Below are 57,671 nucleotides of genomic sequence, written 5' to 3' on the forward strand. Positions count from 1 at the left end.
GCGGCGTGTCAGGCAACATCTTCGTCGACTGACACACCGCCTTCGCGGGCAAGCCTCGCTCCTACAAGGGCTATTGATGATCGTTCCCACGCTCCGCGTGGGAACGATCAGGCTAATACACCTTCAACCTGCATCTGCCGCAACAACGCCAAGCCGTTTTCCATGAACTCGCTCGACCCGCCAGCCCCCGCCTCCACCGCCAGTCCTTCCAGCTGCGCACGCCCGTCCAGCTCGGGAAACTCGCCGATCCGCTGCAACAACCGCCACGCCAGAGGACTCAACTCAGAGAACTTGACGCTCCAGTCTTCTGTCCGCCGAACCAGCAGCAACGTCGGCTGATCCGGCGCCGCATCAGGCTGATAATCCGGCCCCAGCAGCTGCACCGGCCAGGCATACGCCAACGGCCAGGCCAGTGGCGAGACCTGCAATGGCCGCTCCAGCAACAACCCCGCGTCGCTCATCGGCAACGGCGCGTCGTCAGACTGTTGCAGCGCCATCTCGACCCACTCGTAATGCGCGAGTTCGACCATGAACGGCGGCCAATCCCCGTCGCTCAACCCTGGCGGCTCAGACGCCAGAAACGCGACAAACTCCTGGGCGATCTCGCCAAATTTAGGCGTCTGTGCGCGGTAGTCCCGCAGGAAGATCCGCACCAGCGCGCGCCACTCTTCATTCCCCAGAATCTTCACCAGCACCGGGAAGGTCCCGCTGAGCAACAACGACAGATTGTTGAACACCAGATCCCGATAAACCTGGACCCGAGCGGCATCCATCCCGGCTGGCGGCGTGCAGTGCTCGGGATCGCGCAGGTATCGGGTCAAGGCATCCTGTTGCTGATGCAGCGAAGATTTATCCACGCTTCACCTCCACACCTTGCAAGCGGCGAATGGTCTGCAACTCGACCACCAGTTCCGAAAACACCGGGATGTTGAAGTCCCGTTCCAGCAGCGTCGGTTGTGCGCCGAAGCGGGCGTAAGCCTCGGCCAGCAACGACCACACCACCGGTTTGACCGAGGCACCGTGGGTGTCGATTTTCAAGGTATCGGACTCATCGAAATGCCCGGCGACGTGCATCGCCACCACGCGCCCGGAATCGATCCCTGCCAGAAACGCCTGCGGATCAACGCCGTGGTTGATCGAGTTCACATACACATTGTTGACGTCCAGCAACAGGTCGCAGTCGGCCTCGCGCAACACGGCGTTGGTGAAGGTCAATTCGTCCATGTCCTGCCGGGGCGCGGCGTAATAGGAGACGTTTTCCACCGCCAGCCGCCGACCAAGAATGTCCTGGGACTGACGGATCCGCGTGGCGACGTGCTTCACCGCTTCTTCGGTAAACGGCAGCGGCAGCAGGTCATAAAGATGCCCGTCATCGCTGCAATAACTCAGGTGTTCGCTGTACAGCGGCACCTTGTAGTGATCGAGAAAAACCCGCACTTCCTGCAAAAACCCGACATCCAGCGGCGCCGCCCCGCCCAACGACAGGGACAAACCGTGACAGGACAACGGATAACGCTCGGCCAATGCCCGCAACGCCGCGCCATGGGCACCGCCGATGCCGATCCAGTTTTCCGGAGCGACTTCCAGAAAGTCGAAATTGCCGGCCGGGGCAGCCTGGAGGTCTTTCATCAGGCCGCGACGCAGGCCGAGGCCGACGCTGGCCTTCGTTGGTAAATCAGAGGTCCGCATGATGTCGATCTCATTCTGTGTGGATAAATGAGAGTCGAGTTAATCGAAGCGGTGTATCGGGGCTGTGTTCGGTTTTTGCAGAAATCGACAGCGTCTGTATCAGCCGGCGCACCGTACACACTGCGATACACAACACCCACCCACACAAAAACCGTGTAGGAGCGAGGCTTGCCCGCGAAGACGGTGTACCAGGCAATATCCTTGTCGGCTGACACACCGCCTTCGCGGGCAAGCCTCGCTCCTACATAGGTTGGCCATGTGGCTTTCGTCGCCCCAAACCTCAGTGCCCGGGGGCGGGACTAGACTTAACCCACGCAGGACGTGGTCAGCGTCCTGTTCATTCCCACGACCACCGCCCAGCGGCGCACGCCTCGACCCACATTGCCTCTGGACCGTGATCCTGCCACAGGAGCACACGTGATGGACGAGGCCAGACTTAACGAATTCATGGGCCAACTGGTCAACGACATGGGCGGCGCGGCGATGCTGGCCAATGTCATTCTCGGCGAAGAGCTTGGCTTGTACCGGGCCATGGCCGACAGCCAGCCGATCAGCCCCGACACCCTCGCCGAAAAGACCGGTTGCCACCCTCGCCTGCTGCGCGAATGGCTCAGCGCCCACGCCGCCTCCGGGTACATGGAGCACCAGGACGGCCAGTTCCGCCTGCCCGAAGAGCAAGCCCTGGCCTTGGCCATTGAAGACTCGCCGGTGTACATCGCCGGCGGCATCGGCGTGGTCGCGTCGTTTTTCCATGACAAGGACAAGTTGATCAGCGCTTTTCGCGGCAATGGCGCCCTGCCTTGGGGCGATCACCACCCGTGCATGTTCAGCGGCACCGAACGCTTCTTTCGCCCCGGTTACAAGGCGCATCTGGTGGCCGAATGGTTGCCGGCGCTGGAAGGCGTGGTGGCCAAACTGGAGAGCGGCGCCAAAGTGGCGGACATCGGCTGTGGCCATGGCGCCTCCACGGTGATCATGGCCCAGGCGTTCCCGGATTCGCGCTTTGTGGGCTTCGACTACCACGCGCCCTCCGTCACCGTGGCCACCCAGCGCGCCGAGGCCGGCGGGGTGTCCGGGCGTGCGCGGTTCTTCCAGGGCACGGCGAAAAGCTACCCCGGCACCGACTATGACCTGGTGTGCTATTTCGACTGCCTGCACGACATGGGCGACCCGGTGGGGGCAGCACGGCACGCCTACGATTCGCTGAAACCGGACGGCACGGTGCTGCTGGTGGAGCCTTACGCCAACGATTCCCTCGACGACAATGTCACCCCGGTGGGACGCCTGTTCTATGCCGCTTCGACGTTCATCTGCACGCCCAACTCCCTTTCCCAGGAAGTCGGCCTCGGGCTCGGGGCCCAGGCCGGTGAAGCGCGGCTGCGCAAGGTGTTTACCGAGGCCGGGTTCAAGCATTTCCGCCGGGCGACGGAAACGCCGTTCAACCTGATTCTTGAAGCGCGGAAATAATTGTGGGAGCAAGGCTTGCCCGCGATGGCGTTCTTGATATCGCCATCGCGGGCAAGCCTTGCTCCTACAGGGTGATCGGCAAATGCTACCCTGCAAACACTCAAGGCCCTCCCGGAGTGTTGAACATGCTCGACAGCCCCATCCGCGAACAACTCGACCGTCTTCAGCAGTTAATGGCCGACCAGCCGTTCGCGGTCCTGACGGGCGCGGGCATCAGCACCCCGTCAGGCATTCCCGACTACCGCGACAACCAGGGCGTGCGCCGGGGCCGGCAACCGATGATGTATCAGGAATTCCTCGCCGCCCCCGAATCCCGCCGCCGCTACTGGGCCCGGGCGATGCTCGGTTGGCCGCGGGTGCGCCTGGCCAGCCCGAACCCGGCCCATGAAGCATTGGCCAGCTTGCAGAGTGCGCAGCAGATCGGCGGGCTGATCACGCAGAACGTCGACACTCTGCACGACCAGGCCGGCAGCCATGACGTGATCGAACTCCACGGCAGCCTGCACCGGGTGCTGTGCCTGGATTGCGGCCTGCGCAGTGAACGCGATGCCATTCAACAGCTGATGGAAGCGCAAAACCCCTACCTCGCGGGCGTCGATGCGGTGCAGGCGCCGGATGGCGATACCCTGCTGGATCCGGCGTTTGAAGCGCGGTTTCAGGTGCCGCATTGCCCGCATTGTGGCGAGCAGCGGATGAAACCGGACGTGGTGTTTTTTGGCGAAAACGTCGCGCAGGCGACGGCGGCCAAAGCCATGGCGGCGGTTGAGCAAGCGGCGGGGTTGTTGGCGGTGGGGTCGTCGTTGATGGCGTATTCGGCGTTTCGGTTGTGTCGGGCGGTGGTGGATCAGGGGAAACCGTTGATTGCGATCAATCTGGGCAAGACCCGGGCGGATGACATTCTGGATATGAAGATTGAGGGGTCCTGCGAACAACTATTACCCCTGCTGACACAACGCCTAACCCAATGATCGTTCCCACGCTCCGCGTGGGAATGCCGCCGGGGACGCTCCGCGTTCCGCTTCCGGATGTGACGCAGAGCGTCACGGGATGCATTCCCACGCGGAGCGTGGGAACGATCACGTGGAGGGCGTGTTCCGCGCTCAGGGCATGAGGCGCTGTGCGAGGTTGGCTTCCTTGAAAATATCAAACAACGCCTGCGCCGCCGCCGACAGTTCATGCCCCGGTTTGGTCAGCACACCAATCGCCCGTTCCACTATCGGGTCGCGCAAGGTGATGCAGTGCGCACCCGACTCCTGCATTTGCTGCTTGCACAACGCTGGCACCGCACTCACGCCCAAGCCACTGGCGACCATCCGCCCGACCGTCGCCAGTTGATGGCTTTCAAACTCTACCGGTAATTTCATGCCCCGGGCCTGCAAGTGTTCTTCGAGCATCACCCGCACCGTGGACGGTCGTTGCAAGGTGATAAACGGTTCCTGCAACAAGGTCTGCCAGTCGATCTCATCCCGTTTCGCCAGCGCCGAGTCATGGGGCACCACCGCGACAAAGCGGTCGATGTACAACGGCGTGAACTCCAGAGACGTGCTATGCGCCGGCTCAAACGAAACCCCAAGCTCGACTTGCCGATCCCGGACCATTTCCAGCACCTGCTCGTTGATCACGTCATTCACCGTGACGTTGACTTTCGGGTAACGCGCGCGGAAGGTCTTGAGGATCGGCGGCAGCAGGTTGCCGGCAAACGATGGCATCGCCGCCACGGTCACGCGCCCGCGTTGCAGGGTGAAACGCTGGCGCAGTTCGTCTTCGGCGTTGTCCCAATCGGCGATCAACCGGCGGGCCAGCGGCACCAGGGATTCACCTTCCGGGGTCAGCGCGACGTTGCGCGTGTTGCGGCTGAACAGGCGCCCGCCCAGGCCTTCTTCCAGGGCCTTGATGGTCAGGCTCAGTGCCGATTGCGACAGGTGCAACCGCTCGCAGGCCACGGCAAAGCTCAGGCTCTGGGCCACGGCCAGGAAGGCGCGGATTTGTTTGACGGTCATGCTCGCTTCGCTCCAGTTGTAAGCTGCAGGCTTTAAGCTGCAAGAAGGCTGTAGGAGCATGGCTTGCCCGCGATGGCGTCCTCAAGAATGTCATCGCGAGCAAGCTTTGCTCCTACAAGTGTGATTGGTGAGTTTTATCTATCAATCAACCTTAAAAATCAACTTAACAAATGAATCGCCCGGCGCGACACTCATTCCCACTACGGCTAGCCAGCCGCCCATAAAGAATAAAAGAGGTGCATATGGCAGGTTTCGACAAGCGCGTGAGTTCCTACGAGGAAGCCCTTGCAGGTCTTGAAGACGGCATGACCGTGATCGCCGGCGGCTTCGGCCTGTGCGGCATCCCGGAAAACCTCATCGCCGAGATCAAGCGCAAAGGCACCCGCGAACTCACCGTGGTTTCCAACAACTGCGGCGTCGACGGTTTCGGCCTCGGCGTGCTGCTGGAGGACCGGCAGATTCGCAAGGTTGTCGCTTCGTACGTGGGCGAGAACAAGATGTTCGAAGAGCAGCTGCTCAGCGGCGCCATCGAAGTCGACCTGACCCCGCAAGGCACCCTCGCCGAAAAAATGCGCGCAGGCGGTGCCGGCATCCCCGCTTTCTTTACCGCCACTGGCGTCGGCACCCCGGTCGCCGAAGGCAAGGAAGTGCGCGAATTCCACGGTCGCAAGTACCTGATGGAAGAGTCCATCACTGGTGACTTCGCCATCGTCAAAGGCTGGAAAGCCGACCACTTCGGCAACGTCATCTATCGCCACACCGCCCAGAACTTCAATCCGCTGGCCGCCACCGCCGGCAAGATCACCGTGGTCGAAGTCGAAGAAATCGTTGAACCCGGCGAGCTGGACCCGTCGCAGATCCACACCCCTGGCATCTACGTCGACCGGATCATTTGCGGCACGTTCGAGAAGCGCATCGAACAGCGCACCGTGCGTAAGTGATCCCCTGCCCCCGGACCGAATGAAGGAATAACAACAATGGCACTTTCCCGCGAACAAATGGCTCAACGCGTCGCCCGCGAAATGCAGGACGGCTACTACGTGAACCTGGGCATCGGCATCCCGACCCTGGTCGCCAACTACATCCCCGAAGGCATGGAAGTCATGCTGCAGTCGGAAAACGGCCTGCTGGGCATGGGACCGTTTCCTACGGAAGACACCATCGATGCCGACATGATCAACGCCGGCAAGCAAACCGTGACCGCGCGGATCGGCGCGTCGATTTTTTCCTCGGCCGAATCCTTCGCGATGATCCGTGGCGGTCACGTCGACCTGACCGTGCTCGGCGCCTTTGAAGTGGACGTCGAGGGCAACATCGCCTCGTGGATGATCCCCGGAAAACTGGTCAAGGGCATGGGCGGCGCCATGGACCTCGTGGCAGGCGCAGACAACATCATCGTGATCATGACCCACGCGTCCAAGGACGGTGAGTCCAAGCTTCTGTCCAAATGCAGCCTGCCGCTGACCGGCGCCGGGTGCATCAAGCGTGTGCTGACCGACCTCGCCTACCTCGAAATCAAGGACGGCGCGTTCATTCTCAAAGAACGCGCGCCGGGAGTGAGCGTCGAAGAAATTGTCGCCAAGACCGCCGGCAAGCTGATCGTGCCGGACCATGTGCCGGAAATGCAGTTCGCTGCCCAGTGAGGAATCATTCCATGCAAGACGTCGTTATTGTTGCCGCCACCCGTACCGCCATTGGCAGTTTCCAGGGTGCGTTGGCCGGTGTGTCCGCCGTTGACCTGGGCGCTGCGGTGATCCGTCAGTTGTTGGCGCAAACCGGGCTCGACCCGGCGCAGGTCGATGAAGTGATCATGGGCCAGGTGCTCACCGCCGGCGCCGGGCAGAACCCTGCGCGCCAGTCGGCGATCAAGGCAGGCCTGCCGTTCAGCGTGCCGGCCATGACCCTGAACAAAGTCTGCGGTTCGGGCCTCAAAGCCCTGCACCTGGCGACCCAGGCGATTCGCTGCGGCGATGCCGACGTGATCATTGCCGGCGGCCAGGAAAACATGAGCCTGTCCAACTACGTGATGCCCGGCGCGCGCACCGGTTTGCGCATGGGTCACGCACAAATCGTCGACACCATGATCAGCGATGGCCTGTGGGATGCGTTCAACGATTACCACATGGGCATCACCGCCGAGAACCTGGCCGAGAAGTACAGCCTGACGCGCGAGCAGCAAGATGCGTTCGCCGCCGCCTCGCAGCAGAAAGCCACCGCCGCCATCGAAGCCGGGCGTTTTGTCGATGAGATCACGCCGATCCTGATTCCCCAGCGCAAAGGCGATCCACTGTCCTTCGCCACCGACGAACAACCACGGGCCGGCACCACCGCCGAGTCCTTGGGCAAACTGAAACCGGCCTTCAAGAAGGACGGTTCGGTGACTGCCGGTAACGCTTCGTCGCTGAACGACGGCGCGGCTGCGGTGATCCTGATGAGCGCCGAAAAAGCCAAGGCCCTGGGCCTGCCGGTTTTGGCGAAAATCGCCGCTTACGCCAATGCGGGCGTCGACCCGGCGATCATGGGCATCGGCCCGGTATCCGCCACTCGCCGCTGCCTGAGCAAGGCCGGCTGGTCCATCGACCAACTGGACCTGATCGAAGCCAACGAAGCCTTCGCCGCGCAATCCCTAGCAGTGGCCAAGGACCTGGAATGGGACCTGGACAAAGTCAACGTCAACGGTGGCGCCATTGCCCTGGGCCATCCGATCGGTGCCTCGGGTTGCCGGGTGCTGGTGACCTTGCTGCATGAAATGATCAAGCGCGACGCCAAGAAAGGCCTCGCCACCCTGTGCATCGGTGGTGGTCAAGGCGTGGCACTGGCGATCGAACGGGCTTAACCCCACACGATCGTTCCCACGCGCAGCAAAGGAATGCAGCCCGGGACGCTCCGCGTCCCAAAGCGGACGTAGAGCGTCCGTTGAGGCATTCCCACGCAGAGCGTGGGAACGATCATTGCGTGGTCCGTTAGCCAAACTTCACCAGGTTCAACGTCGGCAACGGCCCGCCCGGGAACTGCGCCAACCGCGCGCCAACACTCAACGCGCCAAGATCAACGGCAAAAAATCCCAACTGCTCGATCAGCGCGCTGACCTGCCCTTTCGCCTCGGCATCATCACCCGAAAGAAACAGCACGCGCTTGCCCCCCTCCGCCGCCGGATCACTCTCCAGCAACCGCGCCGCCAGGTGATTGAACGCCTTCACCACCCGCGCGCCCGGCACCCATTCGGCGAAGACTTCGCTGGAGGTACGGCCCTGCAAATCCACCGCTTTGAACGCGGGGGCCTCAATCGAATTGTTGGCATCAAGGACGATCCGCCCGGCGAAATCCGGCAGCCCCGCCAACGCCGTGGGCAATTTCGACCAGTTGACCGCCACCAGCACAATGTCCTGCGCCGCGGCTTCTTCACGGGTGCCGGCACGGGCGGTCGGCCCGAGTTCGTCCACCAGCGCCGTCAGGGTTTGCGGCCCACGGCTGTTGGCGATGACCAATTCAATCCCTTGACGGGAAAGGGCCCGGGCGAAGGCTGAGCCGATGGCGCCGGCGCCGATGATTCCGATAGTGCTCATGGTTATTCACTCCAAGTGGGTTGTGGTTGGAGTGAATACTGCGCTTGCCATTAGGTCCTGATTAGCCGGTAATGATTTGAATGATCTTCAAGCATTGCTATCAGGTACCCGCCATGGAAACCCTCGCCAATCTCGAATCCTTTGTCCGCAGCGCCGAAACCGGCAGCTTTTCCGCCGCCGCGCGGTTACTGGCGCTGACGCCGGCTGCGGTCAGTCGCAACGTGGCAATGCTGGAGCGCAACCTCGGTGTGCGGCTGTTCCAGCGCTCGACGCGCAAGCTGTCCCTGACCGAGGCAGGGGAAGGATTTCTGGCGAGTATCAGCAGCAATTTGCAGGGCTTGCAGGCGGCGATCAGTGCCGTGAGCAGTGATCGCGGCGAGCCGGCAGGTGCGCTCAAGGTCAGCCTGGCGCCGACGTTTGGCATCGGTCATGTGCTCCCGTTGCTGCCGGCGTTCCTGGCGCGTTATCCGTTGATCCGGCCGGAGTGGCACTTCGAAAATCGCCAGGTGGATTTGATTGCAGAAGGGTATGACGCGGCCATCGGTGGTGGTTTTGAATTGACGCCGGGGATCATCGCCCGGACGTTGGCGGCGGCCGATATCGTCGCCGTCGCGTCACCGGCCTATCTGGCCGGACGCGCCCTGCCCGCCAGCCCGGCGGACTTGCTGGAACACACCGGCATCGTGATGCGCGGCATGCGTACCGGGCGGGTTCGTCAGTGGGTCATGCGCGATGGTGCGGGGCATGAGGCGAGCGCCACGTTGCACGAAAACATCGTGCTCAATGACCCGGCGGCCATGCGCGAGGCGGCCCTGCTCGGCCTGGGCGTGACGCTGCTGGTGCTGCCCGATGTGGTCACGCAGATCCAGCGCGGTGAGCTGGTGCGCCTGCTGCCGGACTGGAAAGCGGATGCGGGGCCGATCTCGCTGTACTACCCGAGCCGCACATTGATGCCGGCCAAGACCCGGGTGTTTATTGATTTTGTGATGGATGCGTTCGGTGGCTGACCGATCATTCCCACGCTCCGCGTGGGAACGATCTGGGTCAAACCACCAACTGCAAAATCAACCACGCATTCGCCGCACTGATTACCGTAAACAACCCCCACGCCAATACCCGCGTCGGCAACCGGTTCACAAACGGCCCCATCAACTTCCGGTCATTGGTCATGCTGATCAACGGGTACAGCGCAAACGGCAATTGCAGGCTCAGCACCACCTGACTCATCACCAACAACTTGCCAATCGCATTGTCGCCCATCAGCCATACGCCGATGAACGCCGGGATCAGCGCCAGCCCACGGGTGATCAAGCGCCGTTGATAGCAAGGAATCCGCAGGTTCAGGTAACCCTCCATGATCACCTGGCCGGCGATGGTGCCGGTAAAGGTCGAACTCTGCCCCGAGGCCAGCAGCGCGACACCAAACAGCACGCTGGCCAAGGCCCCGCCCACCAGCGGATCAAGCAGGTGATAGGCGTCCTGGATGTCCACCACATCGCTGTGCCCGGTGCTGTGGAACGCGGCCGCCGCCAGGATCAGGATCGCCGCGTTGACCAGCAATGCCAGGGCCAGGGAGCCAATGGTGTCGATGCGCGCCAGTTTGACCGCGTCCTGCTTGCTGGCCAGGTCCTTGCCGATCAGCCGGGTTTGTACAATCGAGGTGTGCAGGTACAAGTTATGCGGCATCACCGTGGCCCCGAGAATGCCGATGGCGATGTACAGCGGCGCGGCGTCACCAATGGCCGCCAGCGATGGGGTGAAACCACGGGCGACGTCCGGCCAATAAGGTTTGATCAGCAGCAGTTCGACAAAAAAACACGCGCCGATGGTGCCGACCAGCACCAGCATGATCGCTTCCAGGCGGCGGAAGCCACGGTTCTGCAAGGCCAGCACCAACAGCGTTTCGAAGGCAGTCAGGGCGATGCCGAAGGTCAGCGAGCAGCCCAGCAGCAAATGGAACGCCAGGGCGCAGCCGAGCACTTCGGCCAGATCGGTGGCGATGATCGAGATTTCCGCCAGCACCCATTGGGTGCGCGCGGTGCGGGTGCTGTAACGCTCCCGGGACAATTGCGCCAGGTCACGCCCGGTGGCGATGCCCAGCCGCGAACACAGACACTGCACCACCATCCCGGCCAGGCTCGCCAGCAGCACAACAAACAGCAAGCTGTAGCCAAACCGCGACCCGGCCTCGATGGCGGTGGCCCAGTTGCCGGGGTCCATGTAGCCGATCGACACCAGCAAACCGGGGCCGGCAAAACGCAGCAGGCGCTTGAAGAACGAAGCGCCCGGATCGACCGCAACACTGCCAGCCACTTCCGGCGGACAAAACGGCGCCGTGGCGAGTTTGGGCAAAAAACTGAAGTTCACGCAAACATCCAGAAACAATTGGAAAGGCGCAGCTTAGACGGTTCGCACCTTCACAGGCTATACACGCAGCGCCTACTCGGCGCCGTGGCGGCGGAAGAATAGGGTCACCTGACCCAGTTCAAAGCCGAATTTGGTCATCGCCGAACGGTTAGCCATGGTGTTTTCGTCGAGCAGGTACATCCAGTCATCGAAGTGCACCTGATAGACCTTTTCGTCCACCGGCAGACTGAGTATGTAGCGCCAGTGCAGCGCGTTGCCGGCCACTTCACCGCTGGATTCGCCGACCACATCGCCCGCCGTACCGCGCCAACGGCCGGGACCGTCCGGGTGCAGGGTCCAGACCCGCGTCTGTTTCGAACCGTCGCTGTAGGTGAAGGCCTCGTGCATGATCAGATTGGGCCCGTCCATGCGGCTGTCGATCAGCACATGAAAGCGCTTGACCACCTCCCCCGAACGCTTCTGGAACATCCCCCAACCGTCTACCCGACCGACAAAGAACCCCGGCAAATCGAGCTTGGGGTTTTGCTCGCTGTAGCGATGCACATCGACGCCGCCGCAACCGGCCAGACACACGAACAACACCAGCAACAACTTCTTCAGCATAACGACGTCCTCAAGGCTTGGCGGTACCCAATAATTGCTCGCGCAACTCGGGATTACGGGTGCGCGGGTCGAGCCAGATGTCGAAGAAAGCGCGGGCGAATTGCGGGTCTTTCACTTCGTGCTGCAGGTGCTGGCCGACAAAAAAACGCGCGCCCTGCCCCGGCAAATACACCCCGGTGATGCGGGTTCCGGCCTGGACATCGACGAACGACTGTTGCATCTGAGCCTGCCAGCCGGCCAGTTGCTCGGCGCTGACCGAGGCGCCGGACAAGCGCTTGATCTCATCGACGCTGGCCTTCACCAGATCGTCTCGGGAAATGCTGCGCTGGTAGATCAGCTCCAGGGCAAACGGCTGATCCGTCGCCATGGGCCGCACGGCACTCCAGAGTCGAGCGTTATAGACATCAAAACCGAACACCCGAAACTCCCCGGCGCCCACGATCTGCGCACCGGGCAGCGCATCTTGCCAATTGGCCACCGCGTGGCTGCCGAGCACAGCGAGTAGCCAGAGGCAGTGACGAAAGCGTGATCGTGATCTGTTCATGGCGGCTCGGTAAGCGCTGAAGACCTCCTTAAAACTTATACGCAAAAGTCTTTTCTGTACAATTTTTAAAGGCGATGGTTTTGTATACAAAATCTGGACATCCCTAGAGCAATCCGTCGTCTTCAATGCTAACGTGGCCGCCTCACACAGGTCGGAGGTGCGTGCGTGCTGCTGCTCAAGTTGCTGGTGATTCCCGGGTTTCTGCTGCTGATTTCCCTGGCGGGCAAACGTTGGGGGCCGAGCGTGGCCGGGTGGTTGTCGGGGCTGCCGGTGGTGGTCGGGCCGATTCTGTTTTTCCTCGCCATCGAGCAGGGCCAGGTATTCGCTGCTCAAGCCGCGACCGCTGCCTTGTCCGCGATGTTTGCCATGATCGCCTTCTGCGTGACGTACGCTCAGGTAGCGCAACGGGCCGCGTGGCCGTGGGCGCTGGCGATTTCCATGTTGGTATGGGCAACGGTGGCTGTCGTGCTCTCGCTGATCCCGCCGTCCCTGATCTTCTCGGTGATCGCCGCCGCCACCGCGCTGCTGGCCGCGCCTTACCTGTTTCCGTCGGTGCAGCCGATTGTTTCAGGCCCCAAGCCCAAGTCCGACAAGCTGCTGCTGCGCATGGTGGCCGGCGCGCTGCTGACCCTGGCCGTCACGCTGCTGGCCAGTACGGTGGGCGAGCGCTGGAGCGGCTTGCTGGCGGTGTTCCCGGTATTGGGCAGCGTGATGGCGGTGTTCTCCCAGCAAACCCGTGGCTCGGGGTTTACCGCCGCCCTGTTGCGCGCCACCGCCACCGGGATGTACTCGTTCGCTGCGTTCTGCCTGGTGCTGGCGCTGACGTTGCCAAGCCTGGGCCTGCCGGCGTTTGCCCTGGGTGTGGGGGTGTCCGTGGGTATGCTCGGGGTGACTCGGCGTTTGCTGGCGAAACCGGCAGTGACAAGCCGTTCGCGGGTTGCGAACGAGTAGGCCAGAAACTGCCTACCCGTCAGCGCAGGACGTACACCGGGCTGGATGCGACCCGAGTGCCATGGGATGATCGCCCCCTAGCGCGACCATCCCTGGAGAGTTTCTATGTCATTGTTCCGTAAAAAAGCCGTTGTCCTGTTGCTGACGGCGGCTGCCAGCCTGGGGGCCATGAATGTGTATGCCGCCAAGGCCACTGCCAGCGACACCGCGCCCATCAAAGTCTCGTTGCTCAGCGGCAAATTCAAATTCACCCTGCCCAAGGGCTTCGTCGCCAACCCGCTGCCGCCCGGCGCGACCGGTGCAACCGGCACCATGTACGCCAACGAGACCACCAAGACCGTGGTGATCGCGGCTGAAAACAACCTGGCACCGGGCGTCAACGTCAAGGACAACGACAGCGAGTTCCTCGACAGCACCGCCGCCGATTTCGACGCCGCTGAACACAAGGCCCTGCCGGACTTCACCAAGCTCAGCGAAAAAAGCCTGACGATGAAAGGCACCGGGTTGGGCGTGCGGCAGATCGACAGCACCGCCACCCAGGGTGGCGGCAAGACCCTCAACACCACGCTGATGGCCGGCTCCGGCAACCGGATGACGGTGATTCAGATCATCTCGCGCCCAACCGACAAGGCGGGTCACGACACGTTGGTCAAGCAGATCACCGGCAAGTAAATCCGCGGGATTCAGGGGTTGAGGCGCAGCAACCAGGCGTTCAAGTCCTGGATCTCGGCGGCGCTGATGCTGTGGCCCAGACCTGCGTAGGTATGAAATTCAGGCTTGAGTGACAGCTTCTGCAACAGGCTGTTGGCCGCCGTGCCGTCGACCAACGGCAAGCGTTTGTCCTCGGTGCCATGACCGATGAAAATCGCCAGTGACTGGCGTTTTTCATCCGGTTTCAGCTCAGCCTTGAGCACCGGCAATATCCGCCCGCTCAACGCCGCAATCCCGCCCACCGCCTCGGGATGACGCAACGCCACCTCATAGGACATGATCGCGCCCTGGCTGAACCCCACCAGGAACACCTTGTTGGCGTCGGTGTGGTATTTCTTCGCCGCCTGGGCGATGAAATCCAGCAACACCTTGCCGCTGGTCTTCAGATCATCGGTCTCACCGTTGTAGGCGCCTTCGCCTTTCTTGCGAAACCACTGATAACTATCGGCATCCAGGGCCACCGGCGCCTGCACCGACAGGTAGCTGTACTGCGCCGGCAATTCATCCTTGATCCCGAACAGATCTCGCTCGTTACTGCCATAGCCGTGGAGAAAAATCACCAGCGGTTGATCGCGGGACTCAGGGTTGGCCTGCTCCAGGTAGTTGAGCGGCAGGTCGGTGTGCAGCGGGGTTTGAGCGTGGACCGTGGCGGATGCCAGGCACATGAGCAGAGCGAAAAACTTCAGCATATTTCTTCCTTCACAGGGCGCAGGATTCGGGGGGTACCCTAACATTGCCGAGGTTTTGGGTGTGGCTGATGCCGCCTTCGCGGGCAAGCCTCGCTCCTAAAGGTACGGTGGTGCTTTTGTAGGAGCGAGGCTTGCCCGCGAAGAGGCCATCACAGGCAACAAATAATCCCGATCAATCGTTCGTCAACTTCCCAACCCGAAACGCCTCGCGCCCCGCGACTTTCGCCTGCCACGTCCCCGGCTGGGTGTAGCGCCCACGATCAATCGCAAATAACACGCCGCTGGTCCCGGCGCGCACGGTCGTGACACGGTCACTCAACGGATCGACCACTTCAAACAGCGCATCGCCCTGCTCCACCCATTCGCCCGCCTCGCGCAGAAAGCTGACCACGCCATGGTGCGGGGCGAACAGGTATTCGGTGCCGGCGAACGGCATGCCTTCGCAGCATTCGCTCGGTGCCGCTGGCCAGTCACCGTTGATGAAACCCTGTTCGGCGAGAAAGCCCAGAATCGCCTCGCAATTGGCCTGGGCCTGATCGACCCGGGTGTCGCCCATGCTGCCCAGCTCCACGGTGGTTGCCAGGTTCGCCAGCGGAATTGCCGCCTCGGGGAAGGCCTGCGCCAGACGCAACCACGGCGTCGAGCAGGACTCGTCGAACGAACTGCCCCCGGAGTCTTCACTCAACAATCCCACGCCCGCCTTCAAGCGTGCGGCCAGGGATTGCCACTGTGGCCACTGTTGCGGCAAGGCGTAAATGTGAATCGCCGCGTCGAAGTCGCAATGCAAATCCAGGGTGACGTCGGCATCACAGGCATGGCGCAACAGCACGCGGTGCATGGCTTCCAGTTGCGACGCCGGCGCCGGCAGAGCGTCGAATACCTGGCCCATGGCCTGGCGAATCAGCGTGATGTTGGCCTCGGCATCGTCGCCCAATTGAGCACCGATCAACGCGGCGACCGGCGCGCTCAGTTCGACGAACGAGCGGTTGAAGTTCTTGCCGCTGCCGAGTTCGAAACGGCCCATGTGCGCGCCTTGCAGGTGCTGGTCGAGGCCGATCGGGTTGGCCACCGGCACCAATTCGATAACACCTTGCAACTGGCCTTGGGCTTCGAGCTCGGTCAGGCGTTTTTTCAGTTCCCAGGCGGTGCGCATGCCCGGCAGTTCATCGGCGTGCAGGCTGGCCTGGATGTACACCTTGCGCGCGCCGTCGCCAAAACGAAACACGCTGAGGCTGCGTTCGGTGCCCAAATGGCTCCACGGCAGAGGGTGGTCGATGCGTTGCATATAAGGGTCCTGTCGATGCCGATGCGTAGGGAAATGTGTTCGCAGAGTAGATCATGAGACACAAAAAAAATGGCCACCGCGTTAACGGTAGCCACTTTTTTGAACGGCTGGATTATTCGCCGTAAACGTCAAAGGCGAAGTACTTGTCCTGCACTTGCTTGTACTTGCCGTTGGCGCGGATCTCGGTGATGGCGGTGTTGAATTGGTCCGCCAGCGCTTTGTCACCCTTGCGCACGGCGATGCCGGCGCCGCCGCCGAAGTACTTGGCGTCTTCGTAGGTCGGGCCTACGAATTCGAAGCCTTTGCCGGCGTCGGTTTTCAGGAAACCGTCGCTCAGGTTGACCGAGTCGGCCAGCATTGCGTCGATACGGCCGGAGACCATGTCCAGGTTGGCTTCCTGCTGCGAACCGTAACGCACCAGGTTGATGCCGGCCGGGACCAGCACTTCGGTGGCGTAGCGGTCGTGGGTACTGGCACGCAGCACGCCGACTTTTTTGCCCTTGAGTTCGGTCAGCGGGTCTTTGACGCCGGAGCCTTCCTTCATCACGAAGCGCGCCGGGGTGTGGTAGTACTTGATGGTGAAATCGACGTTTTTCTTGCGGTCGTCGGTGATGGTCATGGACGACAGGATCGCGTCGATTTTCTTCACTTTCAGGGCCGGGATCAGGCCGTCGAACTCTTGCTCGACCCACGTGCACTTCACTTTCATCTGCTCGCACAGCGCGTCGCCGATGTCCACGTCGAAACCGGTGAGTTTGCCGTCAGGGGTTTTCATCGAGAATGGCGGGTAACCGGCTTCGATACCGATGCGGATCGGCTTGGCGTCATCGGCCACGGCGGTCAGGGACAACATCGACAGTGCCAGGGCACCGAACATCACTAGCTTCTTCATTTATAACTCCATGTGTGCGGAGGCTTTTATTGGCAGCTTTCGATTGGCAGTTTCGGCAGGTGAAAGCCGAAGTGGCCGGCAGTCTAGAGTGGCTTTCGGCCAGCCAATTGTGTGGATGCGACAAATACTTATAGAAAAGTGGCCGGGCCAATCGACGGTTTAGAGGTGTGCGCCACGGCAGTGCAAAAACTGTAGGACACGTCCTGCTTTCGGATAAAACCTACAGGGTTCAGGTACTTATCCGACTGAATAGTCGCCATGGAAACAGGCGCGATACCTGACTGGCGACGAAGGCTTTTTTGCGGCACATTGGCGCCACTCGCCTCCCGCCAGAGAAACCCGATGCCCGAGTTGAACCTGATCCAGCACCACCCCGCCGAAGGCCCCGGCGCCATTGCCGAATGGACCCGGTTGCGCGGGATCACACTGAACGTCTTTCGCGCCGACCTCGGACAATTGCCGCCGGTGAGTGCCGGGCCGGTGATCCTGTTGGGTGGGCCTTATGAGTCCAACGCCGGGCCGACATGGCTGGAGGATGAGCGTCAGTGGCTGGCAGCCAGTCTCGAACAAGGCGCGGCGGTGTTCGCCATTTGTTTGGGCGCGCAGTTATTGGCGTTGAGCCTCGGCGGGGAGGTGCGGCGCATGACCCGGCCTGAAACGGGCTGGACGGCGTTGAGCTTTGCCGATGGCCAGACGTTGAGCGTGCTGGAATGGCATGAAGACGCGATCGATCTGCCGCCAGGCGCGCAATTGTTGGCGAGTAGCGAGGCCTGTGAGCAGCAGATGTATCGGGTCGGGGCGACGCGGTTGGGGTTGCAGTTTCATCCGGAGTGGGATGCTGAATCAGTGATGCTGCTGAACGAGCATTTTGGCGATGAGTCGCCATTGCCACGGGGGCAGGATGACAGCGTGGCGCATGGGGCGGTGTTTGAGTGGTTGCAGCAGACGCTGGATGCTTGGTGGGCTGACGCATCGAACGGATGGTGAACCGGTTTTTTGTGGCGAGGGAGCTTGCTCCCGCTCGGCTGCGAAGCACTCGTAAACCTTGTGCACGCGGTGTCTCTGATGAACCGTGCTTGCAGGTTTTGGGGCCGCTTCGCGACCCAGCGGGAGCAAGCTCCCTCGCCACAGGTGATCAGCGGTGTCAGGGGATCAGCATTCGCAACCGATGGGTCCGAGCACGGCTTTAACACTCAACTCAAACCCCTCATCCAGCCACCCCGTCACCCCGCCGATCATCTCCTTGACCGGGTAACCCAGCGCCGCCAGTTTCACCGCGGCCTTGTTGGCGCCGTTGCAATGCGGCCCGGCGCAATAGACCACGAACACACTGGAGGTGGGATACGCCGACAAGGTCTCGGCGGTCATCAGTCGTCCAGGCATGTTGATCGCCCCCGGCACATGCCCACGCTCAAACGCCAACGGGCCGCGGGTATCGACCAGCACGAAATCCACTTCGCCGGCCTGTTGGCTGCCATACACGTCGGAACAATCGGTTTCGAACGTCAGGCGATTGCTGAAGTGCATCAGGGCAATGGCGGAGGGCGCTGCGGGAATTTGACGAACCAGGCTGGTCATGGGGTGTAGTCCTTAGTCTTGGTGGGTGTAGGCAGACTTTATCTGCCCGCCGCTTGCCGCTACAGTGGCGCACAAGACACCTACCGGGAACTTTCCGCCAAATGCAGCCTAACCCTGGATTAGTCGCGATTCTGGCCTACGACGGCCTCTGCACCTTCGAGTTTGGCATCGCCGTGGAGATCTTCGGCCTGGCCCGGCCGGAGTTCGATTTCCCGTGGTACACCCATCGGATTGTCGCCGTGGATGAAGGCCCGATGCGCGCCATGGGCGGCATTCAGGTACTGGCGGATGGCGGCATGGCGCTGCTGGAACAGGCCCGGACCATCCTCATCCCCGGTTGGCGCGATCGCCAGGCGCCGGTGCCCGAAGCCTTGCTCAACGCGTTGCGCCAGGCCCATGCCCGGGGCGCGCGATTGCTGTCGATCTGTTCCGGGGTGTTTGTGCTGGCGGCCACCGGTTTGCTGGATGGTCATCGCGCCACCACCCATTGGCGCTATGCCACGGAGCTGGCCGAGCGTTTCCCGAATATCCAGGTGGACCCGGACGTGCTGTATGTCGATTCGGGTCAGCTGATCACCTCAGCCGGCAGCGCGGCCGGCATTGACGCCTGTCTGCATCTGGTGGCGCGGGACTTTGGCACGCAGGTGGCCAACTCGGTGGCGCGGCGGCTGGTGATGTCGCCGCAACGCACGGGCGGTCAGGCGCAGTTTATTCCTACGCCGGTCAGCCCAACGCCTCGCAGCGATTTGTCACGGGTCATGCAGTGGGCGCGGGAGCGTTTGCACGAACCGCTGGAAGTGCGTGACCTGGCCAGCGAGGCGGCGATGAGTGAACGCACCTTCCTGCGTCGCTTCACCGAGGCCAGTGGTCAGTCACCCAAGACCTGGCTGCAGCATCAACGCCTGGCCCGGGCCCGGGAGTTGCTGGAGAGCACGGTCGACAACACCGAGCAGATTGCCGAGCGCTGTGGTTATCGTTCGGTGGAGAGTTTCCGGGTGGCGTTTCGCAGCGTGGTCGGGGTGCCGCCGTCGGTGTATCGGGAGCGGTTTGGGCGGGAGGCGATTTTTTGAGGTGTCCTTGAGGACGCCTTCGCGGGCAAGCCTCGCTCCTACAGGATCACCGCCACCCCGTACGAATGCGTCAACCCAAACACCGCGAACCTGTAGGAGCGAGGCTTGCCCGCGAAGAGGCCCGCCCAGTCACTATTTATCTAAAGGCTTACGCAACAAATAGGTATCCATAATCCACCCATTCGCCAGCCGTGCCGCCTTGCGTACCCGCTCAATCTCATCCGCCACATCCCTGAGCTTGCCGCTGATCAGGATTTCATCCGGCGTGCCCAGGTAGGCACCCCAGTAAATCTCTGTCTCCTGATCGGCCACCTGCTGGTAGGAATCTTCGGCGTCGAGCATCACCACCAGACTGTCGGCATCACTCACCTGCCCCGCCGCCAGCCGCCGGCCCGTGGTGATTTCTATCGAGCGGCCGATGCGGTTCAGCGGCACCTTATGTTGTGCTGCCAAGGCCTGGACGCTGGTGATGCCGGGGATCACCTCGAACTCAAACTCACAGCGACCCGAAGCCAGGATCGCCTGCAAGATGCGCACGGTGCTGTCGTACAGCGCCGGGTCGCCCCACACCAGGAATCCGCCGCACTGGCCGTCGGACATTTCCTCGTTGATCAGGCGTTCGAAGGTGCGCTGCTTGGCCAGGTTCAGCTCATCGACACTGGCCTTGTAGTCCACATCGCCCCGTTCCCGTTCCGGGCTGTGGGCTTCGACAAAACGGTAAGCGTGATCAGTGATGTAGCGCTCGCAGATGTCCCGCCGCAGGTCGATCAGTTTGTCTTTGCTCTGGCCCTTGTCCATGAGGAAAAACACGTCCGCCCGATTCAGCGCCTTCACCGCCTGCATCGTGATGTAGTCCGGGTTACCGGCACCGATACCGATGACCAACAACGTTTTCATCAAAAGCCTCCGTCAACATCTGTGCTCATCAAGCGTAACCGCCAGCGTCCGGTGAACCGCAGTTCGATGGCCGACAACGGTTCGACGTCGATCAGGTTGAACGCCGTGCTTTGCAGGACATGGGTCAGTACGGCGCGAACCACATAGGGATGGGTAATGGCGATGATGTCGCCCGGCGTCGTCTCCAGCGTCGCCAGCCAGGCGGCCGCGCGCTCACCGAGTTGCACCACGGACTCGCCGCCGTGGGGCGCGGAGTGCGGGTCGTCGAGCCAGGCCTGGAGCGCCTCGGGCTCGGTTTTTTGCAGCTCACTGATTCGCTGACCTTGCCAGCGACCAAAATCGCAATCCCTCAACGCTTCGACAATGTGTGCATCACTGCCGAACAGTTCGGCGGTTTCGCGTGTGCGAGCTTCGGGACCACACAGCAGGCGCGGCGCGACCTTGGAAGATCCACGGCGCGAACACTTCGCCGATTGCCAGACCATTTCCACCGACTCATCCGCAGGAAAACGCGCCAGTTTTTGTGCGACGGTTCGGGCGTGGCAAATCAGGGTCAAACGGGTCGCCTGCACGGGCATCACTCTTTTATTGGAAACGCGAAACGGCAACATGCCGCAAACAATTGCCTGATTGTGCCGCAAGACAGAGCTTTGGGGTAAAGCGATCAGTCAAAGGTGCCCGAACCTGTGGCGAGGGAGCTTGCTCGCGCCCGGTTGCACAGCAACCGCCGTCGGAGGCCGCTGCGCAGCCCAGCGGGAGCAAACTCCTCGCCACAAAAAGCAGCCTTACCGCCCGTTATTCCCAGCCTGTCGCGAACAACTTACCCATGGAAAACGGCGATCTCCGACACCGCCATGGACAATGTCCTACACCCTCAGTCGACATCCACGTAAGCCTTATGCCACGGGCGTTTCGCCCCATTTCAGCGCCTGGCACGCACGCTCAAAAATTCACTAGACATGTAGCGTGCGTTACATAAATACTGTTTTAGCGAAATGTGAAGCAAAACCGACACACCCATCCAGCAGGAGCCCGGATGCCCCCCTTAGAGACCTGATCACCGATCCCGGCCTGGACCTCACGCCGTCGGAACGTAAAGTCATCCGCGCCTTGCTGGACCAGTACCCGCGTAACGGACTGGGCCCGATGTCGCGTTTGGCCGAGCATGCCGGTGTCAGCGATCCGACCATTGTGCGGCTGGTGAAAAAACTCGGCTTCGGCGGTTACGCCGAATTCCAGGACGCCCTGCTCAGTGACATGGACCACCGCCTGCGTTCCCCCAGTGCCCTGTTGCAACCCCGCGCCCACCTGCAAAAAGACGATCCGTGGAGTCATTACCTGGCTGAAACCCATCGCTCGCTGGTGGAAACCCAGGCCCTGACCCAACCCGAAGACATACGGATCCTGGTGGAATGGCTGCTCGACGTGCGCCATCAGGTGCATTGCTTCGGCGGACGCTTCAGCAGTTTCCTCGCCAACTATTTACTCAACCATTTGCGCTTGCTGCGTCCCGGCTGCTTTGCCCTGGAGGACAACGCCCAACTGCCGGACCGCTTGTTCGACGTGCAGCGCCAGGACGTGGTGCTGGTGTTCGATTATCGGCGTTACCAGTGCCAGGCCCGACGCGTGGCCAGTGCGGCGAAAAACCGCTATGCGCGGGTGGTGTTGTTCACCGACATCTATGCTTCGCCGCTGCGGGAAATGGCCGATTTGATCATCAGTGCACCGGTGGAATCGGTGTCGGCATTCGACAGCATGGTCCCGGCACTGGCGCAGATTGAAGCACTGATCGCCTGCCTGACCCTGCGCAGCCCCGATCTGGCCGATCGCCTGGAAGGCATCGACAACCTGCGCTCCGACTTCGACACCCACCTGCTGGAGGAAAAATAAGGATGTTTACGCTCCCCCACCGCTCGCCCCGCGACCTGCCGTTTGTCACCGACCACACCGCGCTGTTGCTGGTCGACATGCAACGTGCCTGGCTCGAACCGCAGTTCGACCCGCACCTCAACGGGCCGGACGCCGAGTATTTTCTGACCCGCACCCACATGCAGGTGGTGCCCAACCAGCGGCGGTTGCTCAGCGCCTTTCGCAGCGCCCGACAGAACGTGCTGCACACCCTGATCGCAAGCCTCACCGCCGATGGCCGCGACCGCTCCCTGGACCACAAACTCTCGGACATGCACCTGCCCAAGGGCAGCCCGCAGGCGCGGATCATCGACGACCTGACGCCGACGGAAAACGAAGTCGTGCTGCCCAAGACCTCCTCCGGGGTCTTCAACTCCACCAATATCGACTATGTGCTGCGCAACCTCGGGACGCGGCATCTGATCATCGCCGGCATCGTCACCGACCAGTGCGTGGACATGGCCGTGCGCGACGCCGCCGACCGTGGCTATCTGGTGACGATGGTGGAAGACGCCTGCGCCACCTACACCCCGGAACGCCATCAGGCCTGCCTCAACGCGATCAAGGGTTACTGCTGGATTACCGATACCCAGACGGTGCTCGCCCGCTTGCAGGAGATGCAGCCATGAGCGCACGCCTGTTGCCGGTGCCGATGACCACGATCGTCACCACCGACCTGATCGGCGTGACCCGTGGCCGTTCCTTTCCCACCGATGAGCTGGAGCATTACCAGGCTGCCGGTTGTGGCTGGGTGCCGGCCAACAGCGCGCTGACCCCGCAAGACGTGATTGCCTCGACCAATCCGTGGGGCGCCTATGGTGACTTGCGCTTGATTCCCGAGCTGAGCAGCCGGGTTACGGTCAACAACGGCCCGGACGCCAACGCCCCGGCGCTGGATTTCATCCACGGTGACATCCGCGAAACCGATGGCCGTCCCTGGAGCGCTTGCCCGCGCACATTGCTGCGCAACGAAGTGGAACGCTATCGGGCCGAATTGGGTATGCAGGTCAACGCGGCGTTCGAACATGAATTCAATCTGGATTGCGGGGCGCCGAACACCTGGCGTTCACCCTTGAAGCCCAGCGCCAGGGTGCCGAGTTTGGCGGCTGGCTGCTCAGTGCCTTGCGTGCCGGGGGCGTCGAGCCGGAGATGTTTCTGCCGGAATACGGCAAGCACCAATACGAAATCACCTGCCGCCCGGCCCTGGGTGTCGCGGCGGCGGATCGTGCGGTCAACGTGCGCGAGATCACCCGGGAAATCGCCCGGCAAATGGGCCTGGGCCTGAGTTTCGCACCGAAGACCGCCGAGCACGCGGTGTGCAACGGCGTGCATCTGCACGTCAGCCTGCAAGACCTGGCCGGGCAACCGCTGTTGTACGACGCCGGCACCACCAATGGCCTGTCGACCCTCGGCCAGCACTGGGCCGCCGGCGTGCTGCATTATTTGCCGGCCCTGTGCGCCTTTACCGCGCCGACGCCGGTGTCCTACGAGCGTTTGCAGCCCCATCACTGGAGCGCCTCCTACGCCTGCCTCGGCCAGCGCAACCGCGAAGCGGCGCTGCGGATTTGCCCGACGGTGAGCCTGGGGGGCAAATCCGTGGCGGCGCAATACAACCTCGAATTCCGCGCCATGGACGCCACTGCCTCACCGCATTTGGCCATGGCCGCACTGCTGATTGCCGGGCGCCTGGGCATTGAACAACGCCTGGCCCTGAACGCCATCACCGATGAAATCCCCGATGCCTTGAACGAAGAACAACGCCAGGCCCGGGGCATCGTCGCCCTGCCCGCCTCGCTGGCCCAGGCCCTGGACTGCCTGCGCAACAGCGCGGCGCTGATCGAAGCTTTGCCCCAGGCCTTGCTCGACACCTATTTCGCCCTGAAAACCGAGGAATTGACGCTGACGGAACAGCTCTCGCCCGCCGACCTTTGTGAGCACTATGCCCGTCTGTACTAAATCCGTTGAAGCGGGGCTCTACACCGAGCCCCCGTACACCCTGAGCCGGGAAGCCAGCGAGCACCCGTTGATTCTGGTGTGCGAACACGCCAGCCGTTTTATCCCGTCGGCGTTGAATGACCTGGGCTTGAGCCATGAGGCCGCCCGCGAACACATTGCCTGGGACATCGGCGCCCTGGCCTTGGCCCAGTGCTTGTCCGACACCCTCGGCGTGATCTTGCTGGCGGCCAATTATTCGCGGCTGTTGATCGACCTCAACCGCCCACGCCATGCCCCGGACAGCATTCCGGGGCAGAGCGAGATCTATCAGGTGCCGGGCAACCAGCAACTGGATGAAGCGGCCCGGGACTATCGTCGGCAGGCGCTGTTCTCGCCGTTTCACACCCGGCTGCAAAGCCTGATCGACGAGCGCCTGGCGCAAGGGCGAGCGGTGCGTGTGGTGGGGATTCACAGTTTCACCCCGGTTTATTACGGTCAGCCCCGAGTGCTGGAGGCCGGCGTACTGTTCGGCGAAGCCCGGCAATACGCCCAACGGATTATTGACGGATTGAGCCGGCATCCGCTTAAAGTGGCCGGCAATCAGCCGTACAAGATCGACCCGCAGGGGGACATGACCGTGCCGGTGCACGGCGATGCCCGCGGGCTGGAATCGGTGCTGATCGAGGTGCGCAACGACCTGCTGCGGACCCCCGAGGCGATTGATCGTTGGGCCGGCTACCTCGGCCCGCTGCTGTAGGAACACGCTCAACGCTGTGTGGTACCGGTATAAAAACTAAAAAAATGCCTGAATGACTGACAAGGAGAAACGCTTCATGGAAATAGAAGAATTCGGCTACAAGCAGGAGTTGAAACGCAGCCTGACGCTGACGGATCTGGTGGTGTACGGGATGATTTTCATGATCCCCATCGCTCCGTTCGGCGTGTATGGCTACGTCAACACCGAAGCGCCGGGCATGGTCCCCCTGGCGTACATCATCGGCATGGTGGCGATGCTGTTCACCGCCCTCAGCTACGGCAGCATGGCCCGGGCGTTTCCGATTGCCGGCTCGGTATATTCCTACGCCCAACGGGGCCTGAATCAACACGTCGGGTTTATCGCCGGTTGGTTGATGCTGCTTGATTACCTGCTGATTCCGCCGCTGCTGTACGTCTACGCGGCGATGGCGCTGAATCACCTGTACCCGGACATCCCGAAAGTCGGTTTCATCCTGGCGTTCCTGGTCAGCGCGACCTTCGTCAACCTGCGCGGCATCACCTTTACCGCGCGGATGAACATCGTCTTTCTGTTGGCGCAACTGGTGGTGCTGGGGATTTTCCTGTTCTACGCCTGGAACGCCCTGCACAGCGGCGGCGGTCACGGTGAACTGACCCTGGCGCCGCTGTACAACCCCGAAACCTTCAACTTCGCCCTGCTGATGCAAGCAGTGTCAATTGCGGTGCTGTCGTTCCTGGGCTTCGACGCGATTTCCACCCTCGCCGAAGAGATCAAGGGCGACCCCGGCCGCAGCGTCGGCAAGGCGGCGCTGATCACATTGGTGGTGATGGGCGTGATCTTCGTCGTGCAGACCTGGATTGCCACCGACCTCGCAGCGGGCATGGGCTTCAAGTCCGCCGATACCGCATTTTATGAAATCGCTGAAATCGCGGCTGGCAGCTGGCTCGCGACCCTCACCGGCGTGGCCACGGCCCTGGCCTGGGGCGTGGCGGTGGCGATTACCTCGCAAGCGGCGGTATCGCGACTGCTGTTCGGCATGGCGCGGGACGGCAAACTGCCGAAAGTGCTGGCCAAGGTCCACCCGAAACACAACACGCCCTACATCAGTATTTACCTGGTGGCGGTGCTGTCGCTGGTGATCTGCTACCTGTTCATCAACTCGGTGGACACCCTGACCTCCCTGGTCAACTTCGGCGCCTTGAGCGGGTTCATGCTGCTGCACCTGACCGTGATCAATTACTACTGGCGCCGGCAGAAATCCGGCCAGGTGATCCGTCACCTGCTGTGCCCGGTGATCGGCTTCATCATCGTCACGGCCATCATGTACAACATGGGCGTCGATGCACAAAAACTCGGGCTAATCTGGATTGCCCTGGGTCTGGTCTATCTGTTCTTTCTAAACAAGCTGGGCGCCAGCACGACGCTGCCCGACCCGAGCAACGTCTGACAAGAAAAAGGGCGGCGTCTGACAACAGATCAGGCGACCGCCGATTTAACGCGTGGACACCGACAGTGATAGTCAGGTTCGACGGCACCACCGCCGAACCCTTTGATACAGGATTACATCCATGCTGGTCTTTCGCCCAGTCGAGTTAACCGACCTGCCCCAGTTGCAACAACTGGCCCGTGACAGCCTGGTGGGCGTCACGTCCCTGCCGGATGACAGCGAGCGCCTGCGCGAGAAAATTCTCGACTCCTGCGCCTCGTTCAACAAAGACGTTGAAGGCAATGGCCCGGAAAACTACTTTTTTGTCCTCGAGGACCTGGTCAACCAGCGTCTGGCAGGCTGCTCGGAAATCCTCGCCACCGCCGGTTTCAACGAGCCGTTCTACAGCTTGCGCAACCGCCACTTCACCAGCGTCTCCCGGGAGCTGAATATCGAGCATGGCGTGCCGGCGCTGTCGTTGTGTCACGACCTCAGCGGCCACACCTTGCTGCGCGGCTTTCACATCGATGCCGATCGGGTGCGCACGCCGTTTTCCGAACTGCTGTCACGGGCGCGGCTGTTGTTTATCGCAGCGCATGCCGGGCGCTTCGCCGACGCGGTGATCACCGAAATCGTCGGCTACAGCGATGAGCAAGGCCAGTCGCCGTTCTGGGATGCCCTGGGCAAACACTTTTTCGATTTGCCTTATGCCGAGGCAGAACGACTGTGTGGCCTGGAGAGCCGGACCTTTCTCGCCGAACTGATGCCGCAATACCCGATCTACGTGCCGATGCTGCCCCAGTCGGCCCAGGCGTGTATCGGCCGCATCCACCCCGACGGCCAGGAAGCGTTCGACATCCTGGAACGCGAAGGCTTCGAAACCAACAGCTACATCGACCTGTTCGACGGCGGCCCGACGCTGTACGCACGTACGCCGGGTATTCGCTCCATCGCCAATAGCCACGTCGCTACCGCGCAGCCAGTCGAGGTCATCGACGCCCGTGGCAGCTATTTGGTCAGCAACGATTCGCTCAAGGATTACCGGGCCATCGTTGCCGAACTGGATTACACCGCCGGACAACCGGTGGGCCTGAGCGCCGAGATGTGCGCGACCCTGAACGTGACCGACGGCAGCCCGATCCGGCTGATCGCCCTGTGAGCATCACCCGGCCCCGTGCCCAACGACAGCGCCCGAGCACGCGCGCAATAGGAGCTGCATCATGATTGTTCGTCCGGTTCAAGTCACCGACCTGCCCGCCCTGGTGGCGCTGGTGCAACAGGCCGGCCCCGGGTTTACCACCCTGCCAGCCAGCGAGGAACGCCTGGGCCACCGTGTGCGCTGGGCGCAACGGACCTTCGCCGAACAGGTCGAGCGCGCCGACGCCGATTACCTGTTCGTGCTCGAAGACGACGATCAGCGCGTGGTCGGGGTCAGTGCCCTGACCGGTGCCGTCGGCATGCGCGAGCCCTGGTACAACTACCGGGTCGGGTTGACCGTCAGTTCATCGCCGGACCTGGGCATCCAGAAACAGATCCCGACCTTGTTCCTGAACAACGAAATGACCGGCCAATCGGAACTCTGTTCACTGTTCCTGCATCCCGATCAACGCCAGGGCAACAACGGGCGGTTGTTGTCCCTGGGGCGGCTTTTGTTCGTGGCCGAGTTCCAGCAGTTGTTCGGCGACAAACTGATTGCCGAACTGCGCGGCACTGCCGATGAACAAGGCCGCTCGCCGTTTTGGGACAGCCTCGGCCGGCACTTTTTCAAAACCGATTTCCGCCACGCCGATCACTTGTCGGGGCTGGGCAACAAATCGTTCATCGCCGAACTGATGCCGCGCCAACCCCTGTACACCTGCCTGCTCACCGAGCAGGCCCAGGCCGTGATCGGCAAGGCGCACCCGAACACCGAGCCGGCGCTGAAAATCCTCAATGCCGAAGGCTTTGCCCACCGGGACTACATCGACATTTTCGATGGCGGGCCGGTGATCGAAGCCCAGGTCGCGAAAATACGTACGGTACGCGACAGTCAGCCGCTGGTGCTGGGCATCGGCACCCCGGACGAACAGGCGCCGGTGTGGCTGATCCACAACCGGCGCATGGAAAACTGCCGCATCACCGCCGCCAAGGCGCGGCTGGTGGGCAACAGCCTGATCGTCGACCGCCTCACCGCCAAACGCCTGCAACTGCAACCGGGGAACTCGGTGCGGGCGGTGCGGTTGCTGGATCAGGCGCAGCAGGCGGTGGCGGCTTGAGCGGATCTTGAGACCTCCCCACACCCTGTGGCGAGGGGGCTCGCCCCCGTTGGGCTGCGTAGCGGCCCCAAAACCTGACACCTCGTACTTCAGTCATATCGCATTTACCGCTTGGCGACTGCTTCGCAGCCGAACGGGGGCAAGCCCCCTCGCCACAAGCAAGCCCCCTCGCCACAGGTTATTCATTTATTTCTTGATTGACTGCATCAGCCCACTGCCATTGGCTGCGGTATCGTTTCACCCGCCTGTAAATTCGTCATCATCCTTACCCCGCCCGCGTGATAGCCTTTTGTTCCTTCGGCGTTGACACTTTTGCTCAAGCCCTTCCATTCCAATGCAGTGGTGGAACTATATGTCCAGGCTTTCCCATCAAGATTTACGCCGTAACTTTCGCCAATTGCTGGCTTCCGACACGTGCTATCACACCGCTTCCGTCTTTGACCCGATGTCGGCGCGGATCGCGGCGGACCTGGGTTTTGAAGTCGGGATTCTCGGTGGCTCCGTCGCCTCGTTGCAGGTACTGGGCGCCCCCGATTTCGCCTTGATCACCCTCAGCGAATTCGCCGAGCAGGCCACCCGTATCGGCCGTGTGGCCCAGCTGCCGGTCATTGCCGACGCCGACCACGGCTACGGCAACGCGCTGAACGTGATGCGCACCATCGTCGAACTGGAACGCGCCGGCATCGCCGCGCTGACCATCGAAGACACCCTGCTGCCGGCGCAATTCGGCCGTAAATCCACGGATTTGATCGGGGTTGCCGAAGGCGTCGGCAAGATTCGCGCGGCACTGGAAGCCCGGGTCGACAAGGAAATGGCGATCATCGCCCGCACCAATGCGGGGATCCTGCCGATCCAGGAAATCATCAGCCGCACCCAGCAATACCAGAACGCCGGGGCCGACGGCATCTGCATGGTCGGCGTGCAGGACTTCGACCAACTGGAAAAAATCGCCGAACACCTGAGCGTGCCGCTGATGCTGGTTACTTACGGCAACCCGGCCCTGCGCGACGACAAACGTCTGGCGGAACTGGGTGTGCGCGTCACCATCGACGGCCACGGCGCGTACTTTGCCGCGATCAAGGCGACCTACGACAGCCTGCGCGAACAACGGCAGATCTTTACCCAGGCCTCGGACTTGAGCGCGACCGAACTGACGCATACCTATACGCAGCCCGAGGACTACATTCGTTGGGCGGAAGAGTTTATGCGCGTTAAGGAATGACCGTGTGAGCAGGCAGGATGCTATCGCGAGCCAGCTCGCGATAGCGCCAGCCGCAACTCCGCTAAACCGTGGCCTTATACCCCTCCTCCCGCTGCAACGCCCGCTTCTGGATCACATTCAGCACAGCGCAGCCTTCACGTGTCAGCAAATGCACCGCCCGGGTAATGCGGCTCAGGTCGCAATCGGTTCGCGGCCAAGCGAATTAAGGTGGCAGCTGTGTGCGGGTTGGCCGACCGGTACCCGAAAGACCCGGCACACCCGAAGATATCCCGCGCACAGCTGCCATAACATGCATGACGCTGTTGCGTTTCAGATAGTCGACCGGCCAAGGTCGTTCGCGGTGTTTTTCCGCGAGCCGAAACTATAGAGGTCGATGCCAAAACGCGGCAATAGGGTACGTTGTAGGAAACGTCTTGGTAAGTTGTGCGCCGCTGAATGATCGTTCCCACGCTCTGCGTGGGAATGCAGCCCGGGACGCTCTGCGTCCCATCCAAAGCCGAACGCGGAGCGTCCGTTGAGGCATTCCCACGCAGAGCGTGGGAACGATCAGTGGCGGCGTGGCTTACCGCTTGGCCAATTCCATAATCATCCGCGACAACAGATAAATCCGCGGCGCCACGCTTTCCACTTCCGCGTATGAATAATCGTTCCCACGCTCTGCGTGGGAATGCAGCCCGGGACGCTCTGCGTCCCATCCAAAGCCGAACGCGGAGCGTCCGTTGAGGCATTCCCACGCGGAGCGTGGGAACGATCAGTGGCGGCGTGGCTTACCGCTTGGCCAATTCCATAATCATCCGCGACAACAGGTAAATCCTAGGCGCCACGCTTTCCACTTCCGCGTATTCCTCCGGCGTATGGATGTTGCCGCCGACTATCCCGAACCCATCCAGCGTCGGCGTGCCGACACCGGCCGACAGACTCGCATCCGCCGCCCCGCCGCTGCCTTCTTCGGATAACTTGCGGCCAATTTCGCCGTAAATGCCTTGGGCCATGGCCATCAGGCGATCCGATTCCGGCGTCTGCGGCATCGGCGGCAGGCCCCGTTGCAGAGTGGTGGTGACTTGGGTGTCCGGGATCAGTTTGTCCTGAGAAACCCGCGCCAAGTCCTTCTCGATCCGGTCGAACTCTTCCGGCACCGCCGCGCGCACGTCGGCCTTGGCGGTGGCCTGGTCCGGGATCACGTTGGTGCGGTCGCCGGCCTTGAGCACGGTGAAGTTGATGGTGGTTTTCTTCGCGTCGTCGCCGAGTTTGCCCAGTTGCAGAATCTGGTGCGCCGCTTCCATCGCGGCGTTACGCCCGAGTTCCGGCGCGACGCCAGCGTGGGCTGCTTTACCCTTCACTTCGACCACGGCGGTGGCGCTGCCTTTGCGCCACACCACCAGGCCATCGGCCGGGCGGCCCGGTTCGAGGTTGAGGGTCACGTCGTGGGCCTTGGCGGTTTTCTTGATCAGGTCGGTGGCGACGTCCGAACCGGTTTCTTCGCTGGCATCGAGCAGGAAGGTGATCTGCGCATAGTCCTTGAAGTCGAGGTTTTTCAGGACTTTCAACGCGTAGATCCCGGCGACGATGCCGCCCTTGTCGTCCATCACGCCCGGCCCGTAGGCGCGGCCGTCCTTGATGTGGAAGGGGCGCTCGGCGGCCGAGCCTTCCTTGAACACGGTGTCCATGTGCGCCATCAGCAGGATTTTCGCCTTGCCGGTGCCTTTGAGGGTCGCGATCACGTGGCTGCTTTTGTCCGGGGTGTTCGGCACCAGTTCGATGCTGAAGCCGAGTTTTTTCAGCTCATCGACGGCAATATCACCCACTTGGGTCAGGCCGGGTTCGTAGCCGGAACCGGTGTCGATATTGACCAGTTTTTCCAGCAGCTTCAGGGCTTCGGCCTTGTATTGCTCGGCGTCGGCGAGCACTTGTTTATGCGGTTCGGCGAGGACGGCGGGGGCAAAAGCGCCGAGGGCGAAGGTCAAGGCGAGGCTGGTGGCCAGCGGGGAGCGAGGGAGTTTGAACGTCATGAATCGATCCTTGTTTCTTGTCGGGGGTAGTCGAACCCTACCGGACAACGGCGCAAGGCTCTATACCGGATGCGACACCTGCGAAACGGTTCACACCGAATCCAGCAACTCATGCCGAGGCTTGCCATCCCCGCAGCAGATCACCCGATTACGTCCGGTAGTCTTCGCCTCATACAGCGCCTGATCCGCATCGTTGAGCCACAACGTGGCATCGGTGTGCGCCGGGTTGAACGCAGCCAGACCGATGCTCAGGCTGACTTTCAGCGCTGGACTTTGCTCATAGCCGAGGGTGGCGAAGCGATCGCGCAAGGCGTCCATCGCGGCGGCCGCGCTGTTCAGGGGCAGGTCCGGGAGGATCACGCAGAACTCGTCACCGCCGTAGCGCCCGGCGACGTCCGCCGCGCGCAGGTTCTGCTTGAGCATTTTGCTCAGCTGGCGCAAGACGATGTCCCCGGCGACGTGGCCGTAGGTGTCGTTGATGGTTTTAAAGTGGTCGATGTCGATCAGCGCAATCGCCCCACCCGGGTTCTGTCGCCGGCAGCGCTGGAATTCGACTTCCAGTTGATCCTTCCAGGCGCCGTGGTTCAGCAGGCCGGTGAGGCTGTCGGTGCGGCTCAGGGCCAGCAATTCACGTTTTTGCCGGCCGAGGGTAATGGCCTGGCGGAAGCAGATCCAGCCCAGCGCCAGCGGGTACAGGCACAACAACGGCAAGCAGGCGTACAGCTGCAACGGACTGGTTTGCGGGATAAACAACGGGGTGAAAAGCACGAGTCCGACGCCGACCCCGAGGATCTGCGCCACGGTCCCGGCCAACAGAAAACGCATGCCGCCGATGGCGACGTTGTTCATCGCCATCATCGAGATGGTGGTAGCGCTGGGCAATGGATTGAACTGCATGGCCACGACCCAGAAGCCGCCGAGAAAGGCGTCCACCAGCAGGTTGCGGTGTTCGGCGTGGTAAGGAAGTGTGGCGCGGCGCGCCCATTGGTAAGCCAGGTGCGGCCAGAGAATGCCGTTGAACAGCATCAGCCCCCAGACCCAGGGCGCCGGGTCGAGCGGGTACATCGCCGCACTCACGCACAACAAACCTAAGGCCAAACCCAGGGTTCGTGACGTGTAGAGCCTCCTGGCCAGTGAAAGTCCCTTTCCTCCCGTTTTTGCCATAGAGGCCTCTACCACTGAACGGAATCTGATCACACCGGGGGTTGCGGGTGTGAACGGAGTCTATCAGGGCAACGGCGAATAGCCATCACCGGCTGGCGGTGAATACCCGGGGCTCTGTAGGAGCGAGGCTTGCCCGCGAAGAACGATAACGCGGTGTATCAGGTGTACCGTGTCATCGTTCTTCGCGAGCAAGCTTTGCTCCTACAGGCGAATGCGGATGACGCGGTGTATCAGATGCACCGCGTTATCGTTCTTCGCGGGCAAGCCTCGCTCCTACAAAAGCGGAAGCATCGACCTACAGATTGGCTATACATGAAGGAAGGGTTTAATAAACAACGACAAAGAGGAGGCCCATGCCAACCTTTCAGGTATTGATCATCGGCAGCGGATTTGGCGGGCAATGCGCGGCGATCAATTTGCTCAAGGCGGGAATCAGCGATTTTCGCTTGCTGGAACGGCGGGACTTTTTCGGCGGCACCTGGTGCCAGAACACCTACCCCGGCGCGGCCGTCGACGTGCCCTCGCCCCTGTATTCGCTGTCCTTCGCGCCTTATCAGTGGACGCAGATGTTCGCCGAACAGGCCGAATTGCATCGCTACACCCAGTACGTGGTGGAGCGTTTCGGCTTGCGCGAAAAAGTCGAGCTAGAGGCCAACGTCGAAGGCATCGAATGGGATGACGCCGGTAAACGCTGGGCGGTCCGCACCGGCAGCAAAGGCACGTTCTACGCGCAGTTCCTGATCAACGCCACCGGGCCGCTGAGCCAACCCGTGGTCCCACACTTCGAAGGCATGGAACGCTTCCAGGGCAAGACCTTTCACACCAACTATTGGGATCATTCCTACGACTACAGGGGTAAACGTGTCGCGGTGGTCGGCAGCGGCGCGAGTGCGGCCCAGGTCATTCCGGCGATTGCCCCGGACGTCGAACACCTGCACGTCTTCCAACGCACCGCCCACTGGGTGCTACCCCGCGCCGATCGCACCTTCGGCCGCTTCCAGCGCTGGCTGCTGGGGCTGAAACCGGCCTACAAACTGCTGCGCTGGACGATCTACTGGTTATTCGAAACCCGAGTGATCGCGTTCAAATACTCCAAACCGGCGATTCATCTGGTTCAGCGACAAGCCCTGCGTTTCCTCAAACGCCAGGTGCCCGACCCCGAGTTGCGGCGCAAATTGACCCCGGATTTCACCATCGGCTGCAAGCGGGTGCTGATCTCCAGCACCTTGTACCCGGCGCTCGCACGGCCCAACGTCACGTTGCACACCCGCGAACAAGGCATCGCCTCCCTCGACGAAACCGGGATCAACACCCTGGACGGCCAGCACATCGACGTCGACCTGATCGTCTGGTCCACCGGCTACGACGCCACCGACGGGGTGATTTCCTACCCGGTCACCGGCAAGAACGGCAAGCGCCTGAAAGACGTCTGGGCGCAATATCCACGGGCGTATCTGGGCACCAGCCTGCCGGACTTCCCCAATCTGTTTATCGTCACCGGCCCCAACACCGGCATCGGTCACACCTCGGCGCTGTTCATCATCGAATCCCAGATGAATTACATCCTCGGCTGCATTCGCGCACTAAAAGAACAGGGCCTGCGCAGCATTGAAGTACGCCCCGAGGCGGAACGTACCTACACTGAAATGATCCACAGGGAAATGGAACGCACGGTGTGGAAGTCCGGTGGCTGCCACAGTTGGTATCAAAGCAAGAGCGGTCATGTGATCGCCATGTTTCCGGGGTTCAGTTTCAGCTATTACCGTTTGACCAAGGCCCTGAAACCCGCCGATCACATACTGTCCTGATCACGTAAAAAGGAAGACGCCTGATGCTTTTGTTGGTTGTCGCAATCGCGGTGTTCGTGGCCTGGAGCTGGTTGAGCTACCCGGCCATCGGCCATTGGCTGTATGACCTGAGCATGGCCCTGGAGGCCAAGCTGTATCGGCTGCACAAGATCGTGGTACCGATCAGCGAAATGACCGTCTCGACCTGGCAAGGCGGGCCGTATGAAGCCTCCAGCGCGGTGTTGATGCTGCACGGCTACAGCGCCGACAAGAACCTCTGGCTGCGCTTTGCCCGGCACTTTGTCGGCGACTACCGGGTGATCATCCCCGACCTCGCCGGCCATGGCGAAACCGGCTTCAAGGCCGGTGGCGGCTACGACATCGGGGTTCAGGCCAAGCGCATGATCCAGCTGCTGGATGTGTGCGGCGTCGAGAAAGTGCATGTGATCGGCAACTCCATGGGCGGCTACATCGCGGCCTGGCTGGCGGCCACTTACCCCGAGCGGATTGCCTCGGTGGCGCTGATCGACCCGGCCGGCGTCACCGCTCCCGAAATCAGTGACCTGGAACGCCACCTGGCCAAGGGGCACAACCCGTTCCTGATCAATTCCAAGGAAGAATTCCAATACTTCTACGCCATGACCATGGCCAACCCGCCGTGGGTCCCGGGTGTGGTGCTGGACGCCGTCGCCCAGCGCTACGAACAAAGCCGCGACGAACTGGCGGAAATCTTCCAGGACTTGCGCGCCAGCCCGCCGATGGAGCCAAAACTCCCCGACATCAAATGCCCGGCGCTGTTGCTCTGGGGGCGCAAGGACCGGTTGATCGACGTCAGCAGCGTCGCGGTGTGGAGCAAAGGCATTGATAACTTGCGAGTGGATATCTGGGAAGGGATTGGCCACATGCCGATGGTCGAGCAACCGATGAGGACGGCGCGGTTGTATCGGGAGTTTCTGGGACCGCAGCGATGAATATTTCTGTGGTGATAAAACCTAATGAAGTGAGCACCGCTTTTGTGGCGAGGGAGCTTGCTCCCGCTGGGCTGCGCAGCAGTCCTCAAACCAGGCACCGCAGTCCTTCAATCAGTATGCGTGTGCCGGGTTGCGACTGCTGCGCAGCCGAGCGGGAGCAAGCTCCCTCGCCACAGGGACCTGTGAAATGAATATTCTGTACGACGAACGCATCGACGGCGCGTTGCCCGATGTCGACAAAGCCGCCCTGCTCAACCGCCTGCACCAGCAAATCCCCGACCTGGACGTGCTCTGGCGCGAGGAAGAACTCAAGCCCTACGAATGCGACGGGCTCTCCGCCTATCGCACCACGCCGATGCTGGTAGCCTTGCCCCGGCGTCTGGAGCACGTGCAAAAACTCCTCGAAATCTGTCACGCCCAACAAGTGCCGGTAGTCGCTCGCGGCGCAGGCACCGGATTGTCTGGCGGCGCCTTGCCCCTGGAAAAAGGCGTGCTGCTGGTGATGGCGCGGCTCAACCAAATTCTGCACATCGACCATGAAGCCCGCACCGCGCGGGTCCAACCCGGCGTGCGCAACCTGGCGATTTCCCAGGCTGCGGCGCCGTTCGGCTTGTATTACGCGCCGGATCCGTCCTCGCAAATCGCCTGCTCCATCGGCGGCAACGTCGCGGAAAATGCCGGCGGCGTGCATTGCCTCAAGTACGGCCTGACCGTGCACAACCTGCTGAAACTCGAAGTGCTGACCATCGAAGGCGAACGCCTGACCCTGGGCTCCGAAGCCCTGGATTCGCCGGGTTTCGATCTGCTGGCGCTGTTCACCGGTTCCGAAGGCTTGCTGGGGATCATCACCGAAGTCACGGTCAAGTTGCTGCCCAAACCCCAGGTCGCCAAGGTCTTGCTGGCCAGTTTCGATTCGGTGGAAAAGGCCGGTCGCGCTGTGGCCGATATCATCGGCGCCGGGATCATCCCCGGAGGCCTGGAAATGATGGACAACCTGGCGATTCGCGCCGCCGAGGACTTTATCCACGCCGGCTACCCGGTGGACGCCGAGGCAATCCTGCTCTGCGAACTGGACGGCGTCGAAGCCGATGTCCACGACGATTGCCAGCGCGTGCGCGAGGTCATGCAACAGGCCGGCGCCAGCGAAGTGCGCCAAGCTAAAGATGAAGCCGAACGCGTGCGCTTCTGGGCCGGGCGCAAAAATGCCTTCCCGGCCATTGGCCGCCTCTCGCCGGATTACTACTGCATGGACGGCACCATCCCCCGCCGCGAATTGCCTGGCGTGCTCGAAGGCATCGCCCGCCTCGGCGCCGAACATGGCTTGCGCGTGGCCAACGTGTTCCATGCTGGCGACGGCAATATGCACCCGTTGATTCTGTTCGACGCCAATCAGCCCGGCGAACTGGCCCGGGCCGAAGCGTTGGGCGGGCAGATTCTGGAGTTGTGCGTGAGGGTCGGCGGCAGCATCACCGGCGAGCACGGCGTGGGTCGGGAGAAAATCAATCAGATGTGCGCGCAGTTCAACAGCGACGAATTGACCCTGTTTCACGCGGTAAAAGCCGCGTTCGACCCGCAGGGCCTGCTCAACCCCGGCAAGAACATCCCAACCCTGCACCGCTGCGCGGAATTCGGTGCGATGCACATTCACGCCGGGCAACTGCCGTTTCCTGAGCTGGAGCGCTTCTGATGGCGGATTTCGATGCCAGCGAGGCGCTGCTGGAACAGGTCAACCAGGCGCGGGCGAACGCCACGCCGCTGCGGATTCAGGGCAGCAACAGCAAGGCGTTTCTCGGCCGCGAGGTGGCCGGGGAAGTGCTCGACACCCGTGTCCATCGCGGCATTGTCAGCTATGACCCGACGGAACTGGTGGTCAGTGTTCGCGCGGGCACTCCATTGACCGAACTGCTGGCGGCGCTCGACGCCAAGGGGCAAATGCTGCCCTGCGAGCCTCCGTCATTCGGTGAAGGCGCCACCGTCGGCGGAATGATCGCTGCGGGGTTGTCCGGGCCCCGGCGGCCATGGTCGGGTTCGGTGCGCGACTTTGTCCTCGGCACCCGCGTCATCACCGGCCTCGGCAAACACCTGCGCTTTGGCGGCGAAGTGATGAAAAACGTCGCCGGCTATGACCTGTCGCGCCTACTGGTGGGCAGTTACGGTTGCCTCGGCGTGCTGACCGAAGTCTCGCTCAAAGTGCTGCCCAAACCCCGGCAATGCCTGAGCATCAGCCTGGAACTCGACAGTGCTCGGGCATTGAGCAAACTCGCCGAATGGGGCCAACAACCTTTGCCGATCAGCGCGGCGAGCCATGATGGTCAGCGCCTGTTTCTGCGGCTGGAGGGTGGCGAAGGCTCGGTGACGGCGGCGCATCAACGGCTGGGCGGTGAGCCGTTGGATTCGGTGTATTGGACTGAACTGAACGAGCAACGACTGGATTTTTTCGATGAAGGCCTGCCGTTGTGGCGGCTGTCTTTGCCCAACAACCTCGGCCCGTTGTCGCTGCCCGGCGAGCAACTGATCGACTGGGCCGGCGCGCAACGCTGGCTAAAATCCGAGGCCGGCAACATCCAGTCACTGGCCCATGAACTGGGCGGTCACGCCACCTGTTTCAGTCACGGCGCCAGCGACACGCCCTTCCAGCCACTGGCCCCGGCGCTGTTGCGCTACCACCGGCAACTCAAGGCGCAACTGGACCCGCAAGGGCTGTTCAATCCTGGCCGGATTTACGCGGAGTTCTAGCATGCAAACCACCCTCAGCGAGCAGTCGCGCAAGCTGCCACGGGCCGCCGAAGCGGAAAAGATCCTGCGCACGTGCGTGCATTGCGGGTTCTGCAACGCCACCTGCCCGACCTATCAATTGCTGGGCGATGAACTGGACGGCCCGCGCGGGCGCATCTACCTGATCAAGCAAGTGCTCGAAGGCGCCCCCGCCACGGCGAAAACCCAATTGCACCTGGACCGTTGCCTGTCGTGCCGCAACTGCGAAACCACCTGCCCGTCCGGCGTGGATTATCACAACCTCTTCGACATTGGCCGGGCCGTGGTCGATCAAGCGGTGCCGCGCCCCGTGGGTCAGCGGTTGCTGCGCGAAGGGTTGCGGGCACTGGCGCCGAATCCGAACCTGTTCAAGTCATTGCTAAAGATCGGCGCGACGTTTCGGCCGTTATTGCCACGGGGTTTTGAAGCCAAGTTGCCCCACGACCTGCCCGCCACCGGCGAGCGCCCTGCCCCGCGGCATGCCCGGCGGGTGTTGATGCTCGAAGGCTGCGTGCAACCCGGTCTGTCGCCCAACACCAATGCCGCGACGGCGCGGGTGCTCGATCGGTTGGGGATCAGCGTGATCCCGGCGCCGGAGGCCGGTTGTTGCGGTGCGCTGGACTATCACCTCGACGCCCAGGCCAAAGGGTTGGACCGCGCCCGACATAACATCGACACCTGGTGGCCGCACATCGAAAACGGCGCCGAAGCGATTGTGCAGACGGCAAGTGGTTGCGGTGCGTTCATCAAGGATTATGGCCATCTGCTGGAACGTGATCCGGCGTATGCCGCCAAGGCTTTGCGGGTCAGTGCGCTGGCGCTGGATCTGGTGCAAGTGCTGGCCGATGAACCTTTGGAACGGGTCTGCGCCGCGACGGATCAGCGAATTGCCTTCCATTGCCCCTGCACCTTGCAGCACGCGCAGAAACTCGGCGGCGCGGTCGAGGCCGTGCTGAGCCGTTTGGGCTTCAACCTCACAACCGTGCCGGACAGTCATTTATGTTGCGGCTCGGCCGGGACTTATTCCCTGACCCAACCGGAACTGGCCCGGCAACTGCGGGACAACAAGCTCAATGCCCTGGAAAGTGGCCATCCGGCACTGATCGTCACCGCCAACGTCGGCTGCCAAAGCCACCTCGCCAGCGCTGGACGCACGCCGGTTCGGCACTGGATCGAATTGGTGGACCAGTCGCTGGGAGAATGAAGTTCGTAGGAATCTTCGTTTGTCGGCGTGGCAGAAGGCTGCGATCTTTTCTCGCATCCTCTCTGTTACCGCGCCAGGAATTTTTTTCATGAACCACCCCAGCTTCGTCAGCCCCGACCTGATCCGCCAGCGCTTCTCCAAAGCGATGTCCGACATGTACCGAGAAGAAGTGCCGCTGTACGGCGCGCTGATGGAACTGGTGGAGCAAACCAACCGCCAGGTGCTCGATAGCGATCCGCAGATCGCCCGGCAGCTCGAAAGCACTGGCGAAATTCAGCGCCTGGACCTGGAACGCCACGGCGCCATCCGCGTCGGCACCGCCGCTGAACTGGCCACCCTCGCCCGGTTGTTCGCCGTGATGGGCATGCAACCGGTGGGCTATTACGATTTGACCCCGGCCGGGGTGCCGGTGCATTCCACGGCGTTCCGCGCGGTGCATGAAGCGGCGCTGCAGGTCAGCCCGTTCCGGGTGTTTACCTCATTGCTGCGCCTGGAGCTGATCGAAAACCTGGAACTGCGCGCCTTTGCCCAATCGGTGCTGGATAAACGCCAGATCTTCACCGCGAAGGCGTTGGCGCTGATCGAACAGGCCGAAACCCACGGCGGGCTCACCGAGAAGCAATCCTGGGATTTCGTCGAACAAACTCTGGAAACCTTCCGCTGGCACCACAGCGCCACCGTCACCGCCGCGCAATACCAGCAACTCAGCGCCCAGCATCGACTGATCGCCGACGTGGTGGCGTTCAAAGGCCCGCACATCAACCACCTGACCCCGCGCACCCTGGACATCGACATCGTCCAGGCGCAGATGCCCGCCCACGGCATCACCCCCAAAGCCGTGATCGAAGGCCCGCCACGCCGGCAGTGCCCGATCCTGCTGCGTCAGACCAGCTTCAAAGCGCTGGACGAACCGATTGCGTTTACCGATCAGGACCAGACACGTGGCAGCCACAGCGCGCGTTTTGGCGAAATCGAACAACGTGGCGCGGCGCTCACGCCTAAAGGCCGGGCGCTTTACGATCGTCTGCTTAATGCCGCGCGTGATGAGCTGAAGGACTTCCCGAATGAAGCCAACGCCGCCCGCTACAACGAATTGATGACTCAACACTTTGGCGAATTCCCTGACACGCTGGAGGGCATGCGCCGACAGGAACTGGCGTACTTTCGCTACTTCGTGACGGAAAAGGGGTTGGTGGCGGATGGGCTGGACGGTGTTTCGCTGGACGAGTTGCTCAGCGCCGGGTATGTGCGGGTTGAACCCATGGTGTATGAGGACTTTTTGCCGGTGAGTGCGGCGGGGATTTTCCAGTCGAACCTGGGGGAAGCCGCGCAGACCCGCTATGACGTGCAGTCAAATCAGCAGGCGTTCGAGCAGGCGCTGGGGCGGTCGACCATTGATGAGTTGGGGTTGTATGCGCAAACGCAGCGGCGCTCGATTGAGGCGTGTTACGCCGCGCTCAAGCGCTGAGAAACCTGTAGGAGCACGGCTTGCCGACGATGGCGTCTTCAAAATCGCCATCGCGAGCAAGCTTTGCTCCTACCTTTGCAACGCTGCCAACAGGGCTTTGGCCGTCGCTTCCGAAGATGCCGGATTCTGCCCGCTCAACAACAACCCATCGGTGGTGATGTAGCTCGCCCAATCAGCGCCCTTCGAATAAATCCCGCCGTTGGCCTTCAACTCATCCTCGACCAAAAACGGCACCACGTCGGTCAACTGCACGGCCTCTTCTTCTGTGTTGCTGAACCCGGTCACCCGCTTGCCTTTGACCAACGGCTGACCGTCCGCATCCTTCACATGGCGCAACACACCCGGCGCATGGCAAACCGTCGCCACCGGCTTACCGGCCTTATAAAACGCCTCGATCAGCGCGATCGAGTCTTTATCTTCCGCCAAATCCCACAGCGGGCCATGGCCGCCCGGATAGAACACGGCATCGAAATCCTCAGCCTTCACGCTGCTCAACACCACAGTAGATGCCAGCGCGGATTGCGCAGCCGAATCCTTGCGAAAACGATCGGTGGCGGCGGTTTGCGCGTCCGGCTCGTCGCTTTTCGGGTCCAGCGGTGGCTGGCCGCCCTTGGGCGAGGCCAGGGTCAACTGAGCGCCGGCGTCCTTGAACGTGTAATACGGCGCGGCGAATTCTTCCAGCCAGAAGCCGGTTTTCTTACCGGTGTTGCCCAACTGATCGTGGGACGTTAGAACCATCAGGATATTCATATCGTTCTCACTTGAGTTCAGGAATAGTCGGACGCTCATTGGCGCTTGGGTACTGAGTCATTGACCACCCGGTTGGGCGGTTCGTTTCACCGAGTGGCCGGATCATACGGAAGCTTTTCAAATTTAGATATTGATATATCGCAATATCGTGATACTCCTATAAAGGCGTTCACAGCGCACCCTGCTCAGCCTCGGCTGACGGCGTACGAACGCACTCATTCCGCTTTACAGGACTTATCGATGACCGGTTCCACCCTCTTCACGCCCATCCGCCTCGGCCCGTTCACCCTGCAAAACCGCGTGGTGCTGCCGCCACTGACCCGTTCGCGCAGCACTCAGCCGGGCAACATTCCCAACGCCCTGATGGCCGAGTATTACCGTCAGCGCAGCAGCGCCGGTTTGCTGATCACCGAAGGTATTCAGATTGAACCGCGCGGCCAGGGTTACGCCTGGACACCGGGGATTCACAGCCAGGCACAGATCGACGGCTGGAAACAGGTCACTGCAACGGTGCACCTTGAAGGCAAGCCGATCTTTGCCCAGTTATGGCATGTCGGCCGGGTCTCACACACCTCACTGCAACCGGGTGGCGCCGCACCGATCGCACCTTCAGCCATCCCGGCGACGGCGGTCAGCGTGTTTATCGAAACCGGCCCGGGCACGGGTGCGTTGGCCGAACCATCGGTGCCGCAAGCGTTGAGCACCGAACAGGTCAAAGAACTCGTCCAGCTTTACGCTCAAGCGGCGCGCAATGCCGTGGAAGCCGGTTTCGATGGCGTCGAGTTGCACTGCGCCAATGGTTACCTGGTCAATCAGTTCATCTCTGAACACAGCAACCAGCGCACTGACGAATACGGCGGCTCGCTGAGCAATCGCCTGCGTTTCCTGCGGGAAATCACCGAAGCCGTGGCGGCGGTGGTGGGCAAGGATCGGGTCGGTGTGCGGTTTGCACCACTGTTCGCCAGCACTGATGAAGCACGGGTCTACCTCGGACTGGTAGAAGAGAACCCGCACGAAACTTACCTGGAAGCCGTCAGATTGATGGAACAGATCGGCATTGCCTACGTGTCCCTGGCCGAAGCCGATTGGGATAACGCCCCGGAACTGCCAATCACCTTCCGCCAAGCCGTCCGCGAGTCGTTTAGCGGGTTGCTGATGTACGCCGGCAAGTACTCGGGCGAACGCGCCGACAACGTGCTGAACGCTGATTGGGGGGATTTGATCGGCTTCGGCCGCTGGTTTATCGCCAACCCGGACCTGCCCGCGCGCCTGCTGAATCAATGGCCGCTCAATGAACTGGACGCCTCCAGCCTCTACGGTGGAACCGCCGTCGGGTACAGCGATTACCCGCGCTACCAGCCGAGCCTGTAAACTGCGCGGCCGATCGGTTCCTTGATACGCGGGACGATCTGCCGGCCTCAGGGTTTCGGCTTATTTCGACGCAGCACACAGGCTCCCAGGCTCGACCATGACCCTTGATCTGAACGACATCATCAAAGCCCTTTCCAACCCCACACGCTTGCAAATCATGCTGTGGCTGAAGGACCCGCGCGTGCACTTCCCGACCCAGGAACGCGACCCGGAGGCCTTCGGTGTGTGCGTCAGCATCATTCAGGAAAAGGTCGGTCTTTCGCAGTCCACGGTATCGCTGTACCTCACCGCCCTGCAACGAGCCAATCTGGTCACCTCGCAGCGGATCGGGCCGTGGACTTATTACCGGCGCAACGACACAACCATCGCTCAGTTTGTCGAGCAAATCGGTGTCAGCCTCTGAGTGATGGCGCATGGCCTTGATGCGCAAGAAGTTGCGCACTAATTTTTCAAAAACAACCTCCAATATCGCTAAGCGCCAACCCCGCTTTGGCCTGTAGCCGAGTGCGCAAGAAGTTGCGCAGTACTGCGCAACTTCTTGCGCACTTTATGAGGTGATTTCCCTCCAAACTCACCCAAGCGCTTGAAAAACCTCGACCATCCCCCCGGTTTATATAGCCCTCACCTTTTCTGGCACGGACCTTGATAACAGTTAGGCACCCACCGGGCGATTTCGCCTCCGGGCACTTTTATTTATCAAGCAAGGAGAGCATCCCATGGCAACACCTGCCTACATGTCCGTCACTGGCGAAAAACAAGGCCTGATCACTGCTGGCGCATTCACCGCTGACTCCGTTGGCAACACCTACCAGGAAGGTCACGAAGACCAGGTCATGGTTCAGGCGTTCAGCCACGACGTGATCATCCCGCGTGACCCACAGTCCGGCCAACCAACCGGTCAGCGCGTTCACAAGCCAGTCGTGATCACCAAGGTCTACGACAAAGCTTCGCCACTGCTGCAAGCCGCACTGACTTCCGGCGAGCGCATGAGCGAAATCGTTATCCAGTGGTACCGCACTTCGGCCCAAGGGACCCAAGAGCACTACTACACCACCAAGCTGGAAGACGCGATCATCGTCGCCATCAACAACAAAATGCACAACTGCCAGGATCCGTCGAACTCCCACTTCACGCACCTGGAAGAAGTACAGTTCACCTACCGTAAAATCACCTGGACCCACGAAGTATCCGGTACTTCGGGTTCCGATGACTGGCGTCAACCAGTCGCTTAATCGCGGCTGACCGCTTTACGCATCGGCCAGCTCTGCTGGTCGATGTTGTTTACGCCTTTCCAGAATTTCGCGTCTGCTGATCCTTTGATCGGGTATTGGTTTACGCCGCAGCACAGCACGAGGAACAAGGGATGTTCGCGCCGGCCAATCAGACTCACTTTGCCCTGACTATCGAAGGCCTTTCCAACGACTTACAGGTCCTTGCCCTGCAAGGCCGGGAAGCCATCAGCCAGCCCTTTGTGTTTGAGGTGGAGCTGGTCAGTGAACAGCCGTCCCTGGACCTCGAAACGCTGCTGCACAAACCGGCCTTTTTGCAGCTCTCGCCAGACGGCAGCGGCATCCATGGCCAGATCTATCGCGCCGCCCAGGGTGATTCCGGCAAACGCCTGACCCGCTACGCGGTGACCCTGCGCCCGCAACTGTCCTACCTGGCGCACCGCATCAACCAGCGCATCTTCCAGAACCTCACCGTACCGAAAATCGTCGGCATGGTCCTCGAAGAGCATGGCATCCAGAGCAACGCCTACGAATTCAAAGTCGGGGCGATTTATCCCGAGCGTATTTACTGCGTTCAGTACGATGAATCGGACCTGCACTTCATCCAGCGCCTGTGCGAGGAAGAAGGTATCCACTACCACTTCCAGCACAGCGCCACGGCCCACAAACTGGTGTTCGGCGATGACCAGACGGTGTTCCCGAAACTCAAGCCTGTGGCCTACCAGCAAGACTCCGGCATGGTCGCCAACGACCCGGTGATCAAGCGCTTCGACCTGCGCCTGGAAACCCGCACCAGCCGCACCACCCGCCGCGACTACGACTTCGAAAAACCACGCCTCACCCTCGAAAGCGAAAACCGTGGCGACGCCCTGCCCGACCTCGAAGACTACGACTACCCCGGTCGCTTCATCGACCGCGAACGCGGCAAGCACCTGGCCAAACGCGCCCTCGAACGCCACCGCAGCGACTTCCAGCTCGCCGAAGGCCGCAGCGATCAACCGCTGCTGGTCAGCGGCCACTTCCTGGCCCTGACCCAACACCCGAAAGCCAAATGGAACGACCTGTGGCTGCTCACCGAAGTCCTCCACGAAGGCAAACAGCCGCAAGTGCTGGAAGAGTCGGTCACCAGCAGCACCACTAACCTTAAAGACGACTTCCACCAGGGCTATCGCAACCGCTTCCAGGCCACCCCGTGGGACGTGCCGAACCGTCCACCGCTGAACCACCCAAAACCGCGAATCCTCGGCAGCCAGAGCGCCGTGGTCACCGGCCCCAAAGGTGAAGAAATCCACTGCGACCCATACGGCCGCGTCAAAGTGCAATTCCACTGGGATCGCGAAGGCCAGGCCGACGACAAAACCAGCTGCTGGCTACGCGTCTCCTCCGCCTGGGCCGGCGCCCACTACGGCGGCATCGCCATCCCGCGCATCGGCATGGAAGTGCTCGTGACCTTCCTTGAAGGCGACCCCGACCAACCACTGATCAGCGGCTGCCTGTACCACAAGGAAAACACCGTCCCGTACGAGCTACCGGCCAACAAAACCCGCACCACCTTCAAAACCCTCAGCTCTCCCGGCGGCGGCGGCTACAACGAACTGCGCATCGAAGACAAAAAAGGCCAGGAACAAATCTTCCTCCACGCCCAGCGCGATTGGGATGAAAACGTCGAACACGACCAGAAAATTCGCGTCGGCAATGAACGCCACGATACGGTTGAGAAGAACAGCTATACGGAGTTCAAGGCTGAAGAACACCACACGGTTTATGCAGACCGGAAGGTGGAGACACAGGAGAATGATCATTTGACGGTGGGGGTTAACCAGCACGTCAAGATTGGGACTGGGCAGTTTATTGAGGCAGGGCAAGAGATTCACCTGAGCAGCGGCATGAAAGTCGTGCTCGAAGCCGGCAGCGAGTTGACCCTGATTGGCGGGGGCAGCTTCATCAAGATCGACGCCGGCGGCGTGACGTTGAGTGGGCCGGTGATCAACATGAACTCGGGGGGCAGTCCGGGGAATGGGACTGGGGCAGCACCGTTGTTGCCGGGGCCGTTGAAGCAGGCGGATGCGGATAAGCCAGGCATGCTGCTTCAGCAACGCCTTGGCGAAAACAGACCACTCGTCGAACTGTGTCAAAAACCTCAAGGGGGTACACCAATGCAATGTCCCCTGACTGATTGCCCTTGCAGAAAAGCGTTATTGGCAGGAGCAGAGGGATGACTATTTCGATATTGCTAGAGCGCACAGACGACCTCTTGCAAAAACTTTATCAATGCTTACCGGATCCAAATCCAACGCTACTGTTCGAGTCCACCGAATTGGCTAATTGCGCCGAGCAGAGCCCTATCTGGGTAGATACGACGAACCAAACCTCAATGCTTGAGCTTATGCGAGGGAGTCCCGAAGCATGGCCCGGACTAATCATTGAAAGCCATGCCTCTCAGAATGCTATGTTGTCCCATTTACGACATATTTTAATTGTTCGTTTCGGCGGAGAACGCAAAGGGGCTCTTCGGTACTCGATCCCCACGACAGCTAGTTACTTTTTCACCGTCAACAATCTCCAGACATCCAGGACGTGGATGGGCCCAATTTCCCGTCTGAGTTGGTATGGTGGTACTTGGCGAGATCTAGCGCTGGGTACTCAGCAATGGTTCAACGTCGAAAATCCAGATGCACAGAAGTGGCAACATTCTACCGAGCGCCCTCCTCTTCACTTGGATCAGTTGCAAGAACAATCATTGCAACGGCAACAGAAAGATCACTTTGTTTATTTGTGGTGGAAAAAGCAGGCCGACGTCTCATTCAACGACGCCGTAGACTATCTGAATCAAGGCATTGCCAATGGTTTCGTTGAGGCACAAGAACTGGAGCAATACCTGACGCTCCGCTCACAACACCCAAGTCATACTGCGCCAGTCATCCCCCTGGATAACAACAGCGAAGATCGCCTGGAACTACTGCGGCAACAACTTGCACGCGACCACCAAGACAAGGAGTCTCTGACATGAGCGCACCCGTTGGAAGCCTGAGTTCTGGCCCCGCCTGCGAGGCCGGGAAACTGATAGTTCAAGTCATAGGCAAGGATCACCCTGCCAACCAGAAAATCGTGTTGTGCGACGACGCCAACAAAGAGTTGAAGGGTAAGCTTGAACCACAGGAAAAAGATCTGTGCAGCAGCGTCCTGCATGTATGGGATTGCACAGGACAAGCCAACCGCCAACTCTCGCTGGAGATCGCGTCACTCCAAGGCAAGCCGATTCGCCTCCCTCTGTTCAGCAGCATGCGCTCGACTCCGCGTCAAGTCGACGCGCAGTGGAACCAAGTGGTTCCAGTATTGCCCTTCGTCGCACTCTCCGGATCAAAAAGCGCATACGACCTTGGCGCGCCTGTGCTGGCTCGCGCGGGTTTCGTTTACGTGTTTTATCAAAAGAAGCTATGGCGTGAATTAGAAGTACGCATCGCTGATGGCAAAACCACCTATCACGATGTAGATGTCGCCCATTACCGTCAAGGCAAAGGATTCAAAGCAGGTGAGCGCAAATCCAGCGGTCAGCCTCTGGATGACATTTGGCTGCCTGCTCTATGGAACAACCAACGAGTACAGGATTTACAGCTCTGCTTCTCTGAAATACAACTCAACGCTCCGCGCCTGCAACGTCTTGAACAAGATGCCAAACTACGCGATCAGCGCTGCAAAGGTTTCGATCTCAGTTGCTCTAATGCACGCTTCAAAGAACTGTACAAAGACAAACCGGATGGCAAGGCCATGTTACAGGCCTTTACAAATTTCGATGTGCGCAATTATTCCAATCAGAGCGCAGCCACTCAAGCCACCGTCACTAGGCGCAACTTAGATTTAAACGTGTTTCCTGTCAGTGTAGCCGCACCTCAGCGCGCGCGCGTACCAGCCTTTGAGTGGCTGCTTGACCACCCAGCCCGTTACCTGAGCGATCTTTCAGGACAGTTTCCCGTTACAGCGAGCCAACAAGCCAAAGCGTTTCTCGCACAGTGTGCAAAAGGAATCTCGCCCGACCGAAACGAACTGTTGGAGCTGACCGCTGTCGCTGACGCACTGGAAAATTCACTGCCAACACCTGAACCCGAGCCTGGTAGCAAATCTGAGCCTACTGCAGAAAAAGCGGATCTTTGGCAAGCTCAGTCTAGCGCGATTGACGTGCTTGCCAAGGCAAGGCAACGGCAGATCTGCGGTATCTTGCTAGAAGATCCACGGTTTCGTCTTCGGCACTTGAAGCAGCGCGTAGAAATCCATCATGAACTATTAAAACTCTGCGCAACTCATGCGACGCAGCAGGTCAACCATGCCAGTGCGCTGCTCGTACAACAACTAGTGGTACCCCGTAATCTTCAGGGTCAACTCAATCCTCTGAACGCGAGCATGGATAAACTTAGTACTAAAGGAAAGCAGGACATCAACCGCTGTACCGCCACTGTCGAACGAGCGATGGTGTGGCAGCACATGAACAGCGCTCAGGACTTGCTGGCCGAAAGTTTACAACAAAGTATCACGCAACAGACGGTGGCCGACCACTTAAGCTTGGATGGCTTCGATTATTTATCGGCATTGTTCGTCATCAGCCATACGATCGCCGCAATCGCAGTCCCTGCGTCACGTTTAGATCCTTTGGCGCCTAGCGGGGACGTCGTCGATGCAATAAGCGGGACCAGCCTCTACACCCCCCAGACCAGTCAAGGACAGAAACTACTGCGCACTATTGTCCAAAATACCCAATCTCCATTGCATCTGATGCTTTGGCCGGAGAGTAATGCTGAAATTATCTGTGCGCCCTACAAGGTTCCCACTACAGTAGAAATTAATACTGGAGACGGAAAGTTCCGCGCCACAGAGTTGGCCAAATACGAAGACAAGGAAGCTCCTGCTCCTCAGAAGCAAATGACTCTGGATGCTGGAGTTGTCGATAGTGTTATCAGCGGAGGTTCGGACAAGACTTTTGCCATAACCACGTCAAAGAACATCAACGGCATACTCATGAGCGTCTACGATACCTTGCGAGGTGCGGTAGACATTGCGCTGAAGGAGTTGGAAGTTGCTGGCAAGGCAAATCGGTTCGCAGCTAATGAAGCGTCAGCTAGTCGCGATATAAGCGAAAAAGCCAATGACCGTTTGAATAAGATACGTGAGCAATTAGGAGCTCGTGCCCGACAGGTAAATGTGACACTGCATGGCCGGGGAGTCCAACAACTACGAAGTATGCTACCCAACACCTTTGGCCAGGCATACTTCATGCGACGAGGCAATGTCACACAAAACTATTACCTATTTGGATTAGAAGATCTTCCTGCACAGTCGGACAGCCCAAAAACCATCTACGGCGAATTCGTCGATAAAAATGGAAAGTTGTTGGCCAGTACCGATCGATCCCGCATACCCGGCAGTGGAGTAGAAAAAGGCGAACACTTGGTTCTTGTAATGCCGCGAAACCATAGTACCGCAAAATTAATAAGCCATATGAACAAGCAACTAATAAATGCTCAACATGTCGGAGTTGCTGCTAATACAGCAAACAGTCGCGCCACGGATACCGGCAACGCACTAAATAAGGCGCTCGACGAATATAACAAAAAAAGCAAGGGATTCGTATTCAAAGTATTAAATTCCAAAATATTCCCAATAGCTGTATTAATGATCGAAATGTGGAATGTAAATACTGAGGCAAATGCTTTCCAACAAACCGCCAGAGAAAAGAGCCTTAACCGTGCCTTGGGAGGAGGAACTGGCGCTGCACTTGACTTATTGATTGCCATGGAAGCTCTGGCCGTAAAATTGCTAGGAACTCAATCAGCACTTGAAGTTGTAAGAAAACCGTTATTTCGCATAAACCGCGATAAAGTTGGTTCTCTTTTTGGCGAACTAATAGGAAAGAGGCTGGAGGCCAAAATAACTGCGCGACTACTAACTCAAAGTGTCGCAGGTCTTGTTTTCGCAGTCCTAAACATCTATGACGCCTGGTATGCTTGGCAATGGAATGATCAAGCTATGTATGGATATTTACTTATGGCGGGAGGCGCATTGGCGGGAGTTACCGCCGGCCTGCTGACAGCGACTCCGTTATTAAATCTGCATCCATTAGGTTGGTTGTCTCTGCTTTTAATTGGGATAGGTGCAGGCTTGGTGCTATGGTTAAGTAGTACCCCCCTAGAAGACTGGCTGACTAACGGCCCATTTGGTGTTGGGGGAGGAACCGCATCTCAACATCTAAAAGATCCAAAAGAAGCCTTCTATCGCCTTATCGGTCTGCTAGCAGGAATTAACATCACAGTCAGTCGTAATCCTGCCTACCAACCAGGGGCAACTTTAGACGTGAACAACGAAGTACCATACGAGGTACGTAGCTCTGACACATTGGTCCGACTTGAGAGCCTTCTACCTGGGTTGATCGCTAGTACAGGTAGTATCAGTATTAAAGCTGAGTGTCGCCTCGCGGAACTTATAACCTACACTAGCATAAAAGGCAGCCCCTCTCGTATTGTTGCAAAGGTAGCCAGTAATTCTACAGAGGCAAGAGCACAACGGTTGTACAATGATGCTCTTGAGTTATACTTCTCAACTCCCCTTTCACCTTCTATTGCCTTGAGTTACAGTACGAGTCGATATAGCTGGGCGGTTCGAGCGCAATTTAGTCTTCAGGGAAAAGGTGAAACCCGTTATTTCCCAGCACCTGCCATTAAAGATCCAACCCAATATGATCCAACTTACTCCAAGGCGGATTTTAATAAAACTAATCGGCCCTTTTGGGCGGATCATGACCCACAAGGTGCCTCGTAATGAGCCACTCTATCGAAATCAAACCTTATTATGCACCTGAGGCCTATCGCCCAAATCGAATTCCAAACCAAGCTGATTCAGTAAAGCGAATTGGAATGAATGCTTTTTCGGGAATTCGCTTACCTTGGGGAGCGTCTCAGGATGTTGCCCCAGAAAGCATAATGGAAGATCCAACGCCAAGCGATTTACGTTTCAACGAACACCTAAAAAAAGAACAAGAAGAAAAACGAAGGAGAGGCTCTTATGTGCCCGCTCCCTTTGAAGGAGTAGAGCTTCACCAGAAATATGATCACGAATGCTTCCGATTCGCTCAGCTACCGTTTCGCTCTCAGTTCTGGTTATTCATGCAAGCCGGAGGAAAGTGGAGTTTCATAGTCCTGCTCCCTATCACCGTCCTCGTTTTTTTTATTGGAGCACTATCACTAGAACGCTCTTGGATGGAACTTTTCACAGAAGCCTTGAGTGGTTTTTTTTCTTGGACTCTAGGTATACCTCTTTTTTGCTGGGTTATTGGAAACACTGTGATCAGTTACTTTCCACACTTCTGGTTTCGCCCACCCAAAGGCCCACTTTGGGAACTAAATCGACGTACTGGAACAGTGACCGTATTTGAATACAAAAAGCTCAAAAACAACGAAACAGCCAAAATAAAAACTGCTCCGTTCCACGAATTTGATGCTTATATTTTCACTAGCCCTGACCGCCAGGGGCTACCTATGAATGGACTTTATTTATTACATCGCTATCGAGACATCCGCATAAACTTCAACAGCTTGATTATACCCGACAACACAACACAACGCCCCTGTGCCTTATGGGATTTCTTTCAAAACTTCATGGATGTTAATCGTCCACTTCCCGACCTTCCCCTTTATGAGTCTCACCGCCATTTAGATCCAACAACAGCTAGTCATGATCAGGTAATCGGTCGTGCGCCCCGATATTGGATTGATATGGATGACGAAACTTTTAAGATTAAAGTTAAGGAAATGCTAAAGCGAATTGATGCTATCGACACCTTCAGCCGCACCAACCTGATGGCAAATCATGTGAAGTACGTTGATTAAAAAGAGGGGCAGATCTATTGTTTTAGTATACTAAATTCACGCCATTTTTTCCGTCGGGGGTGTAGTTGATTGAGATTTGGAACGTGGATGTGGAATTTCAAAGTAAAGAGCAAAACATACGGGCGAAGGGTGAGTTGAGAACCATCGGTGGTGCAATTGGTGCTTACATTGAATTTATCATTGCGATTGAGGCTCTAACTGTAAAACTTGCTGGGACATAACCAGCCTTAACTGCAGCCCGGGAAATTCTTTTTTTCAGGTAACCGGGACAGATTTACTTTCTTATCTTGGGAAAGCCCCACTTCGCAGAGGCAAGACTGGGGAAAAATAATTCGAGTTTTCAGCGGACGTCTTATTGGACTTGGTGCATTTTCGTTGCTAGCGACAGGCTTTGAATATTGGGATATACAACACCATCTGGAAGGTACGAAAAATAGCGATGTGCGAGCGGCGCTTGTGGTAAAACAGGTGGCAGTTGCATCTATGGCTGTGATCAGCCTATTCCAGTTAATTGCAGGTATCTCTGGCTTGCTGGGAAGCGCGAAATTAATAGCAATCGCCATGAATCCGTGGTTTGCCGCGGCTGCGTTAATCGCTGGGTTTGTGTACCTATTAGCAACTGTTACACTAAATTATCTAAAACGAGATGCAATTGGAAATTGGCTGTACAAATCTACCTGGAGCAAAACACCAAATGAAAAAATATATGATAAAAATTAAGAAAATAGGTCTTTATTAGAAATTCAAATGAGCCCATCTTTATTTGTAAAGCCTACGTTTATCAAAGCATATCGGTATAGTCCATCCATTGGGCAAACGGAATATTACCTTCAAGACGGCGCCTGGGTACAGATATATTTCCCCGCACAACTAAGAGGATCTCTTTTTAGAATGAATTTAGTTTCCAGCCATAGACCTTTTTATATACTCCCAGTGGCGAAATTAAATGACGAATTAGAGTCACCGCTCTTGAATAATGGAGAAATTGTCCAAGCCGGCTCATTCGGAATAACACCGAGCACACGTCAAGAACCTAACATTCGCCATAATGCTGCGCCTTCTTTACCAACCGAAGATGAGCCTCTTATATGGCAGACTAGTGTCCTGAGCGGTTAGTTCGATTATCGAAAAACATGTCGATATACTGACCAGACTTCGACCTCACTGAGCAGTAGTGCACATGGCCAAGCCCGCCGCCCCATTCGTTTTAACGCCATCTGACCAAGCCACACTACAAGGCTGGTCGCGGATGGGCTCGCTGGCACAACGTCTCGGGCAGCGGGCCAGAATTCTGCTGTTATTGGCGGATGGATTAACGCCCAAAGACGTCAGCCATCCGCTCCAGGTCTCAGCGCCGGTGGTGTTCAAATGGCGAAAGCGCTATCTGGAGGCGGGTCTTGAGGGCTTGAACGACCTGCCTCGAAGTGGCCAGCCTCGCAAGCTCAGCACTCAAAAAATGAAGGAGATTCTTACCCTGACCACCCAGCGCGTGCCTCGTGAGGCGACGCATTGGAGTGTGCGCTTGATGGCCAAATATGCCGCCGTTACGGCTTGGCAAGTGCGACAAGTCTGGGCCGCTTCCGACCTTAAACCCCATCGTTTGAAAACGTTCAAGATCAGCAACGATCCGCATTTTGCCGATAAGGTCGTCGATGTCGTCGGGCTTTATCTGAACCCGCCGGATAACGCCATCGTGCTGTCGGTTGATGAGAAAACCCAGATCCAGGCACTGGATCGCACACAACCGATGTTGCCGCTACGCCCTGGCCAGATCGAGCGACGCACGCATGATTACAAACGCCATGGCACCGCCAGTCTGTATGCCGCTTTTGACATCCTGACCGGCCAGGTTATCGGGCGGATAACCCAACGCCATCGGGCCAAAGAGTTTCTGGCCTTCCTGCGACAGATCGACCGCGCGACGCCCGCAGAGCTTGACCTGCATGTGATTCTGGACAACAGCTCGACGCACAAAACACCGGCCATCAAGCAATGGTTGGAGAAGCACCCGCGTTTCAAACTGCACTTCACACCGACCAGTGCTTCGTGGCTGAACGCCGTGGAAGGCTGGTTCGCGCAGCTGGAAAGGCGAGCACTGTATCGGGGTGTTTTCACCAGCGTGGCCGAACTGAAAGCGGCTATTCGTCAATTTATCGAGGCCCACAATGACCTTTCGGCTAAGCCCTTCAAGTGGAACAAGACGGCTGAATCCATCATTAGCTCTGTAAACAAAGCAAAGCTGGGAGCGATAAAAAATAAGTTATTGAATTAACCGCTCAGGACACTAGGGTTCCTCTTACCAAGGAAGCTCAGAATATCGAAGTGCAAATCTGGTACCCTACCGAAACCCTAGCGACTGGCGAGGGCGACAGAGGTTACCGCTATCAGTTAGAGCTTTCAGAAGAAGGCGTGAAAGATCAAAAAGATACTCGAAATAGCGCATTGGACAAAAGTAGTTTAGTGGTGCAACAACTTGGTGGCCGTGAAAATGCAGCCGTACTTCCTATTCACGAATGACGTAAGCCGCAAAAACAATGAAAACTGATGACAATGTAACCCTCCATGAGTCCGTTGACTGGATTAATTGCGATTGCCAATGGCGTTTATGAAAACTATTTTTTACACTTGCTTGAAAATGAGCAGCCTGTATTTCTAAGTCTTCGCTTCGGCACCGTAATGACATTAATGTCTATCTACTTATGGACACTAGTGGTTCGACAAAAAACAATTTACCGCTACACCATCACAGACTCATTTGGCGTCGTGGAGTCGAAACTCCACTTCCCAAAAGCAGCTGGGACATTATTTAAAAGCATCTCTATATTATTTCTTGTTTTTATTATTGGCCTAGCTGTATTTGAACAATCTTTGATTTTATTGCTTGCCGGACCAACAGGCATGGCGGTAGTCGCGGCGAGATTTTTTATACAGTGGACTAACACACCGCAGATCGAGACATCAGCCGAATGGGGTAGTTATAAATTTGTAACAGTAGACAGAAAACGAAAAATCATCTTAGCGCAAGAGACTGAATTTATGGTTGGGTTCGAGGCTAAACTGCCCAACGAACTATTTGATAAATATCTAGACACCCTGCGCTCACTACTACCAGCAGGCGCGATATTTTCAGAAGCCGAGATGAAATGGTAAACAGAAGACTAAAGGGAGACTATAGAGGACATGTTTAGTTTTCTTAGCATTCTTTGGCAGGAAATCGCGTCAAATGAATCAGGCGCAAGGTAAACGAAGGCAAACGGGACAGATTTATTTTCTTCGTGGCTGTTCAAAGCACCAGTTCCAGCGGACAGCCTCAACAGAGAACACACTATATCCGTCTTGATCCAAGGGGAATTGGCGCCTTCCCTTCAGTTGATCGAGTCCCACCTCCCCCTCAAGCGCCTCTGCTCCAGGTAGAACCCCTGATGATGGAGTTTGCTTCGCATGTCTAAAAACCTTGATATCGATCCGATAGATCCAGCGGCAAGGCAATTGCACCGCGCGGGAGACATAGAGTGGTTTCCCTCTGGCAATACGATGTATTTGGCACCGTTGCCGCTGCCCACCGACGCATCGCCACACAGCCCATATGTAAGCGATCTCAATGATACGTATCTGGATTTCGGCGGCGGTAAACCCCAAGTTTTTTCATGGCAGATGATACTGGGAGGTCCTTTTACCGCCGCGCTCTTAATGATATTAGGCATTCCGCTGATTGTCGGACTAATCGTCGCTGCCAGCGGCTTTGGATTGGCTGAAGTTCTGGAGTTCAGTGCAGACCTTTTTATCGCTACTCGGGAACCAGCCATTTGTATGTACATAGGTGGACTTACTGTTGGATTAGCGGTGTGGTTTTACAATCATAAAAAGTACACAAATGTCATCCCCACACGCTTCAACCGTCAGCGCCGTGAAGTCTGCTTTATGCCCACTCGCGCAGAAACTCCAGTTTTCGTGCCTTGGGAATCGCTCTCCGCCTGGGTAGTTCAGGCGCAAGGCGCCACGCAATATGGTGTCCGGCGACAGTACGGGATGGGCATGGGATATCAACATGAGGGCCAAATGGTCAGCGTCGAATTCGTTTGTGGAGGCCTGCCGCCTGCGATTGCCCATTGGGAAGCCGTACGTGCCTACATGGAGTACGAAGTCCATGACCTCAAAAACATTCAAGACCCCATGGACCTGCAAGGTCCCAACGATCCGCCACATGAGGGGATGCACACGTTCCGAAATGCGCGAACACGTCTGCACCGCAGGATTCACGAAAAGGAAGTTGGTTGGGTCTATGCATTCTTTTGGTACCTTTCCCACGTCATGACGTTCTGGACGTTACCCAATCGAATCGTCGAATGGGAGATTCGCCGCATAGCGAAAGTCGGACGTAAGGCACTGCCGCAAGCCATGCGTGATTGGTCCGAGCCACTACCTGAAGAGCAATGGACAAAGCCAAGTGAAGTATTGGTAAGACTGAGTAAACGGGTCAAAGAACTAAAAAAGCAAAAACCCCTGCGCTCAATCACTGAAATTTTTGCAGAGGTTTATCAGGCAGAAAACGGCGGAAAGAAAAAGGCGTGATGTTTTACACAAACAAAGGTGCTTTTTCAGACCTAATCTGCTTGCATTAAAACAAGGTGAACGGGAACCCCATTAGCCGGTCTCCATTCAAGGCAAAAAGCCAACTCTCCCTGCAGTTTTTAACTGCAGGGTTGCCCTCTCTCTCAACCTGCCCGGTTGAACCCGTCGTACCCGTTTTCTCGTCGATGGCTACGGTCGAGTCCTGCCTGACACCCATGTGGATCAAGCGGTAAAGGTGTTGCATGCACCGCCCTGGCAGTGAACTGCCCCAGAGAAACGTTGGTGCCGCCAGTGGTCCAAACCCCTGTCGCCCGAACAATGGTCCCAGCGCTCTCCAGAGCTGGAACAGGCTATCCGCCAGCGACAGGCCGAGTTGAAAGCCGATAACCGCCAAGAATCAGCCACGACCTCAATCACGCCGGTAACCGCAAGGGATTGGCACACTAAAACACTGAGTTCCCTCTATGTCCGTACAAATGGATACCCCGTACGCTGCCAGTGCTTATCGCAGCAACAGTCATGAACCTTTGCCACCGCCAAAATGGGCGGAAGATGCCAATCGCTCAGGGAGCTTTGACACTCATCTCGCCTTTGGTCATTACGCCAATCTGGAACCGGCGATGGAGGTTACTACTCAGTTGCAAGGCGAAGAGCACACGATTTACAAGCGACAGCAGGGACAAGGAAAAAAGGAAGAGGTGTATTGCGATGCGCGGCGTTGGTACTT

51 protein-coding genes and 2 pseudogenes are annotated in these 57,671 nt (G+C 59.2%); 37 read left to right on the forward strand and 16 right to left on the reverse strand.

Annotated features, from left to right (window positions below; genetic code table 11):
- Positions 1-107 precede the first annotated feature (107 nt).
- On the reverse strand, positions 108-857 hold the full coding sequence (locus FQ192_RS10765; RefSeq protein ID WP_149658609.1) for a DUF2063 domain-containing protein: 750 nt from the start codon (positions 855-857) through the stop codon (positions 108-110).
- Positions 850-1,689 (reverse strand): DUF692 domain-containing protein, encoded by an 840-nt coding sequence (locus FQ192_RS10770; protein WP_149658610.1) that lies wholly within the window; start codon positions 1,687-1,689, stop codon positions 850-852. Before FQ192_RS10770 ends, FQ192_RS10765 begins: the two co-directional genes overlap by 8 nt.
- Before the next feature lie 420 nt (positions 1,690-2,109).
- On the opposite strand from FQ192_RS10770, the gene FQ192_RS10775 reads away from it, so the two are divergent.
- Together FQ192_RS10775 and FQ192_RS10780 are read left to right on the forward strand one after the other, a co-directional pair.
- Complete coding sequence (locus tag FQ192_RS10775; protein ID WP_133835896.1) at positions 2,110-3,156, forward strand: class I SAM-dependent methyltransferase; 1,047 nt, start codon at positions 2,110-2,112, stop codon at positions 3,154-3,156.
- A gap of 125 nt (positions 3,157-3,281) precedes the next feature.
- Positions 3,282-4,124: an NAD-dependent protein deacetylase gene (locus tag FQ192_RS10780; RefSeq protein ID WP_149658611.1), complete on the forward strand. Its 843-nt coding sequence runs from the start codon at positions 3,282-3,284 to the stop codon at positions 4,122-4,124.
- 132 nt (positions 4,125-4,256) lie between these two features.
- On the opposite strand, the gene FQ192_RS10785 is transcribed toward FQ192_RS10780, so the two are convergent.
- Positions 4,257-5,156 carry a LysR family transcriptional regulator gene (locus FQ192_RS10785; protein WP_149658612.1) on the reverse strand — a complete coding sequence of 300 codons (900 nt, stop codon included), beginning with the start codon at positions 5,154-5,156 and terminating at the stop codon, positions 4,257-4,259.
- A gap of 242 nt (positions 5,157-5,398) precedes the next feature.
- On the opposite strand from FQ192_RS10785, the gene FQ192_RS10790 reads away from it, so the two are divergent.
- The 3 genes from FQ192_RS10790 to FQ192_RS10800 are packed head-to-tail and all read left to right on the forward strand — an operon-like array spanning position 5,399 to position 7,992.
- Positions 5,399-6,097, forward strand: a complete 699-nt coding sequence (locus FQ192_RS10790; RefSeq protein WP_149658613.1) for a CoA transferase subunit A — start codon at positions 5,399-5,401, stop codon at positions 6,095-6,097.
- A gap of 36 nt (positions 6,098-6,133) precedes the next feature.
- Positions 6,134-6,799, forward strand: a complete 666-nt coding sequence (locus FQ192_RS10795; protein ID WP_149658614.1) for a CoA transferase subunit B — start codon at positions 6,134-6,136, stop codon at positions 6,797-6,799.
- An 11-nt stretch (positions 6,800-6,810) separates the two neighbouring features.
- Positions 6,811-7,992: an acetyl-CoA C-acetyltransferase gene (locus FQ192_RS10800; RefSeq protein ID WP_149658615.1), complete on the forward strand. Its 1,182-nt coding sequence runs from the start codon at positions 6,811-6,813 to the stop codon at positions 7,990-7,992.
- A gap of 127 nt (positions 7,993-8,119) precedes the next feature.
- On the opposite strand, the gene FQ192_RS10810 is transcribed toward FQ192_RS10800, so the two are convergent.
- The gene (locus FQ192_RS10810) at positions 8,120-8,722 is read right to left on the reverse strand and encodes an NADPH-dependent F420 reductase (RefSeq protein ID WP_149658616.1); all 603 of its coding nucleotides are present in this window, start codon (positions 8,720-8,722) and stop codon (positions 8,120-8,122) included.
- 113 nt (positions 8,723-8,835) lie between these two features.
- Between FQ192_RS10810 and FQ192_RS10815 the strand changes: the two genes are divergently transcribed.
- Positions 8,836-9,729 carry a LysR family transcriptional regulator gene (locus tag FQ192_RS10815; RefSeq protein WP_149658617.1) on the forward strand — a complete coding sequence of 298 codons (894 nt, stop codon included), beginning with the start codon at positions 8,836-8,838 and terminating at the stop codon, positions 9,727-9,729.
- A gap of 37 nt (positions 9,730-9,766) precedes the next feature.
- On the opposite strand, the gene FQ192_RS10820 is transcribed toward FQ192_RS10815, so the two are convergent.
- The 3 genes from FQ192_RS10820 to FQ192_RS10830 all read right to left on the reverse strand — a co-directional run bounded on the left by FQ192_RS10820 (position 9,767) and on the right by FQ192_RS10830 (position 12,236).
- Positions 9,767-11,089, reverse strand: a complete 1,323-nt coding sequence (locus tag FQ192_RS10820; RefSeq protein ID WP_149658618.1) for an Nramp family divalent metal transporter — start codon at positions 11,087-11,089, stop codon at positions 9,767-9,769.
- A 72-nt stretch (positions 11,090-11,161) separates the two neighbouring features.
- Positions 11,162-11,692: a DUF3833 domain-containing protein gene (locus FQ192_RS10825; RefSeq protein ID WP_149658619.1), complete on the reverse strand. Its 531-nt coding sequence runs from the start codon at positions 11,690-11,692 to the stop codon at positions 11,162-11,164.
- Between the two features lie 10 nt (positions 11,693-11,702).
- Entirely contained in the window at positions 11,703-12,236 is a 534-nt protein-coding gene (locus tag FQ192_RS10830) for a chalcone isomerase family protein (RefSeq protein ID WP_149658620.1), read from the reverse strand.
- A 165-nt stretch (positions 12,237-12,401) separates the two neighbouring features.
- Here FQ192_RS10830 and FQ192_RS10835 point away from each other — a divergent pair, with 165 nt between their 5' ends.
- Together FQ192_RS10835 and FQ192_RS10840 are read left to right on the forward strand one after the other, a co-directional pair.
- Positions 12,402-13,187: a hypothetical protein gene (locus tag FQ192_RS10835; RefSeq protein WP_149658621.1), complete on the forward strand. Its 786-nt coding sequence runs from the start codon at positions 12,402-12,404 to the stop codon at positions 13,185-13,187.
- Positions 13,188-13,292: 105 nt separating this feature from the next.
- Entirely contained in the window at positions 13,293-13,859 is a 567-nt protein-coding gene (locus FQ192_RS10840) for a hypothetical protein (protein ID WP_149658622.1), read from the forward strand.
- A gap of 11 nt (positions 13,860-13,870) precedes the next feature.
- Here the strand turns inward: FQ192_RS10840 and FQ192_RS10845 are convergent, their stop codons facing one another.
- From FQ192_RS10845 to FQ192_RS10855, 3 genes are all read right to left on the reverse strand, one after another.
- Positions 13,871-14,587 carry an alpha/beta hydrolase gene (locus FQ192_RS10845; protein ID WP_149658623.1) on the reverse strand — a complete coding sequence of 239 codons (717 nt, stop codon included), beginning with the start codon at positions 14,585-14,587 and terminating at the stop codon, positions 13,871-13,873.
- A 172-nt stretch (positions 14,588-14,759) separates the two neighbouring features.
- The gene (locus tag FQ192_RS10850; protein ID WP_149658624.1) at positions 14,760-15,872 is read right to left on the reverse strand and encodes a M14 family metallopeptidase; all 1,113 of its coding nucleotides are present in this window, start codon (positions 15,870-15,872) and stop codon (positions 14,760-14,762) included.
- Between the two features lie 112 nt (positions 15,873-15,984).
- Entirely contained in the window at positions 15,985-16,764 is a 780-nt protein-coding gene (locus FQ192_RS10855; RefSeq protein WP_149658625.1) for an ABC transporter substrate-binding protein, read from the reverse strand.
- Between the two features lie 342 nt (positions 16,765-17,106).
- On the opposite strand from FQ192_RS10855, the gene FQ192_RS10860 reads away from it, so the two are divergent.
- A complete protein-coding gene (locus FQ192_RS10860) occupies positions 17,107-17,751 on the forward strand; it encodes a type 1 glutamine amidotransferase (RefSeq protein ID WP_149658626.1) in 645 nt (214 codons plus the stop codon).
- Positions 17,752-17,916: 165 nt separating this feature from the next.
- Here FQ192_RS10860 and FQ192_RS10865 read toward each other — a convergent pair whose 3' ends face one another.
- Positions 17,917-18,342 carry a rhodanese-like domain-containing protein gene (locus tag FQ192_RS10865; protein ID WP_149658627.1) on the reverse strand — a complete coding sequence of 142 codons (426 nt, stop codon included), beginning with the start codon at positions 18,340-18,342 and terminating at the stop codon, positions 17,917-17,919.
- 101 nt (positions 18,343-18,443) lie between these two features.
- Between FQ192_RS10865 and ftrA the strand changes: the two genes are divergently transcribed.
- Positions 18,444-19,412, forward strand: coding sequence for a transcriptional regulator FtrA (gene ftrA / locus FQ192_RS10870; RefSeq protein WP_149658628.1), 969 nt, complete (start codon positions 18,444-18,446; stop codon positions 19,410-19,412).
- A gap of 132 nt (positions 19,413-19,544) precedes the next feature.
- Here ftrA and cobF read toward each other — a convergent pair whose 3' ends face one another.
- On the reverse strand, positions 19,545-20,309 hold the full coding sequence (cobF, locus tag FQ192_RS10875; RefSeq protein ID WP_149658629.1) for a precorrin-6A synthase (deacetylating): 765 nt from the start codon (positions 20,307-20,309) through the stop codon (positions 19,545-19,547).
- Positions 20,309-20,881, reverse strand: a complete 573-nt coding sequence (locus FQ192_RS10880) for a histidine phosphatase family protein (RefSeq protein ID WP_149658630.1) — start codon at positions 20,879-20,881, stop codon at positions 20,309-20,311. The genes cobF and FQ192_RS10880 overlap by 1 nt, the downstream gene beginning before the upstream one ends.
- 481 nt (positions 20,882-21,362) lie before the next feature.
- On the opposite strand from FQ192_RS10880, the gene FQ192_RS10885 reads away from it, so the two are divergent.
- The 8 genes and pseudogenes from FQ192_RS10885 (at position 21,363) to FQ192_RS10920 (ending at position 29,791) form a co-directional block, all read left to right on the forward strand.
- Entirely contained in the window at positions 21,363-22,199 is an 837-nt protein-coding gene (locus FQ192_RS10885) for a MurR/RpiR family transcriptional regulator (protein WP_149658956.1), read from the forward strand.
- Between the two features lie 2 nt (positions 22,200-22,201).
- Complete coding sequence (locus FQ192_RS10890) at positions 22,202-22,846, forward strand: isochorismatase family cysteine hydrolase (RefSeq protein ID WP_149658631.1); 645 nt, start codon at positions 22,202-22,204, stop codon at positions 22,844-22,846.
- A pseudogene (locus FQ192_RS10895) lies at positions 22,843-24,173 on the forward strand (glutamine synthetase). Before FQ192_RS10890 ends, FQ192_RS10895 begins: the two are co-directional and overlap by 4 nt.
- Entirely contained in the window at positions 24,157-24,909 is a 753-nt protein-coding gene (locus FQ192_RS10900) for an N-formylglutamate amidohydrolase (protein WP_149658632.1), read from the forward strand. The pseudogene FQ192_RS10895 and the gene FQ192_RS10900 overlap by 17 nt, the downstream one beginning before the upstream one ends.
- Positions 24,910-24,985: 76 nt before the next feature.
- Positions 24,986-26,335 carry an APC family permease gene (locus FQ192_RS10905; RefSeq protein WP_149658633.1) on the forward strand — a complete coding sequence of 450 codons (1,350 nt, stop codon included), beginning with the start codon at positions 24,986-24,988 and terminating at the stop codon, positions 26,333-26,335.
- 121 nt (positions 26,336-26,456) lie between these two features.
- Positions 26,457-27,473, forward strand: coding sequence for an arginine N-succinyltransferase (locus FQ192_RS10910; protein ID WP_149658634.1), 1,017 nt, complete (start codon positions 26,457-26,459; stop codon positions 27,471-27,473).
- A 61-nt stretch (positions 27,474-27,534) separates the two neighbouring features.
- Positions 27,535-28,569: an arginine N-succinyltransferase gene (gene astA / locus FQ192_RS10915; protein WP_149658635.1), complete on the forward strand. Its 1,035-nt coding sequence runs from the start codon at positions 27,535-27,537 to the stop codon at positions 28,567-28,569.
- Positions 28,570-28,921: 352 nt separating this feature from the next.
- Entirely contained in the window at positions 28,922-29,791 is an 870-nt protein-coding gene (locus FQ192_RS10920; protein ID WP_123513478.1) for an oxaloacetate decarboxylase, read from the forward strand.
- A gap of 767 nt (positions 29,792-30,558) precedes the next feature.
- Here FQ192_RS10920 and FQ192_RS10925 read toward each other — a convergent pair.
- Together FQ192_RS10925 and FQ192_RS10930 are read right to left on the reverse strand one after the other, a co-directional pair.
- Positions 30,559-31,800, reverse strand: coding sequence for a M20/M25/M40 family metallo-hydrolase (locus tag FQ192_RS10925; RefSeq protein ID WP_149658636.1), 1,242 nt, complete (start codon positions 31,798-31,800; stop codon positions 30,559-30,561).
- Between the two features lie 90 nt (positions 31,801-31,890).
- Positions 31,891-32,964: a diguanylate cyclase gene (locus tag FQ192_RS10930; protein ID WP_149658637.1), complete on the reverse strand. Its 1,074-nt coding sequence runs from the start codon at positions 32,962-32,964 to the stop codon at positions 31,891-31,893.
- A gap of 353 nt (positions 32,965-33,317) precedes the next feature.
- On the opposite strand from FQ192_RS10930, the gene FQ192_RS10940 reads away from it, so the two are divergent.
- The 6 genes from FQ192_RS10940 to FQ192_RS10965 all read left to right on the forward strand — a co-directional run bounded on the left by FQ192_RS10940 (position 33,318) and on the right by FQ192_RS10965 (position 41,148).
- Positions 33,318-34,772 carry an NAD(P)/FAD-dependent oxidoreductase gene (locus FQ192_RS10940; protein WP_149658639.1) on the forward strand — a complete coding sequence of 485 codons (1,455 nt, stop codon included), beginning with the start codon at positions 33,318-33,320 and terminating at the stop codon, positions 34,770-34,772.
- Between the two features lie 23 nt (positions 34,773-34,795).
- Positions 34,796-35,722, forward strand: coding sequence for an alpha/beta fold hydrolase (locus FQ192_RS10945; RefSeq protein WP_149658640.1), 927 nt, complete (start codon positions 34,796-34,798; stop codon positions 35,720-35,722).
- 187 nt (positions 35,723-35,909) lie between these two features.
- A complete protein-coding gene (gene glcD, locus FQ192_RS10950) occupies positions 35,910-37,409 on the forward strand; it encodes a glycolate oxidase subunit GlcD (protein ID WP_149658641.1) in 1,500 nt (499 codons plus the stop codon).
- Positions 37,409-38,458 carry a glycolate oxidase subunit GlcE gene (gene glcE / locus FQ192_RS10955; RefSeq protein ID WP_149658642.1) on the forward strand — a complete coding sequence of 350 codons (1,050 nt, stop codon included), beginning with the start codon at positions 37,409-37,411 and terminating at the stop codon, positions 38,456-38,458. The genes glcD and glcE overlap by 1 nt, the downstream gene beginning before the upstream one ends.
- 1 nt (position 38,459) lies before the next feature.
- Entirely contained in the window at positions 38,460-39,680 is a 1,221-nt protein-coding gene (glcF, locus tag FQ192_RS10960; RefSeq protein ID WP_149658643.1) for a glycolate oxidase subunit GlcF, read from the forward strand.
- Between the two features lie 88 nt (positions 39,681-39,768).
- A complete protein-coding gene (locus FQ192_RS10965) occupies positions 39,769-41,148 on the forward strand; it encodes a VOC family protein (RefSeq protein ID WP_149658644.1) in 1,380 nt (459 codons plus the stop codon).
- Between the two features lie 69 nt (positions 41,149-41,217).
- Here the strand turns inward: FQ192_RS10965 and FQ192_RS10970 are convergent, their stop codons facing one another.
- Positions 41,218-41,898, reverse strand: a complete 681-nt coding sequence (locus tag FQ192_RS10970; RefSeq protein ID WP_149658645.1) for a type 1 glutamine amidotransferase domain-containing protein — start codon at positions 41,896-41,898, stop codon at positions 41,218-41,220.
- Between the two features lie 240 nt (positions 41,899-42,138).
- On the opposite strand from FQ192_RS10970, the gene FQ192_RS10975 reads away from it, so the two are divergent.
- From FQ192_RS10975 to FQ192_RS11030, 13 genes and pseudogenes are all read left to right on the forward strand, one after another.
- Entirely contained in the window at positions 42,139-43,269 is a 1,131-nt protein-coding gene (locus tag FQ192_RS10975) for an alkene reductase (RefSeq protein ID WP_149658646.1), read from the forward strand.
- 97 nt (positions 43,270-43,366) lie between these two features.
- Positions 43,367-43,672, forward strand: a complete 306-nt coding sequence (locus FQ192_RS10980) for a helix-turn-helix transcriptional regulator (protein WP_149658647.1) — start codon at positions 43,367-43,369, stop codon at positions 43,670-43,672.
- Positions 43,673-43,985: 313 nt separating this feature from the next.
- Positions 43,986-44,501 carry an Hcp family type VI secretion system effector gene (locus FQ192_RS10985; RefSeq protein ID WP_054051032.1) on the forward strand — a complete coding sequence of 172 codons (516 nt, stop codon included), beginning with the start codon at positions 43,986-43,988 and terminating at the stop codon, positions 44,499-44,501.
- A gap of 131 nt (positions 44,502-44,632) precedes the next feature.
- Positions 44,633-46,717 carry a type VI secretion system tip protein VgrG gene (gene tssI, locus FQ192_RS10990; protein WP_149658648.1) on the forward strand — a complete coding sequence of 695 codons (2,085 nt, stop codon included), beginning with the start codon at positions 44,633-44,635 and terminating at the stop codon, positions 46,715-46,717.
- Positions 46,714-47,259 (forward strand): annotated as a pseudogene (locus FQ192_RS10995) (DUF4123 domain-containing protein); the annotation flags it as partial. The gene tssI and the pseudogene FQ192_RS10995, both read left to right, overlap by 4 nt.
- Positions 47,260-47,504: 245 nt before the next feature.
- On the forward strand, positions 47,505-51,305 hold the full coding sequence (locus FQ192_RS11000) for a hypothetical protein (RefSeq protein WP_149658650.1): 3,801 nt from the start codon (positions 47,505-47,507) through the stop codon (positions 51,303-51,305).
- A gap of 161 nt (positions 51,306-51,466) precedes the next feature.
- Positions 51,467-52,372, forward strand: a complete 906-nt coding sequence (locus FQ192_RS11005) for a hypothetical protein (protein ID WP_149658957.1) — start codon at positions 51,467-51,469, stop codon at positions 52,370-52,372.
- An 89-nt stretch (positions 52,373-52,461) separates the two neighbouring features.
- On the forward strand, positions 52,462-52,593 hold the full coding sequence (locus FQ192_RS34375) for a hypothetical protein (RefSeq protein WP_256672256.1): 132 nt from the start codon (positions 52,462-52,464) through the stop codon (positions 52,591-52,593).
- 154 nt (positions 52,594-52,747) lie between these two features.
- Positions 52,748-53,092 carry a hypothetical protein gene (locus tag FQ192_RS11010; RefSeq protein WP_149658651.1) on the forward strand — a complete coding sequence of 115 codons (345 nt, stop codon included), beginning with the start codon at positions 52,748-52,750 and terminating at the stop codon, positions 53,090-53,092.
- Positions 53,093-53,552: 460 nt separating this feature from the next.
- Complete coding sequence (locus FQ192_RS11015) at positions 53,553-54,644, forward strand: IS630 family transposase (protein ID WP_149658652.1); 1,092 nt, start codon at positions 53,553-53,555, stop codon at positions 54,642-54,644.
- Between the two features lie 50 nt (positions 54,645-54,694).
- Positions 54,695-54,889, forward strand: a complete 195-nt coding sequence (locus tag FQ192_RS11020; protein ID WP_149658653.1) for a hypothetical protein — start codon at positions 54,695-54,697, stop codon at positions 54,887-54,889.
- A 45-nt stretch (positions 54,890-54,934) separates the two neighbouring features.
- The gene (locus FQ192_RS11025; protein ID WP_149658654.1) at positions 54,935-55,522 is read left to right on the forward strand and encodes a permease; all 588 of its coding nucleotides are present in this window, start codon (positions 54,935-54,937) and stop codon (positions 55,520-55,522) included.
- A gap of 291 nt (positions 55,523-55,813) precedes the next feature.
- Positions 55,814-56,944, forward strand: coding sequence for a hypothetical protein (locus tag FQ192_RS11030; RefSeq protein WP_149658655.1), 1,131 nt, complete (start codon positions 55,814-55,816; stop codon positions 56,942-56,944).
- The last annotated feature ends 727 nt before the right edge of the window (positions 56,945-57,671 follow it).

It is taken from the genome of Pseudomonas sp. ANT_J12 (genome assembly GCF_008370045.1).
In the GTDB taxonomy this organism is placed as follows: domain Bacteria; phylum Pseudomonadota; class Gammaproteobacteria; order Pseudomonadales; family Pseudomonadaceae; genus Aquipseudomonas.

Bases quoted from the DNA above. Each gene is read 5' to 3' on its own strand.
- FQ192_RS10770 (WP_149658610.1), bottom strand. From the start codon at position 1,689: ATGCGGACCTCTGATTTACCAACGAAGGCCAGCGTCGGCCTCGGCCTG.
- FQ192_RS10775 (WP_133835896.1), top strand. From the start codon at position 2,110: ATGGACGAGGCCAGACTTAACGAATTCATGGGCCAACTGGTCAACGAC.
- FQ192_RS10780 (WP_149658611.1), top strand. From the start codon at position 3,282: ATGCTCGACAGCCCCATCCGCGAACAACTCGACCGTCTTCAGCAGTTA.
- FQ192_RS10785 (WP_149658612.1), bottom strand. From the start codon at position 5,156: ATGACCGTCAAACAAATCCGCGCCTTCCTGGCCGTGGCCCAGAGCCTG.
- FQ192_RS10790 (WP_149658613.1), top strand. From the start codon at position 5,399: ATGGCAGGTTTCGACAAGCGCGTGAGTTCCTACGAGGAAGCCCTTGCA.
- FQ192_RS10795 (WP_149658614.1), top strand. From the start codon at position 6,134: ATGGCACTTTCCCGCGAACAAATGGCTCAACGCGTCGCCCGCGAAATG.
- FQ192_RS10800 (WP_149658615.1), top strand. From the start codon at position 6,811: ATGCAAGACGTCGTTATTGTTGCCGCCACCCGTACCGCCATTGGCAGT.
- FQ192_RS10810 (WP_149658616.1), bottom strand. From the start codon at position 8,722: ATGAGCACTATCGGAATCATCGGCGCCGGCGCCATCGGCTCAGCCTTC.
- FQ192_RS10815 (WP_149658617.1), top strand. From the start codon at position 8,836: ATGGAAACCCTCGCCAATCTCGAATCCTTTGTCCGCAGCGCCGAAACC.
- FQ192_RS10825 (WP_149658619.1), bottom strand. From the start codon at position 11,692: ATGCTGAAGAAGTTGTTGCTGGTGTTGTTCGTGTGTCTGGCCGGTTGC.
- FQ192_RS10830 (WP_149658620.1), bottom strand. From the start codon at position 12,236: ATGAACAGATCACGATCACGCTTTCGTCACTGCCTCTGGCTACTCGCT.
- FQ192_RS10840 (WP_149658622.1), top strand. From the start codon at position 13,293: ATGTCATTGTTCCGTAAAAAAGCCGTTGTCCTGTTGCTGACGGCGGCT.
- FQ192_RS10845 (WP_149658623.1), bottom strand. From the start codon at position 14,587: ATGCTGAAGTTTTTCGCTCTGCTCATGTGCCTGGCATCCGCCACGGTC.
- FQ192_RS10850 (WP_149658624.1), bottom strand. From the start codon at position 15,872: ATGCAACGCATCGACCACCCTCTGCCGTGGAGCCATTTGGGCACCGAA.
- FQ192_RS10855 (WP_149658625.1), bottom strand. From the start codon at position 16,764: ATGAAGAAGCTAGTGATGTTCGGTGCCCTGGCACTGTCGATGTTGTCC.
- FQ192_RS10860 (WP_149658626.1), top strand. From the start codon at position 17,107: ATGCCCGAGTTGAACCTGATCCAGCACCACCCCGCCGAAGGCCCCGGC.
- FQ192_RS10865 (WP_149658627.1), bottom strand. From the start codon at position 18,342: ATGACCAGCCTGGTTCGTCAAATTCCCGCAGCGCCCTCCGCCATTGCC.
- ftrA (WP_149658628.1), top strand. From the start codon at position 18,444: ATGCAGCCTAACCCTGGATTAGTCGCGATTCTGGCCTACGACGGCCTC.
- cobF (WP_149658629.1), bottom strand. From the start codon at position 20,309: ATGAAAACGTTGTTGGTCATCGGTATCGGTGCCGGTAACCCGGACTAC.
- FQ192_RS10890 (WP_149658631.1), top strand. From the start codon at position 22,202: ATGTTTACGCTCCCCCACCGCTCGCCCCGCGACCTGCCGTTTGTCACC.
- FQ192_RS10900 (WP_149658632.1), top strand. From the start codon at position 24,157: ATGCCCGTCTGTACTAAATCCGTTGAAGCGGGGCTCTACACCGAGCCC.
- FQ192_RS10905 (WP_149658633.1), top strand. From the start codon at position 24,986: ATGGAAATAGAAGAATTCGGCTACAAGCAGGAGTTGAAACGCAGCCTG.
- FQ192_RS10910 (WP_149658634.1), top strand. From the start codon at position 26,457: ATGCTGGTCTTTCGCCCAGTCGAGTTAACCGACCTGCCCCAGTTGCAA.
- astA (WP_149658635.1), top strand. From the start codon at position 27,535: ATGATTGTTCGTCCGGTTCAAGTCACCGACCTGCCCGCCCTGGTGGCG.
- FQ192_RS10920 (WP_123513478.1), top strand. From the start codon at position 28,922: ATGTCCAGGCTTTCCCATCAAGATTTACGCCGTAACTTTCGCCAATTG.
- FQ192_RS10925 (WP_149658636.1), bottom strand. From the start codon at position 31,800: ATGACGTTCAAACTCCCTCGCTCCCCGCTGGCCACCAGCCTCGCCTTG.
- FQ192_RS10930 (WP_149658637.1), bottom strand. From the start codon at position 32,964: ATGGCAAAAACGGGAGGAAAGGGACTTTCACTGGCCAGGAGGCTCTAC.
- FQ192_RS10940 (WP_149658639.1), top strand. From the start codon at position 33,318: ATGCCAACCTTTCAGGTATTGATCATCGGCAGCGGATTTGGCGGGCAA.
- FQ192_RS10945 (WP_149658640.1), top strand. From the start codon at position 34,796: ATGCTTTTGTTGGTTGTCGCAATCGCGGTGTTCGTGGCCTGGAGCTGG.
- glcD (WP_149658641.1), top strand. From the start codon at position 35,910: ATGAATATTCTGTACGACGAACGCATCGACGGCGCGTTGCCCGATGTC.
- glcE (WP_149658642.1), top strand. From the start codon at position 37,409: ATGGCGGATTTCGATGCCAGCGAGGCGCTGCTGGAACAGGTCAACCAG.
- glcF (WP_149658643.1), top strand. From the start codon at position 38,460: ATGCAAACCACCCTCAGCGAGCAGTCGCGCAAGCTGCCACGGGCCGCC.
- FQ192_RS10965 (WP_149658644.1), top strand. From the start codon at position 39,769: ATGAACCACCCCAGCTTCGTCAGCCCCGACCTGATCCGCCAGCGCTTC.
- FQ192_RS10970 (WP_149658645.1), bottom strand. From the start codon at position 41,898: ATGAATATCCTGATGGTTCTAACGTCCCACGATCAGTTGGGCAACACC.
- FQ192_RS10975 (WP_149658646.1), top strand. From the start codon at position 42,139: ATGACCGGTTCCACCCTCTTCACGCCCATCCGCCTCGGCCCGTTCACC.
- FQ192_RS10980 (WP_149658647.1), top strand. From the start codon at position 43,367: ATGACCCTTGATCTGAACGACATCATCAAAGCCCTTTCCAACCCCACA.
- FQ192_RS10985 (WP_054051032.1), top strand. From the start codon at position 43,986: ATGGCAACACCTGCCTACATGTCCGTCACTGGCGAAAAACAAGGCCTG.
- tssI (WP_149658648.1), top strand. From the start codon at position 44,633: ATGTTCGCGCCGGCCAATCAGACTCACTTTGCCCTGACTATCGAAGGC.
- FQ192_RS11000 (WP_149658650.1), top strand. From the start codon at position 47,505: ATGAGCGCACCCGTTGGAAGCCTGAGTTCTGGCCCCGCCTGCGAGGCC.
- FQ192_RS11005 (WP_149658957.1), top strand. From the start codon at position 51,467: ATGGAAGATCCAACGCCAAGCGATTTACGTTTCAACGAACACCTAAAA.
- FQ192_RS11015 (WP_149658652.1), top strand. From the start codon at position 53,553: ATGGCCAAGCCCGCCGCCCCATTCGTTTTAACGCCATCTGACCAAGCC.
- FQ192_RS11025 (WP_149658654.1), top strand. From the start codon at position 54,935: ATGAGTCCGTTGACTGGATTAATTGCGATTGCCAATGGCGTTTATGAA.
- FQ192_RS11030 (WP_149658655.1), top strand. From the start codon at position 55,814: ATGTCTAAAAACCTTGATATCGATCCGATAGATCCAGCGGCAAGGCAA.